Raw genomic sequence first — 50,187 nt, 5'->3', positions numbered from 1 at the left:
CTGCTGCGCGTCGGCGATACGGCGTTGAAAACGGCTTCGAAATGCTCATGTACCACGTGTACATTCCGCTTTCTCAGTGGTTTTCGCCTTGTCTCGCTCTAGCTCGCTAGACTTTGAACAGGCTCTTAGCATTTGAGCAAAGTCTGCTGCGCGTCGGCGATACGGCGTTGAAAACGGCTTCGAAATGCTCATGTACCACGTGTACATTCCGCTTTCTCAGCCGTTTTCGCCTTGTCTCGCGCTAGCTCGCGAGACTTTGAATAAGTTCTTATACTTATGTCCGCAGCCCCGGCGTCGTCGGGGCTGCGTCGCATTCGATGGAGTTCTCATGTTCGACAAATTAGTGATGGCCAGCAACAACGCCGGCAAGTTGAAGGAATTCGCCGCGCTGATGGCGCCGCTGGGCATACAAGTGATTCCGCAGGTGGAACTGCAAGTGCCGGAATGCCCGGAACCGCACCACACCTTCCTGGAAAACGCGCTGGAAAAAGCGCGTCACGCCAGCCGCGTGAGCGGCTTGCCGGCGCTGGCCGACGACTCCGGCATCTGCGTCGAGGCGCTGTCCGGCGCGCCGGGCGTGTACTCGGCTCGCTACGCCGGCGAACCCAAGTCCGACGCCGCCAACAACGCCAAGCTGGTGGCGGCGCTGCAGGGCGAGGCCAATCGCCGCGCCTGGTATTACTGCGTGCTGGTCTTGGTGCGCCACGCCGACGATCCGCAGCCGCTGGTGGCGGACGGCATGTGGTTCGGCGAAGTGCGCGACGAGGCGGCCGGCGCCGGCGGCTTCGGCTACGACCCGCATTTCTGGCTGCCGCAGCACGGCTGTAGCGTGGCGGAGATGGACGCGGCGGAGAAAAACCGCGTCAGCCACCGCGGCCAGGCGCTGCAAGCGCTGCTGGCCAAGCTGCGCGCGCTGGCATGAAGCGGGTCCCTTCGTTCAGCGCCCGGCCGGCGCGGCTGGAGCCGCAAGGAGCCGCGACGTGCAGGTGAGCAAGATTTCGCTGTCCGCGCTTGGGCTGGGCGGTCAAGTCGGCTTGAAAGAGCTGCCGCCGCTGTCGCTCTACATCCACTTCCCGTGGTGCGTGCGCAAATGCCCGTATTGCGATTTCAACTCGCACGAGCCCAAGAGCGGCTTCGACGAGATGGCCTATGTCGACGCCTTGCTGCGCGATCTGGAATTCAGCCTGCCCGAGGTCTGGGGCCGTCCGCTGAGCAGCATCTTCATGGGCGGCGGTACCCCCAGCCTGTTCTCGCCTCAGGCGATGGACGCGCTGCTGGCCGGCGTGCGCGCGCGCATGCGGCTGCAGCCGGACGCGGAAATCACCATGGAGGCCAATCCCGGCACCTTCGAGGCCGAGCGTTTCCGCGGCTACCGCGAGGCCGGCATCAACCGGCTGTCCATCGGCATCCAGAGTTTCAAGCCGGCGCATTTGCAGGCGCTGGGCCGCATTCACGACGGCGAGGAAGCGCGTCGCGCTATCGACATCGCGCTGAGCCACTTCGACAACGTCAATCTGGACCTGATGTACGCGCTGCCGGGGCAGACCCTGGACGAAGCGCTGGCCGATCTGGACACCGCGCTGTCCTACGGCATCACCCATCTGTCCGCCTACCATCTGACGATAGAACCCAACACCCTGTTCGCCGTGGAGACGCCGCGCAATCTGCCGGACGACGAAGTCTCCGCCGACATGCAGGAGGCGATAGAAGCCCGGCTCGCCGCCGCCGGCTTCGAACATTACGAGACCTCGGCCTTCGCGCGGCCGGGCCGCCGCGCGCGCCACAATCTCAACTACTGGCAGTTCGGCGACTATATCGGCATCGGCGCCGGCGCCCACGGCAAGATCAGCAGCCATGCCGGCATCGTGCGCCAGATGCGCTACAAGCAGCCGGCCGCCTACCTTCAGGCGGTGGCCGAGGGCAAGCCCCTGCAAAACAGCCGCAAGGTGGGGCGGAGCGAACTGCCCTTCGAATTCATGATGAATCTGCTGCGGCTGACCGAAGGCTTCGAATTGCGCCTGTTCCAGGAGCGCACCGGCCTGCCGCTGTCCGTCATACAATCCGCCTTGACGCAAGCCGAGGCGCAAGGCCTGATCGCGCGCGACGCCGTGATGTTGCGGCCCACGCTCAAGGGCCAGCGTTTCCTCAATGATTTATTAACCCTGTTCCTGAAAGAAGGAGATGAATAATGGCTAAGGAAATCATCCACACCGACAAGGCTCCGGCCGCCATCGGCGCTTACTCGCAAGCCGTGAAAGCCGGCAACACCGTTTACCTGTCCGGCCAGATCCCGCTGGACCCGGCCACCATGAACGTGGTGGAAGGCGGTTTCGCCGCTGAAACCCATCAAGTGTTCAAGAACATGAAGGCCGTGTGCGAAGCCGCCGGCGGCAGCCTGGACCAGATCGTCAAGCTCAACGCCTATCTGACCGACCTGTCCAATTTCGCCACCTTCAACGAAATCATGGGCCAGTACTTCAGCCAGCCCTTCCCGGCGCGCGCCGCCGTCGGCGTGGCCAGCCTGCCCAAGGGCGTGTTGGTGGAAGCGGAAGCGGTTCTGGTGCTCTAAACCTGCTTACGATCTGCTGCGCTTCGTGAGACGTGGCACGGTGAGTACGTCTTCAAAATGCTCATGTACCGTGTGTACATTCCGCTTTTTCAGCCGTTTTCGCCTTGTCTCGCCTTGGCTCGCGAGATCGTAAACAGGTTCTGAGCGGCCCAACTGCTCCAAATGTCAGACCACAAGGCGGCCCAGGCCGCCTTTTTTCATGTTAACTATCCGTGTCCCTCATCTTCGCCGCGGAGGTCGCATGAGAGTCCGGATCGCGCTATTGCTATTGCTGCCGGGCCTGGCCTGGGCCCAGGTTTACAAATGTCGGAGCGCGGACGGCCGGCTGGCCTACAGCGATCGGGCTTGCGCCGACGGCGGCGCGGCGGAAACCTTCCAGCCGCCGCCGCTGAATGTGGTGGAGCAAGACGAGCGCCAGCGCCGCGAGGCGGCCAAGTACCAGGACCAAGGCCGGCGCTGGGCCGCCGACGAGGCGCGCGAGGCCAGGCGGCGCCAGGCGCAGCAACGCCGCGACGAGCGCGCGCAGGCGCGGGAACTGGACAAAGCGCGCCGCCGCTGTCATGGTCTGGAGCTTCAGCAACGGCGCTTGCGGCAGTCCGCGGCGGCGGCGCCGGCCAGGAAATCCCTGGCCGAGCGCTTGGCCGGCGTGGAAGAGAAACTGGCCGCGGCGGCGTGTCATCGATTCCAGGAGGGGGCATGAGCGGGTATTCGTTCGAATTGGTCAATGTGTTCGCCGAGGAGCGCTTCGGCGGCAATCCGCTGGCGGTGTTCACCGACGCCAGCGGGCTGGACGAGCGCGAGATGCAGCTCCTGGCCAGACAGATGAATCTGTCGGAAACCGTATTCCTGTTTCCGGACGGCGAAGCGGTGGCGCGCTTGCGCATCTTCACGCCCAGCCAGGAGCTGCCCTTCGCCGGCCATCCCACCCTGGGCGCGGCGGCGGTGCTGCACTGGCGCGGCGAACTGGATTCCCGCTTTCAGTTGCGCACCAACGCCGGCCTGATCCCCATCCTCCACAGCGACGGCGTTTACACCTTGCGGGCGAATCCGCCAAGCGCGCGCGACGCCGGCCTCAGCCGCGGCCAGGCCGCGGCGATGCTGGGGCTGGACGAGGAGGACATCGCGCTGGAGCCGACATGGGTGGACACCGGCAGCGAACAATTGCTGATCCGCGCCGCCAGCGCCGGCGCGGTGCTGCGCGCCCGCCCGGTGCACGCCTTGCTGTTGCGCGACGCCACCTTGCGGCCGGGGCGCAGCGTCGCCTATCTGTGGCATGAGGACGGCGGCGTCGCCACCGTGCGGCTGTTTTTCGAACAGCAGGGCGCGGTGCTGGAAGATCCCGGCACCGGTTCGGCCTGCGCCAATCTGGGCGGCTGGTGCGCGCTCAACGGCCTGGGGCCCTTGCAGTGGCGGGTGGAGCAGGGCGCGGCGCTGGCGCGGCCCAATGTACTGCACCTGCAAGTGGACGCCGCGGGCGAGATTCTGGTGGGCGGGCGGGTGTTGCGGATAGGCCGCGGCGAGATCTCCCTGTGAGTTGCATCGTCCTTCGTTTCCATTCTTGACGTCGGCATTGGCTGTTGGCATCCTAGAGCCGCTGCTCCAAACCAACGTTTCTTTTCGGCGTGCCGGCGGTTCCGGGGCGGCGTTCAGATAATTAAAAGGCCGCTGCGGCCGCCCGTTCGCGGCGCGGCCTCGCGGTCCGATTCGCGAGGAAATCAAGATGAGCAAATTCGCCAAAGCCGCCTGCCTGGCGTCCGCGCTGGGCCTGTTCAGCCATATGGCGCTGGCCGACAGCGCCGCCGGCGTCTGGAAGACGATAGACGACGAAACCAAGCAGGCCAAGGCCCTGGTGCAGATCACCGAAAGCGCCGGCGGCGAGCTGAACGGCAAGATCATCAAGCTGTTCGCCAATCCGGAAGCGGTGTGCGACAAGTGCGAAGGGGACCGCAAAGGCAAGCCGGTCAACGGCATGCAAATCCTGTGGGGTCTGAAGAAGGACGGCGCCGAGTGGGGCAATGGCAAGATCCTGGACCCCAAGTCCGGCAAGATCTACACCTCCGGCGCCAAGCTGATCGAAGACGGCAAGAAGCTGCGCGTGCGCGGCTACATCGGCCCCTTCTTCCGTTCCCAGGTGTGGGAGCGCCAGTAAGCGCAAGGGCCGCGACGCGGCGCGCGTGAGCAAGGCGGAAGCGCGAACAGCTTCCGCCTTTTTCTTTATTGGGTACAATCGCTGCTGATGAGCTCCCTAATCGACCCCGCCAATCAGCCGCCGGCCGTGGCGCCGGCGCTGGCCAAGAAGCTGGAAAAGCTGGGCATACGCCGCCGTTTCGATCTGGTCCTGCATCTGCCGCTGCGCTATGAGGACGAGACCCATCTGTACGCCATCGCCGACGCGCCTTACGGCCAGGCGGTGCTGGTGGAGGGCGAGGTGATCGCCCATGAGATCCAGTTCCGACCGCGCCGCCAACTGGTGGCGCGCATCGAGGACGCCAGCGGCAGCCTGGTGCTGCGCTTCATTCATTTCTACCCCAACCAGGTCAAGCAATTCACCACCGGCAACCGGGTGCGCGCGCTGGGCGAGATCCGCCGCGGCTTCGCCGGCGACGAGATGGTGCATCCCAAGATCCGCGAAGTGGGCAACGGCGCGCCGCTGGCGGACAGCCTGACGCCCATCTATCCCACGGTCAACGGCCTGACCCAGCCGGCGCTGCGCAAGCTGATCCACGCCGAGCTGGACAGCCAGCCGCTGGGCGAGACGCTGCCGGAGGAGCTGGCCGCGCCGCTGCGGCTGACGCCGTTCGCCGAGGCGATCCGCCTGCTGCACCTGCCGACGCCGGACTACAGCGCCGGCCAGCTGGCCGATCCGGCCCTGCCGGCCTGGCAGCGGCTCAAGTTCGACGAATTGCTGGCGCAGCAGCTGTCGATGCGGCTAGCCTATCGCGCGCGCAGGCTGGGCCGCGCGCCGCCCTTGCGCGGCGACGGCAAGCTGAGCCGGGCCTTGGCCGAGCGCCTGCCGTTCACGCTGACCGGCGCGCAGCAACGCGCCTTGGCGGAAGTCCGCGCCGACCTGACCCAGCCGCACCCGATGCACCGGCTGCTGCAGGGCGATGTGGGCAGCGGCAAGACCATCGTCGCGGCCCTGGCGGCGCTGACCGCGATCGAATCCGGCTACCAGGTGGCCTTGATGGCGCCGACCGAAATCCTGGCCGAGCAGCATTTCCTCAAGCTGTCCGCCTGGCTGGAGCCGCTGGGCGTCCCGGTGCGCTGGCTGGCCGGCAGCCTGCGCAAGAAGCAGAAACAGGAGGCGATGGCGGCCATCGCCAGCGGCGAAACGCGGCTGGCGGTGGGCACTCACGCGCTGTTCCAGGACGAGGTGGCTTTTGAGCGCCTGGGCCTGGTCATTGTCGATGAACAGCATCGCTTCGGCGTGGGCCAGCGGCTGGCGCTGAAAGAGAAGGGCGGCGAGCCGCATCAGCTGATGATGTCGGCGACGCCGATTCCACGCACGCTGGCGATGAGTTTCTACGCCGACCTGGACGTGTCGGTGATAGACGAATTGCCGCCGGGGCGCACGCCCATCGTCACCAAGCTGATCAATAGCGCGCGCCGCGAGGAGATCGTCGCCCACGTGGCCAAAACCTGCGCCGACGGGCAGCAGGCCTATTGGGTGTGCCCGCTGATCGAAGAATCGGAAACCCTGCAATTGCAGACCGCGGTGGACACCCACCAGCAACTGACCGCCGATCTGCCGCATTTGGGCGTGGGCCTGGTGCACGGCCGGATGAAGGCGGACGAAAAGGCGGCGGTGATGGCGGCCTTCGCCCGCAACGAGCTGCAAGTGCTGGTGGCCACCACGGTGATCGAGGTGGGCGTGGACGTGCCCAACGCCAGCCTGATGGTGATCGAGCACGCCGAACGCATGGGCCTGGCCCAGTTGCATCAATTGCGCGGCCGGGTGGGGCGCGGCAGCGCGCGCAGCGTCTGCGTGCTGATGTTCGACAACCCCTTGTCGGACTTGGCCAAGGCGCGCTTGAAAGTGATTTACGAGAATGTTGACGGTTTCGAGATCGCGCGCCAGGATTTGCTGATCCGCGGCCCCGGCGAACTGCTGGGCGCGCGTCAGAGCGGCCTGCCCATGCTGCGTTTCGCCAACCTGGAAGAAGACCTGGAACTGCTGGAAGCGGCGCGCGAGCTGGCGCCCTTGCTGCTGGAGCGCCATCCGCAGGCGGTGGACGCTCATCTGGACCGTTGGCTGGCGGGGCGCGAGCAGTTTCTCAAGGCTTGAGTGTGCCATGAATCGGGCAAAAAAAAAGCGCCTCGGCTGGGGGGCTGAGGCGCAAAGGGATTGCTGCAAACAACAAAGGAGAAACCATGATGAAGCGAGCAAATATTAGCAATTTATAAAATATTGGCACAAGCAATCCGGGCTTAAAGCTTGACCCAGGTCAATCGAAAATTTTCCGGGCGGAAATGCCAAAAGAAAAAGCCACCGCGATGCGGTGGCTTTGTTTTTTTCCGGCAGCCTTAAACAGAGGCTGAAAGACCGTGACCGGACTTGATTACAGCCAGAGCGAGGCCACGTAGTACAGCCCGCCCGCCAGCAGCATGGACACCGGCAGGGTGAACAGCCAGGCCAGCGCGATGGAGCGGATGGTGGACATCTGCAGGCCGGCCTTGTCCGCCACCATGGTGCCGGCCACGGCGCTGGACAGCACCTGGGTGGTGGACACCGGGAAGCCGAACTGGCTGGCGAGGCCGATGGAGATGGCGGCGGTCATCTGCGCCGACACGCCCTGGGCGTAAGTCATGTCTTTCTTGCCTATGCCTTCGCCCACGGTCTTCACCACGCGGCGCCAGCCCACCATGGTGCCGATGCCCAGCGACAGAGCCACGGCGACGATCACCCAGGTGGGCGCATATTCGGTGGTGGTGGTCAGATCCTTGCGCAGGTTCTGCAGCATCTGCTTGTCGTCGGCGGACAGCTTGGGCAGCGCGGAAGCCTTCTTGGCGGCGTCGTCCAGGCACAGCAGCTCGGTGCGCACGTTCCAACGCTGTTCCGAGCTCAGCGCGTGGTAGTCGCCGCCGTCGCCCATGGTGCTCAGCAGGCGCTTGACGGTGTCGCCGGTTTCCAGCGGATGGCACTCGTACTGGCTGCTGCCCTTGGACGGCACGATGATCTTGCTCAGTTCGACCTGATGGCGCTCATAGAACTTCTGCAGGTGAATGGCGGCGTCGCGGGTGCGGTCCAGCTGGTAAGGCGTGCTGTCCAGATCCAGCACGAATTTGGCCGGCACGATGCCGATCAGCACCAGCATGATCAGGCCCACGCCTTTTTGGCCGTCGTTGGAGCCGTGGGCGAAGCTGACGCCCATGGATGACACGATCAGCATGAAGCGGGTCCAGAACGGCGGATGCTTGCGGCCTTCCACCTGCTGGCGTTGGTAGGGGGTTTTGTGCACATTGCTGTGCGGCCGGTAGCGCCGCAGCAGAATGACGATCAGCGCGGCGAGCAGGGCGCCCACCACGGGCGAGGCCAGCAGCGAGGCGCCGACGTCGATGGCCTTGCTCCAGTTGATGCCGTGGGACAGCGAGGTGCCGTGGATCAGGCTGTTGGCCACGCCCACGCCCAAAATGGCGCCGATCAGCGTGTGGCTGCTGGACGCGGGCAGACCGAAATACCAGGTACCCAGGTTCCAGGCGATGGCGGCGGTCAACAGCGCGAACACCATGGCCATGCCGCGGGTGGTGTTGATCGAGATCAGCAGGTCCACCGGCAGCAGGTGCACGATGGCGTAGGCGACGGCGAGGCCGCCGGTGATTACGCCGAGGAAGTTGAAAATGCCGGAATAGAACACCGCGAGACGCGGTTTCATCGATTGGGTATAGATAACGGTTGCCACCGCGTTGGCGGTGTCATGGAAGCCGTTGATGAACTCAAAGGCGAGCACGAAGCCCAGGGAAAGCACCAAGGTGATGGCGACGTGGGTCTCAAGCCCGGAAAACAGGTCCAACATGGTGAAATGTGCACGCAGTATCGTAAAGGCGGGATTGTTGTGTCCAAGGCCAATGCCGTCAAGTACTTATAAAAAAAAAATAAATGGTGTCGCATTTGCCGGAAAAGCATGCGGAATCGCCTTGACAGACCGGGCGGGGAGAACGGCGGATTTAGGCCGTTTTTTGCCGCCGTCATGCGCTTTTGCCCGCGTGGAAACGCCAACGGCCGTCATGCCGGAAACGGTCATGACGGCGGTCTGAGAGCCGGGGCGGAATCAGCCGAACTTGCCGGTGATGTAGTCCTCGGTGGCCTTCTTCTGCGGGGTGGTGAAGATGGAGTCGGTGTCGCCGAACTCGATCAATTCGCCCAGATACATATAGGCGGTGTAGTCCGACACCCGCGCCGCCTGCTGCATATTGTGGGTGACGATGGCGATGGTGTAGTCCTCTTTGAGCTCATGGATCAGCTCTTCGATGTGGGCGGTGGAAATCGGGTCCAGCGCCGAAGTGGGCTCGTCCAGCAGCAGCACTTCCGGCTTGGACGCCACCGCGCGCGCGATGCACAGCCGCTGCTGCTGGCCGCCGGACAGCGAGTTGCCGGACTGCTTGAGCTTGTCCTTGACCTCGTCCCACAGCGCGGCCTTGCGCAGCGCCCATTCCACCCGGTCCTCCATCTCGCCCTTGGACAGTTTTTCGTAGAGCTTCACGCCGAAGGTGATGTTGTCGTAGATGGACATCGGGAACGGGGTGGGCTTCTGGAACACCATGCCCACCTTGGCGCGCAGCAGGTTGACGTCCACGTCGCGGCCCAGGACGTTGTGGCCGTCCAGCAGGATGTCGCCCTCGGCGCGCAGGCCGGGGTAGAGCTCGTACATGCGGTTGAAGGTGCGCAGCAGCGTGGACTTGCCGCAGCCGGACGGGCCGATGAAGGCGGTGACCTTGCGCGAGGCGATTTCCAGCTGGATGTTCTTCAGCGCGTGGAAATTGCCGTAAAAGAAGTTCAGATTCTTGACCTGAAGCTTGGAGTGGATTTCAGCCATGGTCTGCAAGCCTTAATGCGATTGGTTTTTCTGGCTGCCCATCCAGCGGGCAACGATATTCAGCGTCAGCACGCTGAAGGTGATCAACAGGGAGCCGGCCCAGGCCAGCTTGTGCCAGTCCTCGTACGGGCTCATCGCGAACTGGAAGATCACGATGGGCAGGTTGGCCATCGGCTGGTTCATATTGCTGTTGAAGAACTGGTTGTTCAGCGCGGTGAACAACAGCGGCGCGGTTTCGCCGGAAATGCGCGCCACCGCCAGCAGGATGCCGGTCAGCACGCCGGCCTTGGCCGAGCGCAGGGTGACGTGCAAAGTGACCTTCCACTGCGGCGCGCCCAGCGCGGACGCGGCTTCGCGCAGGCTGCCCGGCACCAGGCGCAGCATGTTCTCGGTGGTGCGCACCACCACCGGAATCACCAGGATGGCCAGCGCGAAGGAGCCGGCCCAGCCTGAAAAGTGGCCGACCGACACCACGTAGACTTCGTAGATGAACAGGCCGATGACGATGGACGGCGCGGACAGCAGGATGTCGTTGATGAAGCGGGTGGCCGGCGCCAGCCAGCCGCGCTGGCCGAACTCGGCCAGATAGATGCCGGCCAGAATGCCGATCGGCGTGCCGAACAAGGTGCCGAAGCCGGTCATCATCAGGCTGCCGTAAATGGCGTTGGCCAGGCCGCCGGTGCTGCCCGGCGGCGGGGTGCTGGAGGTGAACACCTCCCAGTTCAGCCCGGACAGGCCGTGCTGCAACAGGGTGGTCAGAATCCAGAACAGCCAGAACAGCCCGAAGGCCATGGTGAACATCGAGGCGCCCATATTGACGCGGTTCACCAGCCGGCGGCGGCGATAGACGCTGCTGTCGGCTTTGGCGGCGATGGCGGACTGGGGCGGGCGCAGGGCGGAAGTCATAACGGTTTGGCTCATGCGGTTAGCGTCTCTCATGCTCAGGAAGGACGACCTTCCTGTTTCTTCAGGCGCAGCAACAGCAGTTTAGAACACGCCAGCACCACGAAGGTGATGAAGAACAGAATCAGGCCCAGTTGAATCAGGGAGGAGAGATACAGCTCGCCGTTGGCCTCGGCGAACTCATTGGCCAGCGAGGAGGCGATGGAATTGCCCGGCTCGAACAGGCCGGCGGCGAAACGGGTGGAGTTGCCGATGACGAAGGTCACCGCCATGGTCTCGCCCAGCGCGCGGCCCAGGCCCAGCATGATGCCGCCGACCACGCCGGTCTTGGTATAGGGCAGCACCACGTAGCGCACCACTTCCCAGGTGGTGGAGCCCAGGCCGTAGGCGGACTCCTTCAGCATCACCGGCACCACTTCGAACACGTCGCGCATCACCGAGGCGATGAAGGGAATGATCATGATGGCCAGGATCAGGCCGGCGGTGAAAATGCCTATGCCCATCGGCGCGCCCTGGAACAGCACGCCCAGCAGCGGCACCTCGCCCAGGGTGTCGATCAGCAGCGGCTGCACGTGGTCGGCGAAGATGGGCGCGAACACGAACAGGCCCCACATGCCGTAGATGATGGACGGGATGCCGGCCAGCAGTTCCACCGCGATGCCCAGCGGCCGCTTCAGCCAGGTGGGGCACAGCTCGGTCAGGAACAGGGCGATGCCGAAGCTGACCGGCACGCCGATCAGCAAGGCGATGAAAGAGGTGGCCAGGGTGCCGAAGATGGGCACCAGCGCGCCGAACCGCTCATTGACCGGGTCCCAGTCGCTGGTGACCAGAAACCTGAAGCCGAAGGCGTGGATGCTCGGCAGCGCGCCGATCAACAGCGAAATCAGGATGCCCACCAGCAAGGCCAGCACCAGGAAGGCGAAAAAACGGGTGACCCAGCGGAACAGATTGTCCAGCAATAACTGGGTTTTGATTTGCTGCGGATTGCTCAACTTTTGCATATGCATGCTCATTTATCAGACAAAAAGCCGGGGAGCGCGTCCCCGGCCGCTTGCGTGCATTGTATGCGGCTCAGTTCCACACCGGCTTGCCGCCGTTGTCGGCAATTTGCTTCCAGCTGGCGCGGATCACGCCCTTGATCGCGTCCGGCATCGGGATGTAGTCCAGATCCAGCGCGGTCTTGTCGCCGTTCTTGTAAGCCCAGTCGAAGAACTTCAGCACCTCGCCGCCTTGCGCCGGCTTGTCCTGTTTCTTGTGCATCAGGATGAAGGTGGCGCCGGCGATCGGCCAGCTGTCCTTGCCCGGCTGGTTGGTCAGCAGCAGGTAGAAGCCCGGCGCTTTTTTCCAGTCGGCGTTGGCGGCGGCGGCCTTGAAGCTGGACTCGTCCGGCTTGACGAAGCTGCCGGCCTGGTTCTGCATCAGGCCGAAGGCCAGCTTGTTCTGCTTGGCGTAGGCGTATTCCACGTAGCCGATCGCGCCTTTGATGCGGGTCACGTAGTTGGCCACGCCCTCATTGCCCTTGCCGCCCACCGGGTTGCCTTTCCAGCTGACCGCGGTGTTGGAGCCCACTTCCTTGGCCCAGTCCGGAGAGACCTTGGACAGGTAGTTGGTGAAGATGAAGGTGGTGCCGGAGCCGTCGGAGCGACGCACCACGGAGATGCGCAGGTCCGGCAGCTTGACGCCGGGGTTCAGCTTGGCGATGGCCGGGTCGTTCCACTTGGACACCTTGCCCAGGTAGATGTCGGCCAGCAGCGGGCCGGTGAACTTCACTTGTCCCGGGGTGATGCCGGGCACGTTCAGCACCGGCACCACGCCGCCGATCACGGTGGGGAATTGGGTCAGTCCGGATTTTTCCAGCTCTTCCGGCTTCAGCGGCATATCGGACGCGCCGAAATCCACGGTCTTGGACTGGATCTGCTTGATGCCGCCGCCGGAACCGATGGATTGATAGTTCAGATTATTATTGGTGCCGGCCTTGTAGGCGGCGGCCCATTTGGCGTACAGCGGGTACGGGAAGGTGGCGCCCGCGCCGGTGATGTCGGCGGCCACGGCCGCGCCGGACAGGCAGACGGAACCCAGTACAAACGATGCGGCCAGACGAACAGACTGTTTCATGCCTACTCCTGAGAATGGATGAGGTGCGTGGTGATGGGCGCATGCTAAGGCTGAAATTTTTCAGGAATATTACAAGTCGTCGAAACGGCTTCGTTTGCGGACAATCAACATCAGCCGGATGCCGGTTTGAGCCAAGATGGCGGCTGCGGATATAATCGGCGGATATTCAAGAATCGCGGGAGGCGGAGATGGCCGGCAAGCTGGTGATTGGCAACTGGAAGATGAATACCCGCGCCGACAGCGCGCAGACGCTGCTGCAGGCGCTGCTGGCGGACGAGACGAGCAACCGCGACTGGGTCGGCGTGGCCGCGCCGGCGGTCTACCTGGCCGGCCTGGGCGAGTGGCTGCGCGGTCAGGCCTTGCGCCTGTGCGCGCAGGACGTCAGCGCCTTCGATCAGGACGGCGCCTTCACCGGCGAGACCAGCGCCGCGATGCTGGCTGACATCGGCTGCGCTTACACCCTGGTGGGCCACTCGGAGCGCCGCCAGTACTTTGGCGAGAGCAACGCGGTTCTACTGAAGAAGATGCGCGCCGCCATCGCCGCCGGCCTGGTGCCGGTGTTGTGCGTCGGGGAAACGCTGGACGAGCGCGAGGCGGGCCGTCAGTTGGAGGTGATTAGAGATCAGCTTGCGCTTCTGTCCGAGATAGACCATGGTGAATACGTTGTGGCTTATGAACCGGTCTGGGCCATCGGCACCGGCAAGGTGGCGACGCTGGCGCAAATCGCCGAAATCCACGGCGCGATCAAAAATTGGTGCTTGCAAAACGTCAAGGCCTCCGATAATATTCGCGTCCTCTACGGCGGCAGTGTCAAGGCAGAGAATGCCGAAGCGATTCTGGCGACTGAAAATGTCGACGGAGCCCTTGTTGGAGGGGCATCTCTGGACGCCGGTTCATTCAGGGCAATTTGCCAAGCCGCAGGAAAATTGATATAGTATGGAACTTATTAAGACGCTTATCTGGATTGTAAATATCCTGTCTGCAGGGACTATTATCGTGCTGGTTTTGATGCAGCACGGCAAAGGCGCGGACATGGGGGCGGCTTTCGGTAGCGGCTCTTCCGGTAGCTTGTTCGGCGCGTCTGGTTCTGCGAATTTCTTGAGTAGGACAACCGCTGTCGCAGCGGCCGTGTTCTTCTCGACTTCCCTTGCTCTGGTTTTTCTGTCTGGGGGCGGAAAAAGCGATTTGGGCGTAATGGGGACCAAGGTTGAACAGGTTGCACCGCAAATCCCGGCCGGTGTGCCTAGCGATAAAGCTTCGGGTACGACATCGAAAATACCGGAGTAACAATTAAAGCTTGCTGTGCCGACATGGTGAAATTGGTAGACACGCTATCTTGAGGGGGTAGTGGCGAAAGCTGTGTGAGTTCGAGTCTCACTGTCGGCACCACCATTCAAAAACAGGCCACCGGGACTCCGGTGGCCTGTTTTATTTGGAGCCAAGGGGGGTAACCCCCTTTTTTGTGGGGGTGTACGGGAAATGCTGCAAAATTACTTTCCCATTCTGCTGTTTGTCATGGTCGGACTGTTGGTCGGCGTAGGCCCTATTTTATTGGGCAAACTGCTGGCTCCCAACCGTCCCGATCCTGAGAAACTGTCTCCGTATGAGTGCGGCTTCGAGGCTTTCGAAGATGCCCGCATGAAGTTTGACGTCCGCTATTATCTGATAGCCATCCTCTTCATCCTGTTCGACCTCGAGGTCGCCTTCCTGCTGCCGTGGGCGGTGGTGTTGAAGGAGCTGGGGACCTATGGTCTGGGCGTCATGGTGGAGTTCCTGGGCGTATTGACCCTGGGCTTCGTCTACATGTGGAAAAAAGGAGCTCTGGAATGGGAGTAGAAGGTATTCTGGAGAAGGGGTTTGTCACCACGACGGCTGACAAGCTCATCAATTACACCCGAACCGGTTCGCTGTGGCCGATGACCTTTGGTCTGGCCTGTTGCGCGGTCGAGATGATGCACGCCGGCGCGGCGCGCTACGACCTGGACCGTTTCGGCATCGTGTTCCGTCCCAGCCCGCGCCAGTCCGATCTGATGATCGTGGCCGGCACGCTGTGCAACAAGATGGCTCCGGCCCTGCGCAAGGTTTACGACCAGATGGCCGAGCCGCGCTGGGTGATCTCGATGGGGTCCTGTGCCAACGGCGGCGGCTATTATCATTATTCCTATTCAGTCGTGCGCGGCTGCGATCGCATCGTGCCGGTCGACGTCTACGTGCCCGGCTGTCCGCCAACTGCAGAGGCCTTGCTGTACGGCATCATTCAGCTGCAGAACAAGATCAAACGCACCAACACCATCGCCCGCTAAGGTAGAAACTTATGGCCTCCAAGAAAATGGAAGCGTTAGGGTCGGCTGTGCAGCAGGCGCTGGGCGACAAGCTCGTGCAAAGCACGCTGGCTCTGGAAGAGCTGACCATTGTATGCAAGGCGGCGGATCTGATCGCCGTGGCGACCACGCTGCGCGACCACGCCGACCTGTCTTTTGAGCAATGCATCGATTTGTGCGGCGTGGACTACAGCGCATACCGCGACGAGGTATGGGACGGTCCGCGCTTCGCCGTTGTCTACCACCTGTTGTCGGTCAAGCACAATCAGCGCATCCGCCTGCGCGTGTTCGCCGAAGACGACGCCTTCCCGGTGGTCGACTCGGTCGTCGGCGTCTGGAGCGGCGTCAACTGGTTCGAGCGCGAAGCGTTCGACCTGTTCGGCATCGTTTTCGACGGCCACCCCGACCTGCGCCGCATCCTGACCGACTACGGTTTCGTCGGCCATCCGTTCCGCAAGGACTTCCCGCTGTCCGGTCACGTGGAAATGCGTTACGACCCGACACAACAGCGCGTGATCTATCAGCCGGTGACCATCGAGCCGCGCGAAATCACGCCGCGCATCATTCGCGAGGAGAACTACGGTGGCTGAAATCCGTAACTACACCCTCAACTTCGGCCCGCAGCACCCGGCCGCGCACGGCGTGTTGCGCCTGGTGCTGGAACTGGACGGCGAAGTCGTCCAGCGCGCCGACCCGCACATCGGCCTGCTGCACCGCGGCACCGAAAAGCTGGCCGAGAGCAAGACCTTCATCCAGTCGCTGCCTTATATGGACCGTCTCGACTACGTGTCCATGATGTGCAACGAGCACGCTTACTGCCTGTCCATCGAGAAGCTGCTGGGCATCGAAGTGCCGGAACGCGCGCAATACATCCGCGTGATGTTCGCCGAGATCACCCGTCTGCTGAACCACTTGCTGTGGATTGGCGCGCACGGCCTCGACATCGGCGCGATGACCGTGTTCCTGTACGCCTTCCGCGAACGCGAAGACCTGATGGACTGCTATGAGGCGGTGTCCGGCGCGCGCCTGCACGCGGCTTACTTCCGTCCCGGCGGCGTGTATCGCGATCTGCCGGACAGCATGCCGCAGTACACCGTCTCCAAGATCAAGAACGCCCGCGAACTGGCCCGCCGCAACGAAGGCCGCCAGGGTTCGCTGCTGGACTTCATCGACGAGTTCACCCAGCGCTTCCCGGGCTATGTGGACGAGTACGAGACCCTGCTGACCGACAACCGCATCTGGAAACAGCGCACCGTCGGCATCGGCGTGGTGACGCCCGAGCGCGCGCTGAACCTGGGCCTGACCGGCCCGATGCTGCGCGGCTCCGGCATTGCCTGGGATTTGCGCAAGAAGCAGCCCTACGATGTGTATTCCAAGCTGGATTTCGACATCCCGGTGGGCGTCAACGGCGATTGCTACGACCGCTACCTGGTGCGCGTCGAGGAAATGCGTCAGTCCAACCGCATCATCCGCCAGTGCGTGGAATGGCTGCGCAAGAACCCGGGCCCGGTGATCACCGACAACCATAAAGTGGCGCCGCCTTCGCGCGAAGGCATGAAGGCCAATATGGAAGACCTGATCCACCACTTCAAACTGTTTACCGAAGGCATGCACGTGCCGGAGGGCGAGGCTTATGTGGGCACCGAACACCCGAAAGGCGAGTTCGGCGTCTACCTGGTGTCCGACGGCGCCAACAAGCCGTACCGCCTGAAGATCCGCGCGCCCGGCTACGCCCACCTGGCGGCGCTGGACGAGATGGCCAAGGGCCATATGATCGCCGACGTGGTGGCCATCATCGGTACGCAGGATATCGTGTTTGGGGAGATTGACCGCTGATGCTGTCCGCTGAATCGCTAGCCAAAATCGATCGCGAAGTCGCCAAATATCCCGCCGACCAGAAACGGTCCGCGGTGATGGGCGCCTTGCGCATCGCGCTGACTGAACGTCGCGAAGCGGGCTCCGCTCCGGAGGAGCGTTGCCTGAATACCGAGGTGATCGAGTTCGTCGCCAACTACCTGCAGATTCCGCCGGTAGCCGCGTACGAAGTCGCCACCTTTTACAATATGTACGACATGAAGCCGGTTGGGCAGTACAAGATCACTGTCTGCACCAACCTGCCCTGTGCCTTGTCCGGCGGCGTCAACGCGGCCGAGTACATCTCCAAGAAGCTGGGCGTCGCCATCGGCGAAACCAGCGCCGACGGCAAGTACACCTTGCTGGAAGGGGAGTGCATGGGCGCCTGTGGCGATGCGCCGGTCTTGCTGGTCAACAACCACAAGATGTGCAGCTTCATGACGCCCGAAGCAATCGATAAGAAACTGGCGGAGCTGAAATAATGGCAATCTTCGTCAATGGCGTGATTTTCGATGGCGTCGACACTTCCGATCCCCATTGCTGGCAACTGAGCGCCTACGAGGCGCGCGGCGGCTACCAGGCGCTGCGCCGCATCCTGGACAGCAAGATGGCCCAGGAAGACGTGATCGCCGAAGTGAAGAACTCCGGCCTGCGCGGCCGCGGCGGCGCGGGTTTCCCCACCGGCCTGAAGTGGAGCTTCATGCCGCGCTCCTTCCCGGGCGACAAATACGTGGTGTGCAACACCGACGAGGGCGAGCCGGGCACTTTCAAGGACCGCGACATCCTGCGCTTCAATCCGCATTCGCTGATCGAAGGCATGATCATCGCCGGTTACGCGATGGGCACCAAGGCCGGCTACAACTACATCCACGGTGAAATCTTCGCCGAGTACGAGCGTTTCGAAGAAGCGCTGGACGAAGCGCGCAAGGCGGGCCTCCTCGGCGAGAACATCCTGGGTTCCGGCTTCAACTTCGACCTGTTCGCCCATCACGGCTACGGCGCCTACATCTGCGGCGAGGAAACCGCGCTGCTGGAATCGCTGGAAGGCAAGAAGGGCCAACCGCGCTTCAAGCCGCCGTTCCCGGCCAGCTTCGGCCTGTACGGCAAGCCGACCACCATCAACAACACCGAATCGTTCGCCTCGGTGCCCTTCATCATCCGCGACGGCGCGCAGCCCTTCCTGGAAAAGGGCAAGCCGAACAACGGCGGCACCAAGCTGTTCTCGGTGTCCGGCCACGTGAACCGTCCGGGCAACTACGAAATCCCGCTGGGCACCCCGTTCTCCGAACTGCTGGAAATGGCCGGCGGCATGCGTGACGGCAAAAAGCTCAAGGCGGTGATCCCGGGCGGCTCGTCCGCGCCCATCCTGCCCGCCGACGTCATGATGCAGTGCACGATGGACTACGACAGCATCGCCAAAGCCGGCTCGATGCTGGGTTCCGGCGCCGTCATCGTGATGAACGAAGACGTGTGCATGATCAAGGCGCTGGAGCGTCTGGCCTACTTCTACCATGAAGAATCCTGCGGCCAGTGCACGCCGTGCCGCGAAGGCACCGGCTGGCTGTACCGCGTGATCCATCGCATCGCCAACGGCCAGGGCCGTCCGGGCGATCTGGAGCTTCTGGATTCCGTGGGCAACAATATGGCGGGCCGCACCATCTGTGCGCTGGCCGACGCCGCCGTGTTCCCGGTTCGCAGTTTCACCAAGCATTTCCGTCACGAGTTCGAGTACGCGATCGAACACGGAAAGACCTTGGTGGACCACAAATGGTGTTGAGCGATGCTTGAAATCGAAATCGACGGAAAAAAACTGACGGTCCCGCAAGGCAGCACCGTCATGGAAGCGGCCCACTCGGTGGGCACGTACATTCCGCACTTCTGCTACCACAAGAAGCTGTCCATCGCGGCCAACTGCCGCATGTGTCTGGTGGAAGTGGAAAAAGCGCCCAAGCCGCTGCCGGCTTGTGCCACCCCGGTGACCGACGGCATGAAGGTCCATACCCACTCCGACATGGCCAAGAAGGCCCAGGCCGGCGTGATGGAGTTCCTGCTGATCAACCATCCGCTGGATTGCCCGATCTGCGACCAGGGCGGCGAATGCCAGTTGCAGGATCTGGCCGTGGGCTACGGCAACTCCTCCTCGCGCTATCAGGAAGAAAAGCGCGTGGTGGTGGGCAAGGACATGGGCCCGCTGGTCTCGGCGGAAGAAATGTCGCGCTGCATTCACTGCACCCGTTGCGTGCGCTTTACCGAGGAAGTCGGCGGCTTCCAGGAAATCGGCATGGCTCATCGCGGCGAGTTCTCCGAGATTCTGCCCTTCCTCGGCAAGACCGTGGATTCGGAAATCTCCGGCAACGTCATCGATCTGTGTCCGGTGGGCGCGCTGACCTCCAAGCCGTTCCGCTACAGCACCCGCGCCTGGGAGCTGTCGCGCCGCAAATCGGTCAGCCCGCACGACGGCCTGGGCTCCAACCTGATCGTTCAGGTCAAGAGCAATGAAGTGATGCGCGTGCTGCCGCTGGAAAACGAGGCCATCAACGAGTGCTGGATCGCCGACCGCGACCGCTTCTCCTACGAGGGCTTGAACTCGGCCGAGCGTCTGAAGCAGCCGATGATCAAGTTCGACGGCCAGTGGCACGAAACCGACTGGGAAACCGCGTTGAACTACGTGGTGAAGGGCTTGAACGGCGTGTCCGCCGATCACGGCAAGGACGCCATCGGCTTCCTGACCAGCCCGCACTCCACCACCGAAGAACTGCATCTGGCGCAAAAGCTGGCGCGCGCCTTCGGCGTGGAAAGCATTGATTACCGTCTGCGCCGCAGCGACTTCGCCGCCGACGCGGCCAAGCAGGGCGCCGAGTGGCTGGGTTCCGGCATTTCCGATCTGGTCGCGGCCAAGTCGGTGCTGGTGGTCGGCTCCACGCTGCGCAAGGAACAGCCGCTGCTGACCTCGCGTCTGCGCACCGCGGCCAAGAAAGGCAGCGAGCTTAACATTATCCATGTCGCCGACGATGAGCTGCTGATCAAGATCAACGCCAAGCTGATCGTATCGCCGCTGGCGCTGGTCAACGGCTTCGCCCAGGTGCTGAAGGCCGTGGCCGAGATCAAGGGCGGCGAAACCGCCGTCGATCTGTCCGCGGTGCAAGTGTCCGCCGAGGCGCGCCGCATCGCCGAGAGCCTGAGCGGCGCGGAAACCGCCGCCGTGGTGCTGGGCAACGTGGCGCAACACCATCCGGCGTTCAGCCAACTGCTGGCCGTGGCGCAGGAGATCGCTCGCCTGAGCGGCGCCCGCTTCGGCGTGCTGTCCGAGGCCGCCAACAGCGTGGGCGCGGAACTGGCGGGCGCGCTGCCGCAAGGCGCGGGCGCCAACGCCGCCGCGATGATCGCCCAGCCGAAGAAGGCTTACGTGCTGCTGAACACCGAAGTCGAGTTCGACAGCTACAACCCGCAAGCCGCCGTCGCCGCGATGAAGCAGGCCGCCACCGTGATCGCGCTGACCGCGTTCAAGGGCCAGGGCCTGCTGGATTACGCCGACGTGCTGCTGCCGATCGCGCCGTTCTCCGAGACCGCCGGCTCCTTCGTCAATATGGAAGGCAAGCTGCAGAGCTTCAACGGCGTGGTGCGTCCGCTGGGCGAAGCCCGCCCGGCCTGGAAAGTGCTGCGCGTACTGGGCAATATGCTGAATCTGTCCGGCTTCGACTTCAACAGCGCCGAGGAAGTGCGCGCGGAGCTGCTGGCCAAGGGCGACATCGCCGCGCGCCTGAACAATGCGCTGAACCAGCTGAACGTCGCGGCCGCCGCGGCCGCCGGCGTGGCGCGCATCGGCGAAGTGCCGCTGTACCAGGCCGACGCCGTCTGCCGCCGCGCCGAGTCGCTGCAACAGACCCGCGACGCGGCCGAGCCGGTGGCTTCCGCCCACAGCGGCCTGCTGCAGAAGCTGGGCATCGCCGTCGACAGCACCGCATTGCTGAGCCAGGGTTCCGGCCAGGCTCGCGTGCGCATCGTCGCCGACGACAGCCTGCCGCAGGATACGGTCCGCATCGCCACCGCTCACGCGGCCACGCTGGCGCTGGGCGGCATGTTCGACGCTATCGAGATCACCCAGGGGTAAAGCATGGAGTTCTTGCAAGGTATTCTTGGCACTGACGCGGGGCTCGTGGTTTGGACCCTGTTGAAGATCATCGCCATCGTATTGCCGATGCTGCTGTGCGTCGCCTACCTGACCTATGCCGAGCGCAAGGTCATCGGCTTCATGCAGATCCGCATCGGCCCCAACCGGGTAGGCCCGCTGGGCCTGCTGCAGCCGATCGCCGACGCGGTCAAGCTGCTGATGAAGGAAATCATCCTGCCCACCAACTCCAGCAAGGGCCTGTTCCTGCTGGCCCCGGTGCTGTCCATCGCTCCGGCGCTGGCGGCCTGGGCGGTGATTCCCTTCACCGACAAGCTGGTGCTGGCCAACGTCAACGCCTCGCTGCTCTACATCCTGGCGCTGACCTCGATGGGCGTGTACGGCGTGATCATCGCCGGCTGGGCGGGCAACTCCAAGTACTCCTTCCTCGGCGCCATGCGTTCCGCCGCCCAGATCGTGTCCTACGAACTGGCGATGGGCTTTGCGCTGATCGGCGTGCTGATGGTGTCCAGCAGCCTGAACCTGGTGGAGATCGTCCAGCAGCAAGGGCAGGGCATGGCCGGCGGTTCCGTGTTGTCGTGGAACTGGCTGCCGCTGTTCCCGCTGTTCGTGGTCTACCTGATTTCCGGCGTGGCCGAAACCAACCGCGCGCCGTTTGACGTGGCCGAGGGCGAATCCGAGATCGTCGCCGGTTTCCACGTCGAGTACTCGGGCATGGCCTTCGCCATCTTCTTCCTGGCCGAATACGCCAACATGATCCTGGTCGCCGCGCTGACCGCGCTGCTGTTCCTCGGCGGCTGGCTGTCGCCGTTCCCGGCGTCCTGGGGCATTCTGGGCGCGGGCGGCTTCTTCTGGCTGGCGCTTAAAGTGGCCATGGTGCTGTTCTGCTTCCTGTGGTTCCGCGCCACCTTCCCGCGTTATCGCTACGACCAGATCATGCGTCTGGGCTGGAAGGTGTTCATCCCGGTGACCCTGGTGTGGATCCTGGTGGTGGGCGTCTGGATGATGACCCCGCTGTCCTTGTGGCACTGAGACGGGGATAGGTGAAAAGATGAATTCGATCCGAAACTTTTTCAAGACCTTCCTGCTGGTGGAGCTGGTCAAGGGCCTGATGGTCACTGGCCGCTACTTCTTCGCCCGCAAGATCACGGTCCAGTTCCCTGAAGAGAAGACGCCGATTTCGCCGCGCTTCCGCGGTCTGCACGCGCAGCGCCGCTACGCCAACGGCGAAGAGCGCTGCATCGCCTGCAAACTGTGCGAGGCGGTGTGCCCGGCGATGGCGATCAGCATCGAGTCCGAGCAGCGCGACGACGGTACCCGCCGCACCACGCGCTACGACATCGATCTGACCAAGTGCATCTTCTGCGGCTTCTGCGAGGAAGCCTGTCCGGTGGACGCCATCGTGGAAACCCACATCTTCGAATACCACGGCGAAAAACGTGGCGACTTGTACTACACCAAGCCGATGTTGCTGGCGATCGGCGACAAGTACGAGGCCGAGATCGCCGCCAACAAGGCGGCCGACGCCAAGTATCGCTAAGGGGGGGTCATGAACTTCACACTGTTTGTCTTCTATGTTCTGTCCGCCATCCTGGTGTTCGCGGGCATCCGCGTGGTGACGGCCAAGAACCCGATTCACGCGGCCTTGTTCCTGGTGCTGGCCTTCTTCAACAGCGCCGGCCTGTGGCTGCTGATGGAAGCCGAGTTCCTGGCCATCACCCTGGTGGTGGTGTATGTGGGCGCGGTGATGGTGCTGTTCCTGTTCGTGGTGATGATGCTGGACATCAACATCGAGAAACTGCGCGAGGGCTTCTGGAGGAATCTTCCGGTCGCCGCCGCCGTCGGCATCATCATGGTGTTTGAAATGGCGATGATTCTGGCCAGCCCCAGCGCGCGGCTGGACGCCTACCAGGCGGCCGCGCCGCTGGCGGCGGACTTCAGCAACGTCAAAGTGCTGGGTCGCCAGCTGTACACCACGTATCTGCTGCCCTTCGAAGTGGCGGCGGTGGTGCTGCTGCTGGCCATGGTGGCCGCCATCGGTCTGACCATGCGCAGCCGCAAGGACACCAAAGCTATCGATCCGGCGCTGCAGGTCAAGGTCAAGCGCAACGACCGCGTGCGTCTGGTGAAGATGCAGGCCGAACAGCCTGCTGAAGAATCCACGGTGGAGGAGGCCTCCGAGGCCGAATCCGGTAAGCAACAGGCCTGACGGCCAATCAACATAAGGGAGGAAATGTGCTGACACTGACTCACTTCCTGGTGCTGGCCGCAATCCTGTTTGCCATCGGCGTGCTGGGCGTTTTCCTGAACCGGAAAAATCTGATCGTACTGCTGATGGCCATCGAGCTGATGCTGCTCGCGGTGAACTTCAATTTCATCGCGTTCTCGCATTACCTGTCGGATACGGCGGGCCAGATCTTCGTATTCTTCATCCTGACGGTGGCCGCGGCCGAAGCCGCGATCGGTCTCGCCATCCTGGTGGTGCTGTTCCGCAATCTGCGCACCATCAACGTTGAAGACTTGGGCAGCCTCAAAGGCTAAGGCAAACCGGAACCTACACAAAGCACACAAGCATGGATATGAAGAGCTTATACCTGCTGATTGCACTCGCCCCGCTGGCGGGTTCCATCATTGCAGGCCTATTTGGATGGGCCATCGGCCGGCGCGCTTCGCACGTCGTGACGATAGCCGGCGTGGCGCTGTCCGCCGCGCTGTCGCTCAAGGTGCTTCACGCCTTCCTGACCGGACAGGCTGAAGTGTTCAACGGTCCGGTTTACACCTGGCTGACGGTGGGAGGCTACGAGTTCTCCGTAGGCTTCCTGGTGGATTCGCTGACCGCGATGATGCTGGTGGTGGTGACCAGCGTGTCGCTGATGGTGCACATTTATACCATCGGCTACATGCAGGAAGACCCGGGCTATCAGCGTTTCTTCAGCTATATCTCGCTGTTTACCTTCTCGATGCTGATGCTGGTGATGAGCAACAACTTCATCCAGCTGTTCTTCGGTTGGGAAGCGGTGGGCCTGGTGTCCTATCTGCTGATCGGCTTCTGGTTCAAGCGTCCGACCGCGATCTACGCCAACCTGAAGGCTTTCCTGGTCAACCGCGTCGGCGACTTCGGCTTTCTGCTGGGCATCGGCCTGGTGCTGGCCTACTTCGGCGGCTCGCTGAACTACAGCGATGTGTTCGCCGCCGCTCCGGCGCTGGCTAACAAGACCATCAGCCTGATTCCGGGCACCGAATGGTCGCTGCTGAGCGTGACCTGCATCCTGCTGTTCATCGGCGCGATGGGCAAATCGGCGCAGTTCCCGCTGCACGTGTGGCTGCCGGACTCGATGGAAGGCCCGACGCCGATCTCGGCGCTGATCCACGCGGCCACGATGGTGACCGCCGGCATCTTCATGGTGTCGCGTATGAGCCCGCTGTTCGAACTGTCCGACACCGCGCTGAACGTGATCATGGTCGCCGGTTCCATCACCGCGCTGTTCATGGGCTTCCTCGGCGTGGTCCAGAACGACATCAAGCGCGTGGTAGCTTACTCCACGCTGTCGCAGCTGGGCTATATGACCGTGGCGCTGGGCGCCTCGGCCTACTCGGTGGCGATGTTCCATGTGATGACCCACGCCTTCTTCAAGGCGCTGCTGTTCCTGGCGGCGGGCTCGGTGATCATTGGCATGCATCACGATCAGGACATGCGCAATATGGGCGGCCTGCGCAAGTACATGCCCATCACCTGGCTGACTTCGCTGCTGGGTTCGCTGGCCTTGATCGGCACGCCGTTCTTCTCCGGCTTCTACTCCAAGGACTCCATCATCGAGGCGGTGCACGCGTCCAATCTGTCCGCGGCCGGTTTCGCCTACTTCGCGGTGATCGCCGGCGTGTTCGTCACCGCCTTCTACTCCTTCCGCATGTACTTCCTGGTCTTCCACGGCAAGGAACGCTGGATGGAGAAGAAGGACGATCATCACGATCACGGCCATGACGATCACGACCATCACCATGGTCTGGGTCCGAACGACAAGCCGCACGAGTCCCCGTGGGTGGTGACCCTGCCGCTGGTGCTGCTGGCGATTCCGTCGGTGCTGGTCGGTTACTTCGCGATCGAGCCGCTGCTGTACGGCGACTTCTTCAAGGGCGTGATCGCCGTCAACCACGAACTGCATCCGGCGATGGAAGAGATCGCCCGCGAGTTCCACGGCGCCGCCGCCATGGGCGTGCATTCCTTGAGCACGCTGCCGCTGTGGCTGGCCTTGGCCGGCGTGGCCACCGCCTGGTTCTTCTACATGAAGGCGCCGCAGATTCCGGCCGCCATCAAGCAGAAGTTCAGCCTGGTGAACAAGATTCTGGAAAACAAGTACTACCTGGACGAGATCTATTTCGCCGTGTTCGCCAAGGGCTCGCGCGCTCTGGGCACCTTCTTCTGGAAGGTGGGCGACATGCTGCTGATCGACGGCCTGTTGGTGAACGGCACCGCCAAGCTGGTGGCGACTTTCTCCGGCTTCATCCGCCGCGCTCAGACCGGTTTCATCTACAGCTACGCCACCGCGATGATCATCGGGGTGCTGGCGCTGATGACGATGTGGTTCTGGCAACTGATCTGGCGTTGAGCCCGGGCTCCGGGATTGGAATAACAACTTGGGTTTGACTATGTTCACAAATCTATTGTCTCTGGTGATCTGGACCCCTATCGCGGCCGGGTTGCTGGTGCTGGCTACGGGGGGCGATCAGCGCGCGTCGCTGGCGCGCTGGCTGGCCGCGGCGGGAGCCCTGGCGGGCTTCCTGCTGTCGCTGCCGCTGTTCACCGAGTTCAACAACCTCAGCGGCGGCATGCAGTTCGTCGAGATGAAGCCGTGGATCGAATCCCTCGGCATCAACTATCACCTGGGCGTGGACGGCATCTCGATGCTGTTCGTAGTGCTCAACAGCTTCACCACCTTGCTGGTGGTGGTGGCCGGCTGGCAGGTGATCCAGAAGCGCGTGTCGCAGTACATGGCCGCCTTCCTGATCATGTCCGGCCTGATCAACGGCGCCTTCGCCGCGCTGGACGCCATCCTGTTCTATGTCTTCTTCGAAGGCATGCTGATTCCGATGTATCTGATCATCGGCGTCTGGGGCGGCCCGCGTCGCGTGTACGCGTCGATCAAGTTCTTCCTCTACACCTTGCTCGGCTCGCTGCTGATGCTGGTGGCCTTGATCTACCTGTACTTCCAGGCCGGCAAGTCCTTCGACATCCAGGCTTTCCACGACATCGCCAAGATCCCGCTGACGGTGCAGATTCTGCTGTTCGTCGCCTTCTTCCTGTCCTTCGCGGTGAAGGTGCCGATGTGGCCGGTGCACACCTGGCTGCCGGACGCCCACGTGGAAGCGCCGACCGGCGGCTCCATGGTGCTGGCCGCGATCACGCTGAAGATCGGCGCTTACGGCTTCCTGCGGTTCGTGCTGCCCATCCTGCCTGACGCCGCGCGCGAGCTGTCCGGCGTGATGGTGGCGCTGTCGCTGGTGGCAGTGGTCTACATCGGCCTGGTGGCGCTGGTGCAGTCCGACATGAAAAAGCTGGTGGCTTATTCCTCCATCTCGCACATGGGCTTCGTCACCCTGGGCCTGTTCCTGTTCACCGGTTCCGAACTGAACCAGTGGGCGGTTGAAGGCGCGTTGGTGCAGATGGTGTCCCACGGCTTCGTCTCCGCCGCGATGTTCTTCTGCATCGGCGTGATGTACGACCGCGTGCACAGCCGCAACATCGCCGACTACGGCGGCGTGGCCAACAAGATGCCCATCTTCGCCGCCTTCATGATGCTGTTCGCGATGGCCAACTCCGGCCTGCCGGCCACTTCCGGCTTCGTCGGCGAGTTCATGGTGATCATGGGCGCGGTGCAGGTGAACTTCTGGTACGCGGTATTGGCCGCCACCACGCTGATCTTCGGCGCCGCTTACACCTTGTGGATGTACAAGCGCGTGATCTTCGGCGAGGTGGGCAACAGCCATGTGGCCGAGCTGTCCGACGTCAACAAGCGCGAGTTCCTGGTGCTGGCCATCCTGGCCATCGCGGTGCTGGGCATGGGCCTGTATCCGCAAGCCTTCGTCGAGAAAATGCACCTGTCGGTCAATGACCTGATCCTGCATGTCTCGCAGAGCAAGCTGTAAGCGCGGAAGGAATGGAAACAATGAATTGGGCTGATCTCAACCTGATACCGGCAATTCCCGAGATGTTCCTCGCCGGCGCGATTCTGTTCGTGCTGATGGCGGACCTGTTCGTTTCGGACGAAAAGCGCGGCATCACCCTGGGCCTGACCCTGCTGAGCCTGTTGGGCGCGGCAGTGGCGCAGGTGATGACTTTCACCACGCAGCCGGTGGTCACTTTCTCCGGCATGTTCGTCGCCGATCCGATGGGCGGCGTGGTCAAGCTGGCCATGTACGCGGTCACCGCCATCGTGCTGATCTACAGCCGGCAGTACACCGCCGACCGTCAGCTGTTCAAGGGCGAGTACTTCTCGCTGGCCCTGTTCGCGCTCTTGGGCATGAACCTGATGGTGTCGGCCTCGCACTTCCTGACCTTGTACATGGGTCTGGAACTGCTGTCGCTGGCCTTGTACTCGCTGATCGCGCTGCAGCGCGATTCGGTGCAGGCCACCGAGGCGGCGATGAAGTACTTCGTGCTGGGCGCGTTGGCCTCCGGCCTGCTGCTCTACGGCATCTCCATGGTTTACGGCGCCACCGGCTCGCTGGAACTGGCGACGGTCGCCAAGTCCATCGCCGCGCACAAGGCCAACGACGTGTTGCTGGTCTTCGGCCTCGTCTTCATCGTGGCCGGCTTGTCCTTTAAGCTGGGCGCGGTGCCGTTCCATATGTGGGTGCCGGACGTTTACCACGGCGCGCCGACTTCGGTGACGCTGATGGTGGGCGCGGCGCCCAAGCTGGCGGCCTTCGTGTTCACGCTGCGCATCCTGGCCCAGGGCCTGGACGCGCTGGTGGCGGACTGGCAGCAGATGCTGGTGATCGTGGCCGCGCTGTCCATGGCCATCGGCAACATCACCGCCATCGTGCAGACCAATATCAAACGGATGCTGGCCTATTCGACGATCTCGCACATGGGCTTCCTGCTCCTGGGCGTGCTGGCCGGCACCAAGGTCGGCTACTCGGCGGCGCTGTTCTACGCGCTGAGCTATGTGCTGATGTCGCTGGTCAGCTTCGGCATGCTGCTGGCGCTGTCCCGCGCCGGTTTCGAATGCGAGAAGGTCGACGATCTGAAGGGCCTGAACAGCCGCAACAGCTGGTATGCGCTGCTGATGCTGCTGACCATGTTCTCCATGGCGGGCATCCCGCCGCTGGTGGGCTTCTACGCCAAGTTCGCGGTGATCAAGGCCATCGTCGACATCGGCATGATCAAGCTGGCCATCTTCGCGGTGCTGATGTCGGTGATCGGCGCGTTCTACTACCTGCGCGTGGTGAAGGCGATGTACTTCGACGACGCCGAAGACCGCAGCGACATCGTGGTGCGCGGCGACATGAAACTGGTGCTGTCGCTGAACGCGCTGGCCTTGCTTTTCATCGGCCTGCTGCCGGAACGCGCGATGGAGCTGTGCCTGCAAGTCGTGCGTCAATCGCTCACCGTGATTTAAGGCCTGTCCACCATGCAATCCAGCGTCATCGTTTTGCTGATCGTCGCCCTGGCGGCGGCGAACCTGCCGTTCCTGACCCAGAAAGTGGGCGGAGTGTGGAAAGTGGCCAACAAGCATTTTGGCTGGCGCTTTCTGGAATTGACGGCGCTGTATCTGCTGGTGGGCGGTTTCGCCTACCTGCTGGAAAGCCGGCTGATGCCGGTGCAGTCGCAGAACTGGCAGTTCTACGTGACCACCTTGTCCTTATTCCTGGTGTTCGCGTTTCCGGGCTACGTCTATCGCTATTTCTGGCGGCGACGGGCCTAGCCGGGCTGGGCGGACGCAATACGCGGCGCGGACGGGATTTCCCGTCCGCGCTGTTTTTTTTTGGGGAAGGGCGCGGCGGCGTAGCGAGGCCCGCGCGATGAGACGAAGGGAGAGGACGGGATGTTGAAAGTGATTGCTCAGGACTTCATTCAGCCGGACCGCGTGGCCGAGGTGATGCCGCTGTATCGCGAACTGGTGGAGAAGACGCGGCAAGAGCCGGATTGCATCGGCTATGAGCTGTTCATCGATCAGAAAGACCCCGGCCATTTCGTCTTCATCGAGACCTGGCCGGACAGGGAGGCCCTGGATCGGCATTGCCAAACCGAACATTTCCGGCGGCTGGTGCCGCAGATCGACAGCCGGCAGCGACAGGCGGGCACCTTTTTGCTGATGGACGCCTTCGCCGAGGCCGGCAGCTGATTGAAAAAGGCGCCGCATTGCGGCGCCTTGCTTAGAACGTGTTTACGATCTTGCGAGCAAGAGCGAGACAAGGCGAAAATCGTTGAGAAAGCGGAATGTACAAGCGGTACATGAGCATTTCGAAGCGGGCACTCATCGCACAATGTCTCTACCGACGCGCAGCAGATCGTAAACAGGTTCTTAGTAAAAGCGGGCCTCGCCCTGCGGCCGGCTCTTGAAGCGCTTGTGCAGCCAGAAGTACTGGTCCGGGATTTCAAGGACGCGCTGCTCCAGGAAGGCGTTCATGCGGCGGGTGTCGGCCTCCACGTCTTCGCTCGGGTAGTCGTCCCACGGCGGGTAGAACTCCAGCTCGAAGCGGTCGCCGACGCGGCGGGCGATGGCCGGCACCACCTTGGCGCGCGCCAGCTTGCTGATGCGGGACAGGCCGGTGATGGTGGCGGCCTTGACGCCGAAGAAGTCGACGAAGACCGAGTCGCGCACGCCGAAGTCCTGGTCCGGCAGATAGAGGAAGGGCGCGTGGTCCTTGCGCATCGCCTTGATGATGGGGCGCAGGCCTTCCTGGCGGGACACGATGTAGGCGTTGTCGTAACGCTGGCGGCCCTGATAGATCTGGCGGTCCAGCGCCTCGTTCTTCTGGTGGGAGTAGACGCTGACCAGCGGGATGTGCTGGTTCAGCGAATACACGCACATTTCAAAGCCGATGAAGTGAGGGTAGAACAGAATCACGTCTTCGCCGCGTTCGCGCAGTTCGGTGACGTAGTGCAGGTTCTTGATCTCGACCAGCTTGTCGATGCGCGCGGCCGAACTCCACCAGACCACGCCGTACTCCAGCACCATGCGTATCATGTGCTGGAAATTGCGGCGGATCAGCCGGCGGCGTTCCGTCACCGGCATCTCGGGAAAGCATAGGCGCAGATTGATCATGCCGACGCGGCGGCGGTCGCGCGCCAGACAGTAGGCGACATTGCCCAGGCCGCGGGCCAGCAGGCCGATCGCCCACATCGGCAGCAGGCGGATGAGCCAAAGCAGGGCAAAAGCGAATTTCATAGATTTCCTTGTTGGGATGCTCGACAAACCGACTGCGCGGCTCGATAGCTGCGTTGCTCCGTGCGCGCTCCCTCGCTGTACTGTTTGTACTATCTCGGTCGCTGTGCGCCAATGTCCAACGGGGGCGCCTTGCTCTCAAGCCGCTCGTGACGGTTTGTCTTGGATCCCTGTTATTGCGCGTCCGGCCGGCTGACGCCGGGCGGACATTTATAGCGGTTATAGCTCCACAGGTATTGGCTGGGGAAGCGGCGGATCAGCGCTTCCACCTGGGCGTTGAGCTGGGCGGCGTCCTGTTCCTTGTCGCCGCTGAAGGCTTGCGCCGGCGGTTCGATGTGGACGCGGAAGCCCTGGCCGCCCGGCAGGCGCTCGCCGACGAAGAACAAGGTCTCCACGCCACTGATCTGCGCCAGACGCGGCACCAGGGTCATGGTGTAGGCCGGGCGTTCGAAGAACGGCGCCCACACGCCCTCGCCGTTGCCGGGCACCTGGTCCGGCAGGATGATGGTGGCCTCGCCGGACTTCAGCGCCTTCATCAGCACGCGCACGCCGGCGCCGGTGGCCGGCGCGGTCTTGCCCTTGCCGCGGGCGCGGCCGGCCTGCATCACCGGTTCCAGCCAAGCCATCTTGGGAGGGCGGTACATCGCGGTCAGCGGAAACGGCAGCCGCGAGCTGATGTAGCGGCCGGCGATGTCGTAGCTGCCCAGATGCGGGGTGACGAAGACGATGCCGTGGCCCTTGGCCAGCGCCGCCTCGACGTGCTCCCAGCCGGAGCAGGATTGGACCATGGCGGCGATGTCGTCCGGCTCGCGGCACCAGGCGATGGCCAGTTCCAGCGCGCCCTTGCCGGTTTCCGCGGCGCTTTGTTTGACTAAACGCGGTAAAAGCTGATAATTTCCACAGATTTTACTAGAACTTAGGTTCTCCCGGAGCCGTGCTCTGTAGCGGGGGGACGCATGATAAGTCAGTCGTCCAAGAACGGCACCTAGGCCTTGTAGCCAGGATAAAGGCAGGTGCGCCAGGAAAGACAGCAATAAATGGACTAGCTTAGACATATGAAGCTCAGTCTTGGTCTTAAAGCGACCTATTTTATCATCACAAGGTTTTGCATTTTTCGGGAACGAATAATAAATGAGCGAATATCTGTTTACATCTGAGTCGGTGTCGGAAGGACACCCGGACAAAGTCGCCGATCAGATCTCCGACGCCATCCTCGACGCCATCTTGCGCGAGGACAAGCACGCGCGCGTCGCCGCCGAGACCCTAGTGAACACCGGCCTGGTGGTGTTGGCCGGCGAAATCACCACCAGTGCCAATATCGATTACATCAAGATCGCCCGCGAAACCATCAAGCGCATCGGTTACGACGATTCCGCGCTGGGCTTCGATTTCCGCGGTTGCGCGGTGATGGCTTGCTACGACAAGCAGTCGCAGGACATCGCCCAGGGCGTCAACGAAGGCGAAGGCCTGGATCTGAACCAGGGCGCCGGCGACCAGGGCCTGATGTTCGGCTACGCCTGCGACGAAACCCCGACGCTGATGCCGTTCCCGATCTACTACGCGCACCGTCTGGTGCAGCGTCAGGCCGAGTTGCGCAAGGACGGCCGCCTGCCGTGGCTGCGCCCGGACGCCAAGAGCCAGATCACTTGCGTCTATGACGGCGCCACCGGTCTGCCCAAGCGCATCGACACCGTGGTGCTGTCCACCCAGCATACCCCGGAGATCGATCACAAGACGCTGACCGAGGCGGTGATCGAGGACATCATCAAGCCGGTGCTGCCGCCGGATATGATCACGCCGGAAACCAAATTCCTGATCAACCCGACCGGCCGCTTCGTGATTGGCGGCCCGATGGGCGATTGCGGTCTGACCGGCCGCAAGATCATCGTCGACACCTACGGCGGCGCGGCGCCGCACGGCGGCGGCGCTTTCTCCGGCAAGGATCCGTCCAAAGTGGACCGTTCCGCCGCCTACGCCGGCCGCTACGTGGCGAAGAACATCGTCGCCGCCGGCCTGGCGCGCCAGTGCCAGATCCAGGTTTCCTACGCCATCGGCGTGGCCGAGCCGACCTCGATCGCGGTGGACACCTTCGGCACCAACTCGATTCCGAACGAGAAGATCGTCGAGCTGGTGAAAAAGCATTTCGATCTGCGCCCGAAAGGCATCATCCAGATGCTGGACCTGTTGCGCCCGATCTACAGCAAGACCGCCGCTTACGGCCACTTCGGCCGCGAAGAGCCGGAATTCAGCTGGGAGCGCACCGACAAGGTGGAGGCGCTGCGCGCCGACGCCGGTCTGTAAACCGCGCTCGGCTTCGCGCCAAGAAACGCCTGTCCACGGACAGGCGTTTTTTTGTGTCTTGTTAGAGGGCCGCGCTCAGGCGGCAGGCGTTCTTGCCGCCGGCCTTGACCGCGTACAAAGCCCGGTCCGCGGCCTGGTACAGGGCGGCCGGGCTGTCCGCGTGCACGGGGAAGGCGGCCAGACCGCAGGAGAAGGTGGCGCAGAAACTGTCGTCGCCGGCGCCGTGGGGCTGACGGGCGAAGGCTTGCCGCCAGCGCTCGGCGCGTTCCCAGGCCTGGGACGGCGAGCAGCCGGGCATCAGCACCAGAAACTCCTCCCCGCCCAGGCGGCAGAGGATGTCGCCGCCGCGGCCGTCTTCGGCCAGCAGCGCGGACAGACGGCGCAAGACCTCGTCGCCGAAGTAATGACCGAAGCTGTCGTTGATGCGCTTGAAATCGTCCAGATCGATCAGCGCGATGCTGAGCGGCGCGCCCTCGCTGCGCGCGCGGCTCAGTTCGCGGGCGAAGGTATCGTCCAGATAGCGACGGTTGTACAAACCGGTCAGCGGATCGCGCAAGGCCTGCTCGCGCAGCGCCGCCTGCAGCGCTTCGATTTCGGCGATGCGCAGGGCCAAGGTCTGATTGGCGCCGCGCAGCGCCTCCTCGGCCCGGCGCCGCTCGGTGATGTCGCGGGCCACCAGCATACGGCTGGAGTGAGGCTGAGGCTGCTGGGCGATCGGATACACGCGCAGGTCCAGGATGCGCGCGCCGTCTTGCAAGGACAGCTCCAGGGATTGCTCCCGGCCGCGCAGGATCTGCTCCCGCGGCCAGTCCGCCGGCAAGGGCTGGCCCAGCAATTGACGGCCGGGCCGGCCCAGCAGCCGCGCGGCGGCCGGATTGAGGTCCAGGATGCGCAGCTCGTCGTCCACCACCAGCACCCCGTCGCCCATGGCTTCGAAGGAGCGCGCGCGCGCCACCGGCACCAGATAGAGCAGGCGCAGGTAGAGCAGGTCCAGCGCGAACACCAGGCCGGTGACGGTGAAGGCGAGCGGCGTCGGATCCAGGCCCTGCAAGGGCATGGCGCCGCTCAGGTAAAGGATGTTGCCCAGCCAGGGCGCGCAGGCGCTGGCCATCAGCACGATGGATTGTCCGCGGAAGTGGGCCGGGTAGTAATGCAGCGCGCGGATCAGCATCAGCGAGCCGATCAGCATCATCAGGTAGGAATAGCCGGCGACGCCGATCCAGAACGCCGGGCCGTGCCCGTAGATCAGCAGATTGTAGCCGGAAGGGCTGGGCCGGTAGCCGGTCCACACCAATTGGTGGCTTTCGTTGCTGAACGCCAGCAGCAGGCAGAGCAAGGGCAGGGCGAACAGCGCCGCCAGCCAGCGCCGGCTCAGCTGGATGCGGTTATAGTCCAGCGCCAGCAGCAGGAAGAGCACCGGGGTGCTCAGCGTGCCCAGGTATTCCAGCTTGGACCAGGCGATCTTGGCGGACAGGCTGGCGGCGGACAGCTCGCACATCGCGCCGGCGGCCCAGAACGCCACCGAACTCATCAGCAGCGCCAGCCAGCGCACCCCGGGAAACTGGCGGCGATACCAGGCGATGGCGGCGATGGCGGTGGAAATCAGCGCGGCGATCCCGGACAGGGCGGCCAGCGGGGTGAAGTCGAAAGTCATGGGGCGAGGATGAATCGGCAAGCGGCTAGTGTATCTTCTTGGCATGCAGACTCCTACCTTTTCCGAGCGGCATAGGTATAATCGAAACGTCGCCGTCCGCGTGTCCACGCCGCCGGCGGCCGGTCGGCCCGAGGGGCGCTGCGAGGATGATCCATCCCCAGGCTCGGGCCGCTCCCGTTTCAACGGCGCTCACCTGATCAAAACCGTGCCGGGCACGGGAGCGGGTGAGCCGCATCCTGGCCGGCTGCGTGAACTAAGGAATGCTCGCGATGGCTGATTTCACCGATTTTCATGTTGCCGATATCAATCTGTCCGCCTGGGGCCGCAAGGAACTGGCGATTGCCGAAACTGAAATGCCGGGCCTGATGGCCTTGCGCGATGAGCACCGGCACAGCCAGCCGCTGCGCGGCGCGCGCATCGCCGGCAGTCTGCACATGACGATCCAGACCGGGGTCTTGATCGAGACTCTGGTGGCGCTGGGCGCGGAAGTGCGCTGGGCCTCTTGCAACATCTTCTCCACCCAGGACCACGCCGCCGCCGCCATCGCCGCGGCCGGCATCCCGGTATTCGCCTTCAAGGGCGAGAGCCTGGACGAGTACTGGGAGTTCAGTCACAAAATCTTCGAATGGCCGGAGCAGGAGCCCGCCAATATGATTCTGGACGACGGCGGCGACGCCACCTTGCTGCTGATGCTGGGCAGCAAGGCGGAAAGCGATCGCGGCGCGATCAGCCACCCGTCCAACGAGGAAGAGACCGCGCTGTTCGCCGCCATCGCCCGTTATCTGGAAAAAGACCCGCAGTGGTATTCCAAGCGGCTCAAGCACATCAAGGGCGTGACCGAGGAAACCACCACCGGCGTGCACCGGCTCTATCAGCTGGAGAAGGAGGGGCGTTTGCCGTTCCCGGCCTTCAACGTCAACGACTCGGTGACCAAGTCCAAGTTCGACAACCTCTACGGCTGCCGCGAATCGCTGGTGGACGGCATCAAGCGCGCCACCGACGTGATGGTGGCCGGCAAGGTGGCGGTGGTGCTGGGCTACGGCGACGTGGGCAAGGGCTGCGTGCAGAGCTTGCGCGGCCTGGGCGCCACGGTGTGGGTGACCGAAGTGGACCCGATCTGCGCGTTGCAGGCGGCGATGGAAGGCTATCGCGTGGTGCGCATGGACGAAGTGGCCGACCAGGCCGACATCTTCGTCACCGCCACCGGCAATGTCGGCGTGATCACCCACGAACATATGAAGAAGATGCGCAACAACGCCATCGTCTGCAATATCGGCCATTTCGATAGCGAGATCGAAGTCGCCAGTCTGCGCCAGTACCAGTGGGACAATATCAAGCCGCAGGTGGACCACATCATTTTCCCTGACGGCAAGCGAGTGATCCTGTTGGCCGAGGGCCGGCTGGTCAACCTGGGTTGCGCCACCGGCCACCCCAGCTTCGTGATGTCCAACTCCTTCACCAACCAGGTGCTGGCTCAGGTGGAAATCTTCGCCAACGGCCTGCAATACGGCAAACAGGTGTATGTCTTGCCCAAGCATCTGGACGAGAAGGTGGCGCGCCTGCACCTGGGCCGCATCGGCGCCAGACTGACCGAGCTGTCCGATGAACAGGCCGCCTACATCAGCGTGCCCAAGCAAGGTCCATATAAGCCGGATCACTATCGTTATTGATTTTTATAACGATAGAAAAACGGACAGGGCTATTAGAATGGTGCTGTCCGTTTTTTCTTGTCCGCTGTTGCGGATCGCGGCCAACCTATAAAAACAAAGGAGTCTCCCGCAGGGAGATGCAGAGAGATCATGACAGCACAGAGCCGAACCTTCAGTTTCGAATTCTTTCCGCCCAAGACGCCGGAAGGCATCGCCAAGCTGCGCACCACGCGCCAGCAGCTGGCCCAGTTCAAGCCGCAGTTCTTTTCCGTCACCTTCGGCGCCGGCGGCACCACCCGCGACGGCACGCTGGCGACGGTGCTGGAAATCCGCAGCGAAGGCCACGCCGCCGCGCCGCACCTGTCCTGCATCGGCTCCACTCGCGAGAATATCGGCGCCATCCTCAAGGAATACCGCAACAACGGCATCCGCCACATCGTCGCGCTGCGCGGCGACATCCCGTCCGGCATGGTGGCGGCCGGCGAATTCCGCTACGCCAACGAGTTGGTCGAATTCATTCGCGCCGAGCACGGCGACCATTTCCACATCGAGGTGGCCGCCTATCCGGAGTTTCATCCGCAGGCGCGCTCGGCTGAGGACGACATCGGCAACTTTGTGCGCAAGGTCCACGCCGGAGCCAATTCGGCGATGACCCAGTACTTTTTCAACGCCGACGCCTATTTCCGCTTCGTCGACGAGGTTCAGGGCCGGGGAGTGAATATTCCCATCGTGCCGGGCATCATGCCGATCTCCAATTTCGGGCAACTGTGTCGTTTTTCCGACATGTGCGGCGCGGAAGTGCCGCGTTGGCTGCGCCAGCGCATGCAGGCCTATTACGACGACAGCGCGTCCATCCGCGCGCTGGGCCTGGACGTGGTGACCGAGTTGTGCGATCGCTTATTGCAGCACGGCGCGCCGGGTCTGCACTTCTACACGCTGAATCAGGCCGGTTTGGTGTCCACCATTTGGCAGCGGCTAGGTTTGTGAATCGGGACGCGTTCCCATGCAAAACGGCCCGGTATTCCGGGCCGTTCTTTTTCAAATCCGTATGCGGCTCGGGGCCGCGCCGCCTTAAAGACCACGCAGCTGGCCGAGCGGCAGCGAGGTGGTCCGCTTGATCTCCTTGAGCACGAAGCTGGACTTCACATCCGCGACACCGGGGTGTTGCAATAGCTCGTCCATCACGAAGCGCGAAAAGTGCTCCATGTCCTCGAAGTACACCTGCAGCAGATAATCCATCTCGCCGGTCATCGCAAAGCAATTGATGACCTCCTGCCAGCTTTGCACCGATTCGATGAAGCTTTGCAGATGCGCGTTGCCGCGTTTCTCCAGCGTGACTCTGACCCAGGCTTGCAGGCCCAGGCCGATGCGGGCCGGGTCCAGCAGCGCCACGTATTGGCGGATCACGCCGGATTCCTCCAGCTGCTTTAGGCGACGCAGGCAAGGGGATGGAGACAGGGCCACCCGTTCTGCTAATTCCACATTGGTTAAGCGGCCGTCGTGTTGCAGTTCGGCCAGAATACGCAAGTCTGTCTTATCTAATGTAAGACTTGGCATGTTTTCTCCTAAAAGAGGCAAAATATTAGTGTTTTATACTTAGTTATTACTGGTTTCTTGGTATTTAGCAAGAAAATTGCCCCGTAGTTTCCATAGAATAAAAAGCCTAAAAACGCATTCTACACACGGCGCTAAAAAAGCACCGGGGTTTGTCGAGTGAATAAGACGGCGGAGATAAGATTCACATTCTGAGGAGAAGCTTGTCGTTCGTCGCGGCAAGTCAAACCAGCGCGCGGCAAGCGCCTTTCTCCTCATTCAGTCTTTTCCCTTCCGACTTTTCCACGCGAAGCCAAATGCGTTGCACAGGGCTTTTTACAACATGTCATGACAAGACTATCACAAGACATGTCATCAAAAGCTACTGTTACTTGTTTATAAACAAGCTTGTTGCGCGGAATACCAGATCAAGTCGCCGGTTCAGAGCGGCGCCACGCTCCGCTCGCCGCCCAGCGGCCGCATACTCATCTACAACAGGAGAAACAGATGAAAATGGAAACCATACTGCAAAACCCCCTGGCCACCGACGGCTTTGAATTTGTCGAATACACCGCGCCCAGCGCCGAAGGCCTGGCCAAACTGAAGGCCTTGTTTCTGTCGCTGGGTTTCAGCGAAGTGGCGCGCCACCGCAGCAAGAACGTCAGCCTGTTCCGCCAGGGCGACATCAATTTCATCTTGAACGGCGAGTCGTCGCAGCCGGCCAACGATTTCGGCCACGAGCACGGCCCGTCGGCTTGTGCGATGGCGTGGCGCGTCAAGGACGCGGCCAAGGCCTATGAATACGCGCTGGCCCACGGCGCCAAGAAGTACGAGCGCCCGATCGGCTTCATGGAGCTGAATATTCCTGCGGTGGAGGGGATTGGCGGCTCGGCACTGTATTTCGTCGATCGCTACGGTCCGGAACACAGCATCTACGACGTGGACTTCCAGCCGTTGGACGGCGTAGACCAGCATCCGCAAGGCGTGGGCCTGTATGAGATCGATCACCTGACCCACAATGTGTTCCGCGGCAATATGGCCAAGTGGGCGGGTTTCTACACCGATATCGCCAACTTCCGCGAAATCCGTTACTTCGACATCGAGGGCAAGCTCACCGGCCTGGTGTCCCAGGCGATGACCAGCCCCTGCGGCAAAATCCGCATCCCGATCAACGAATCCTCCGACGACAAGAGCCAGATCGAGGAATTCCTGCGCGAATACCACGGCGAGGGCATCCAGCACATCGCGCTGACCACCCGCGACATCTACCGCACCGTGGAAACGCTGAAAGCCGCCGGCACCCGCTTCCTCGACACCCCGGACACCTATTATGAAAAAGTGGACGAGCGGGTGCCGGGCCATGGCGAAGACCTGGCGCGCCTGCACAAAAACCACATCCTGGTGGACGGCGCGCCGGTGGACGGCGCCGGCATCCTGCTGCAGATCTTCACCGAGACCGTGATCGGGCCGATCTTCTTCGAGATCATCCAGCGCAAGGGCAACGAGGGCTTTGGCGAGGGCAACTTCCGCGCCCTGTTCGAGTCGATCGAAGAGGACCAGATCCGCCGCGGCGTCATCTAAAGCCCGCAGTTCATCGATGCCATCCCGCCGCCCAGGCGGCGGGATTGAAGGACACACCATGCGTAAATGGATTCAGTACCCCCACCGCGAAGGCACCGTCTCGCGCCAGGCCCACGCCGATTTCCCGGACACGGCCATCTATGAGCGCGAAGTGGGCCGCAGCGGTTTTTTCGGTCCCGCCACTCATTTGCACCACAAGCATCCGCCCACCGGCTGGAGCGCCTGGGAAGGCCCGTTGCGCCCGCGCGCCTTTGATCTGAACGAACTGCCCAAGAGCGTCGCCGCGCCCTGGGCCGCGCCGCTGGTGCTGCACAACGCCCAATGCAAGCTGCGCATCTGGAGCGTGGATCAGGCGATGACCCAGCTGTTCCGCAACGGCGACGGCGACGACATGCTGTTCATCCACGCCGGCAGCGGCGAGCTGTTCTGCGATTACGGCCACCTGAGCTACCGCGACGGCGACTACATCCTGATGCCGCGCTCCACCAGCTGGCGCATCGAACCGGCCGCGCCCACCACCATGCTGTTGATCGAGGCCAGCAACGGCGCCTACCAATTGCCGGACAAGGGCCTGGTGGGACCGCACGCCATCTTCGACGAGGCGATGCTGGACGTGCCGTCCATCGACGACGCCTTCCGCGCGCAGCAGACCGAGGACGAGTGGCAAGTGGTGATCAAGCGCCGCGGCGCGCTGTCCACCGTGACTTACCCGTTCAATCCGCTGGACGCGATAGGCTGGCACGGCAACCACTCCGTCGCCCGCATCAACTGGCGCGACATCCGGCCGCTGATGAGCCATCGCTACCATCTGCCGCCGTCGGCGCACACTACCTTCGTCGCCGACGGCTTTGTGATCTGCACCTTCGTGCCGCGGCCGATCGAATCCGATCCCGGCGCTTTGAAGGTCCCGTTCTATCACAACAACGACGATTACGACGAAGTGATCTTCTATCACGCCGGCGACTTCTTCAGCCGCGACAACATCAAGCCGGGCATGCTGACCTTCCACCCGGCGGGCTTCACTCACGGGCCGCATCCCAAGGCCTTCGCCAAGGCGATGACGGAGCCCAAGACCTTCACCGACGAAGTGGCGGTGATGATAGACACGCGGGACGCCTTGGAGCAGGGGCCGCAGATGCCGGCGGTGGAGTGGACCCAGTATGTGGACAGCTGGAAACCCAAGCCCTGATTGTTTGAGTTCATTTCTACTGCGCAGGCTGATCTCGAAACTGTGATGCTCGCGGTACCATTTGTACCGCTGCGCTTCTCGTTTCGACCTCAGCCCGCTCGCGACGAAATGCTCCTCAAACGAAGCTTTCATGTCATACCCGTATCACTGGAATTTCAGCTGCCCAGCTGCAGAAAGAATAGAAGATGAAACTCGCCACATATCAGAATCAAACCCGCGACGGCCAGTTGTTGGTCGTCAGCCGCGACCTGTCCCGCGCGGTGGCGGTGCCGCAGATCGCCGCCAGTCTGCAACAGGCGCTGGACGGCTGGGACGCGCTGGCGCCGCGGCTGCAGGAAGTCTACTCCGCGCTGAACGCGGGCGAGGTGCCGGGCGCTTTCCCGTTCGAGCCGCAGCGCTGCCACAGCCCGCTGCCGCGCGCCTATCAATGGGCGGACGGCAGCGCCTATCTGAACCATGTCGAGCTGGTGCGCAAGGCGCGCGGCGCCGAGGTGCCGGCCAGCTTTTACCATGACCCGCTGATGTACCAGGGCGGCTCCGACGCCTTCCTGCCGCCGCTGGCGCCCATCCCGCTGCGCGACGAGGCCTGGGGCCTGGACTTCGAGGGCGAGGTGGCGGTGATCACCGGCGACGTGCCGCTGGGCGCGGACGCCGACGCCTGCGCGGGCCAGATCCGCCTGCTGATGCTGGTCAACGACGTCAGCCTGCGCAATCTGATCCCCAACGAGCTGGCCAAGGGCTTCGGCTTCTTCCAGAGCAAGCCGGCCACGGCTTTCTCGCCGGTGGCGGTGAGCCCGGACGAACTGGGCGCCGCCTGGCGCGACGGCAAGGCGCACCTGCCGCTGCTGGTGGAATACAACGGCGCGCCTTACGGCCGTCCCAACGCCGGCGTGGAAATGCAGTTCAGCTTCCCGCAACTGGTGGCGCACGTGGCCAAGACCCGCGAGCTGGCCGCCGGCTCCATCATCGGCTCCGGCACCGTGTCCAATCACGACCGCAGCGTCGGCTCCTGCTGCCTGGCGGAACAACGGATGATAGAAACCATCGAGAACGGCGCGCCGACGACTCCGTTCATGAAAGTGGGCGACCGCGTGCGTATCGAGATGAAGGACGCCGCCGGCGCCAGCGTCTTCGGCGCCATCGAGCAGACGGTGGTGAAACATGGTTGAGCGCGTGCTCTACGGTTATTTCCGTTCCAGCGCCGCTTACCGGGTGCGCATCGCGCTGAATCTCAAGGGGCTGGATTACCGCTATCAAGCGGTCAATCTGCTCAAGGGCGAGCAGCGCAGCCCCGAGTATCTGGCCATCAATCCGCAGGGGCTGGTGCCGCTGCTGGACGACGGCGGGGTCAAGATCGCGCAGTCCCTGGCGATCTGCGAATACCTGGACGAGGCCTATCCGGATACGCCGCGGCTGTTGCCGTCCGCTCCGGCGGCGCGGGCGCGGGTCCGCGCGCTGGCCCTGGCCATCGCCGCCGACATCCATCCCTTGCAGAACACTCGAGTCGGCAAGTATCTGCAGACCGAGTACGGCAAGGACGAAGAGGGCAAGGCGGCGTGGATACGGCACTGGATTCGCACCGGCTTCGACGCGCTGGAGCAAGCGCTGGCGGAATCGCCCAGCCGTTACGCGGCGGGCGAGCAGCCGACGCTGGCCGATGTCTGCCTGCTGCCGCAGGTGTTCAGCGCCCGGCGTTTCGGTCTGGACCTGAGCGCGTATCCGCACATCGTCCGCGTTGCAGACGCGCTGGAGCAACTGCCGGCTTTCGCCGACGCGCATCCATCCCGTCAACCGGACGCGATCTAAGTCTTTGATCCGGCGGGCCGGTCGTTTCAGACGGCCCGCCCGCCTGCTTTTCCCGCGCCGCCGCTATTCGTTTTTTTGCAATTATTCCTTGACTCTGAATTCGTCCTCTGATTAAATGCGTGGCTCTGACGGCGCGACAGCGCAGCAGTGATGGCCAGTTAGCTCAGTTGGTAGAGCAGCGGATTGAAAATCCGCGTGTCCGTGGTTCGATTCCGCGACTGGCCACCATCACCGCCTTAGCTTCAGCACCCGTCGGCCAGTTAGCTCAGTTGGTAGAGCAGCGGATTGAAAATCCGCGTGTCCGTGGTTCGATTCCGCGACTGGCCACCAGATACCTGAAAAGCCGAACTCGTTGAGTTCGGCTTTTTGCATTGCGGCGCCGGACGCCTGTCCTGTCGCCGGTTTTGGGGGGCGTGCCATAATGAGGCCATGAAACCGCTGCCGCCTCTTTATACCCTGATCGCTTTTGAAGCTGTGGCCCGGCTCTCCAGTTTTACCCAGGCCGCCGGTGAACTGAATCTGTCGCAAGGCGCGGTCAGCCGTCAGCTGCAGTTACTGGAAGACTATCTGGGGTGCAAGTTGCTGCAGCGGGGCACCCGCAAGGTGGAATTGACTCCGGCCGGCGAACAATATCTGAGCGAAGTCCGCTCCGCCCTGGAGCAATTGGCCGGCGCCACCGCCAGTCTGATGCATTGGCAGCAAGACAAGCAGGTGACGGTGGCCTGTTCCACCGCGCTCGCCTCCTTGTGGCTCATGCCCAATCTCTCCGCCTTCCGCCAAGCTCAGCCTGACCTCTCAATCCGCATTCTGGCCAACGATAATATTCAAGAGTTGCAGGCATTCGAATTCGACCTCGGCGTTTACTATTTCCGTCAGCCTCCCAAGGACGCCGATGCGGTGGCCTTGTTCGATGAGCACATGTACGCGGTTTGCAGCCCGGGCTATTTGCCGGCCGGTCCGGCCCAGCCAGCGGCCTTGTTGGACGAGACGCTGATCACCATGGATGGCGGTCAGCGCGACTGGTTCAACTGGCCGCAGTGGTTTGCCGCCCAAAGCATCGCCTGGAGGCCGGCCGCCAGACAATTGAGCGTGACCAACCACCATTTGGCAGTGCAGGCGGCGCTGGCCGGGCAGGGGGTGGCGCTGGCCTGGGGGCATCTGATCGACAGCTATCTGGCCAGCGGAGCGCTGGTGATGGCGTCGGACGCCAAGGTGACGATGAGCGGCGCTTTTTACTTGTTGCTGCCGGAACGGAGGCGGCCCAAGCCGGCCACCAGATTGTTCGCGGATTGGCTGGCCTCGCTGGCGGTGATGCGGCGGTGACATCGGATGATGGCCTCACGCCTGCAAGATGGCGATCACACGGCTTGATTGATGAGCTGAAAACATAAATCTATCTAAAACTATCGTTTGTCCCGGCTTGGGTTTATCGCCGACACTGGTTTGGCCTGGGTAATAGCTCAGGCTTGCCTGCAAGCCGCGCCGGCATCAGAACCGCCGCCCCAGGGGCGACAGCGGCGGCAGGCTCCATCAAGGAGACAAACCATGCGTAGCCATCATCGCATCCGGCCCCTGGTGTTCTGGCCCACCTTTTTGCTGCTGTTGGCGGCCTTGCTGCTCAGCTATCTTGACCTGTCGGTCTTTCTCCGTCTGGCCGGCGCAGCCAATAAATGGATACTGGGCCATTTTTCCTGGCTATTCAGCCTAGCCAGTTTCAGCCTGTTGTTGACCTGTGTCTGGGTCTATTGCTCGCCGATAGGCAAGCTGCGCATCGGCGGTGCGGACGCCTTGCCCTTGTTGGGCCGCAAGCGCTGGTTCGCCGTCACCTTGATGACCACGATGGCGGTTGGAGTGCTGTTCTGGACCTCGGCCGAGCCGATCTACCACCTGTACTACCCGCCGGCGGCGTATGGCCTGCGCGCCGGTAGCGCCGAGGCCGCCAGTTTTGCCATGTCGGCCATGTTTCTGCACTGGACATTCACCCCTTACGCCATTTACACCGTGCCGGCCCTGCTGTTCGGCTTGGTGTTTTACAACCTCAAGCTGCCGTTCTCGGTAGGCAGCATGTTGCGGCCCTTGCTGGGACGCTGGGTGGGCGGCCGCAGCGGGCAATTGATCGACGCCCTGGCTTTGTACTCTCTGGTCGCCGGCATGGCGTCCAGCCTGGGCACCGGCGCCTTGGCGCTGGTGGGCGGCATCAACCAGTATCTGCCCCTGCCTGCCAGCCCGTTCAGCATCGGCCTGGTGATTGCCTGCATTGTCGTGACCTTTGTCTGCTCGGCGCTCAGCGGCTTGCAACGCGGGCTGAGCTGGTTGTCCAGCGTCAATACCTGGGTTTTGCTGGGGCTGGCCGGGTTTTTGCTGATTTTTGGGCCGACTACTTTCATCCTGGCGTTTGGCCTGGAGTCGTTTGGCAACTATTTGAACCAGTTCTTTCGGTTAAGCCTGTCCACCGGCGCGGCCAGCCAGGATGGTTGGGCGGGCTCCTGGACCATCTTCTATTGGGCGGTATGGTTTGCCTGGGCGCCGATCAGCGCCATGTTTCTGGGCAAGATCTCCCGCGGTTACACCGTGCGGGAGGTGATCGTGATGAATTTGCTGCTGCCGGCCGGCTTCACCGCCTTGTGGATCATGATTTTCAGCGGAACGGCCCTATCCATTGATTTGGGCCAGGCCGGCCTGCTCAAAGGCGTGCTGGAGAGTCAGGGCGTGGAGAATGTGCTGTACACCATCATCCGCCAGATGCCCTTGAGCGAACTGATGGTGGCCATGGTGGTGTTCATCGCCTTCCTCAACTATGTCACTGCGGCGGACAGCAATACCGACGCTATCAGCAATCTGTGCACCGCCGGTTTTTCCTCAGACAGCGCCGAAAAAGCGGGCATGGGCATGAAAGTGGTGTGGGGCGGGGTGATCGGCGTGGTGTCTTGGGTGATGACCAGTTACGCCGGCGGCGTCGATGGCGTCAAAATGATGTCCAATCTCGGTGGTTTGCCAGCCTTGCTCATCATCATGGGCTGCATGCTGTCGCTTATCGCTTTGGTGCGTTCCGGCAAACTGACATGTCCGCCTTCCGACGCACCCGTAGTCGTCAAGGAGACGCGATCATGAAAACCGTCACTCAGCTGCCGCTGGCCATTCGCGAAGTGGAGCACTTCACCATCACGCTGGCTGACGGCTGCCAATTGGCCGCGCGGATGTGGCTGCCGATGGACGCCGAAGCCAGCCCGGTGCCGGCGATTCTGGAATACCTGCCTTACCGCAAGCGCGACGGCACGGCCGTGCGCGACCAACTGACTCACCCGTACTTCGCCGGCCACGGTTATGCATGCCTTAGGGTGGACATGAGGGGCTGCGGCGAATCCGATGGCGACTTCGTCGATGAATACCTGCAACAGGAACAGGACGATGCGCTGGAGGTGATTGCCTGGATCGCTGCGCAAGCATGGTGCAGCGGCAAGGTCGGCATGATGGGCATCTCCTGGGGCGGCTTCAATAGCCTGCAAGTGGCGGCCCGCCAACCGGAGGCCTTGAAGGCCATCATCACGCTATGCTCCACCGACCATCGCTACGCCGACGACATCCACTATAAGGGCGGTGCGCTATTGCTGGAAAACCTGGGCTGGGCCGGCACCATGTTCAGCTATTGCGCCGCCGCGCCCGATCCGCTGTTGGTGGGCGAGGCCTGGCGGGAGCGTTGGCTGCAACGCTTGGAGCGGATGCCCCTGCTGCTCAAAACCTGGCTGAGCCATCAGACCGATGACGACTATTGGCGGCATGGTTCCATCTGCGCCGATTACAGCAGCATCAAGGCCGCCGTTTACGCGGTGGGCGGTTGGGGTGACGCCTATCACAACGCCGTCGGTCGGATGATGCGGCATCTGAGCTGCCCGAAAAAAGCGCTGATCGGTCCGTGGGCCCATAAGTATCCGCACTTCGCGGTACCGGATCCGGCTATCGGTTTTTTGCAGGAAGCGCTGCGCTGGTGGGACTACTGGCTGAAGGATATCGACACCGGCATCATGGCGGAAGACCCGGTCACCCTGTATCTGCAAGACGCGGCGCCGCCGCGGGCCAGTTATGCCGCACGTCCGGGCGTCTGGCTGCGCGACCCGGCCTGGCCCAGCCCGCATGTTCAGCGAAGGGAGTGGGGGCTGAACGCCGCGGGCGAGCTGCGGCCGGACATGGCCGGCGAGGGGGAGGCCGCGATTCGTTCGCCGCTGACCACCGGCGCCGCCTGCGGCGAATACTGCGTGATCTGGCTGGGGCCGGAGTTCCCGCTGGATCAGCGTCGCGACGACGCCGGCTCGCTGGTGTTCGACAGCCCTGCGTTGGAGCGGGAGCTGCCGCTGTTGGGCGCGCCGACGCTGCGGCTGCGGCTGAAGTGCGACAGCCCCAGTGGTCAACTGGCGGTGCGGCTCAACGATGTGGCGCCGGATGGCGCGGTCACCCGCATCAGTTACGGGGTGCTGAACCTGGCGCTGCGCGACGGTTATCAACAGCGGCGGGCGGTCAGGCCGGACGAGTGGATGGATATCCGGCTGCAACTGGACGATTGCGGCTACCGTCTGCCGGCGGGCCATCGGCTGCGCTTGAGTGTCTCCAGCGCTTACTTCCCGCTGATCTGGCCGGCAGCGGATCATGCCCGGCTGACATTGGACCTGGCCGGCGCCACGCTCAGCCTGCCGGTGCATGATCTGAGCACCGTGGTGGCGCAGCCCTTTGCCGAGCCGGAAGGCGCGCCGCCGCTGGCGCTGAGTTATTTGCGCTCTCCCGCCAGCAGCCGCGAAATCATCGAGGACGCGATGAGCGGCGAGGTGCGCACCGAGATTCGCGACGACTTCGGCCACTATCGCTTTGACGACCATGGTTTGGAAGTGGCGCAAAGCTGCGAGGAAACTTACCGTATCCGGCCCGATCAGCCTTTATCGGCCAGCGGGGTGGTGAAGTGGAGCTATAGCGCCGGCCGCGGTGATTGGCGGGTCAGGGTGGAGAGCGAGTTGAGGCTGACGGCGGATGCCCATCATTTTCGCATTCAGGCGGAGCAAAGCGCTTGGGAGGGGGAGCAATTGCTGCAGCGGCGGGAATGGGACGAATGGGTGCCTCGTCAGGTCCAATAAGGCGGAACACCGCAAGGATGGTGAGCGATGATGTGGTATGACTGGATAGGGCTGATCGGGGTGTTTTTCTATCTCCTGGCCTACAGCCTGCTGCAATGGAGGCTGGTGGACTTGAGCGACTACAGCTATAGCGGCTTCAATCTGATTGGCGCGATGCTGCTGCTGATCTCGCTGTGTTATGCCTTCAACTTGGCTTCATTGCTGGCGCAAGTGTTGTGGATCGTCATCAGCTTGGTGGGCATGCGCAAAACCCGCAAGGAGCGTTTGCTGGCCTTGTCGGGCAGGGAGGGGATTTAGGCCGAGCGGGCGGCGAAGGCGTTTTACATGCCGTCCATGGCGACTGGCCACCAGATACCTGAAAAGCCGAACTCGATGAGTTCGGCTTTTTGCATTGCGGCTTGCTTTCCTCTTTCAATATATGATTAAATATAATGTATATTGTTATGTTAAGGAGACGAGCATGAGCCTTCATTACCCTGATTTGAGTGCGGAACTGGGCGCGGAGTTGAGCAAGCTGCGCAAGGAAATCCCGGAAACGATGAAAGGCTTCGGCCAGATGAGCCGGGCCGCTCACGCGGACGGCGCCTTGTCGAACCGGACCAAGGAACTGATCGCGCTGGCCATAGGCATCGCCAACCGCTGCCACGGTTGTCTGGCCTTTCATGCCAAGGCGCTGGTGGAGCTGGGCTGCAGCCGCGCCGAATTCATGGAGATGCTGCAAGTGGCCGTCTATATGGGCGGCGGTCCTTCCTTGATGACGGCGGCGGAGGCCTTGCAGGCCTATGAGCAGTTCGGCGGGGAGAGCGCACCCGGCTGATCCCGGTTCGGACCAGAAAGCGCTCGCTCGCATTGATGGGCAGCGCCGCCGGGCGGGCGTATACTGTGCGCTTCTGTTGTCGCGGGAGTTTGATGGTGTATCACTTCATCGCATCCGATCTGGATGGCACCTTGCTGGACCCCAATCACGCGGTGGACGATTTCACCGCCAGCACCTTGCAGGCCCTGCAGGCGCGCGGCGTGCGTTTCGCCATCGCCACCGGCCGTCATTATCTGGATGTGCAGGGCATACGCCAGGCGCTGGGCATCCGCGCTCACCTGATCACGTCCAACGGCGCGCGGGTGCATGATCCCGACGACAAGCTGGTGCATCGCCAGGATATCGATCCCGTTTTGGTGCGCCGGCTGGCGCAGCCGGAGTTCGCCGCCGGCACGGTGCTGAATTTCTATCTGGACGACGCCTGGCTGATCGACCAACCCTGCCAGTATCTACTCAATTTCCACGCCGATTCCGGCCTGCGCTATCAATTGGCCGATCTGGCCGGGCACGGCGGCGAGGGTGTCGGCAAGGTGCTCTACATCGGCGAGCACGCGTATTTGCTGGAGGTGGAGCGCAAGCTGCACCAGGCCTTCGGCGATGAGCTGTACATTACTTTCTCGGCCGACGATTGCCTGGAGGTGATGGCGCCCGGGGTGTCCAAGGGGCACGCGCTGGAGCTGGTGTTGTCGGATCTGGGCCTGGACAAGGCGCATTGCCTGGCCTTTGGCGACGGTCAGAACGATATCGAACTGCTGCGCACCGCCGGCCACCCGCGGATGATGGGCAACGCCCAGGCGCGGCTGGCCGAGCAACTGCCGGATGTGCCGCGCATCGGCAGCAACCGCGAAGCCGGCGTGGCGCGCCATCTGCGCGAGCTGTTTGCCTTATAGCCGAGACGGGCCCCGCCAATAAAAAACGCCAGCGCTTGCGCTGGCGTTTTTACGTGGTGCGGATCGTTTCGGTTCGCTCAGCCTTGAAGCGCTTGAGCCAGGCCGGCGGCTTGATCGCCGACGATCAAATGCCAGACGCCGGGCGCCACTTCCAGCATCGCCGCCACGCCGGCCGCTCGGGCCGCGTCCTGATTGAGCAGCGAACCCTGCTTCAGCTCCACGCGCAAGCGGGTATGGGCGATGGCTTCCACCTTGGCCAGATTGGCCGCGCCGCCCAGCGCCTGGCGCAGCGCCGCGGCCTGGCCTTGATCCGCTGCGGGCGTCGGCGTCGCCGCTTGCGCCGCCGGAGCCGGCGCGCTGGCCGGGGCGTCGATTTCGGCGTCCGCGCCCGCGCCGCGCAGATAGATTTCCATATCGGTTTTCAGGTTTTCCGACTGCGGGCCGAAGATGGCCTGGATGCCGTTGCCCACCACCACCACGCCTGACGCGCCCATGCTCTTGAGCTTGGCTTGGTTGACCTTGGCCGGCTCCCGCACCGCGATGCGCAGGCGGGTGATGCAGGCGTCCAGGCTGCTGATGTTGCTGCGGCCGCCAAAGGCCAGAACCAGTTCGCGCGCGCGCGCGTCTTCGCTGACCGCCGCGCCGGCGTCGGCGCTCTCGTCCTCGCGACCCGGGGTTTTCAGGTTGAACTTGGCGATGACGAAGCGGAACACCCCGTAGTAGATGGCCGCGTAGATCGGGCCGAGGATGAACACGTACCAGGCGTGCTTGGCCTTGTCGCCGATCAGGTTGAACATCAGGAAATCGATGCCGCCCTGGGAGAAGGTGAAGCCCATGTGCATGTCCAGGGTGTTGGCGATGAACTGCGCCGACGCCGCCAGGCAGGCGTGGAGGAGGTAGAGCACCGGCGCCACGAACAGGAAGGAGAATTCGATGGGCTCGGTGATGCCGGTCAAAAAGGAGGTCAGCGCGGCGGAAATCATGATGCCGCCCACCTTGACGCGGTTCTCCGGCTTGGCCGAATGCCAGATGGCGATGGCCGCGGCCGGCAGGCCGAACATTTTGAACAGGAAGGCGCCGGACAGGATGCCCGCGGTCGGATCGCCGGCGAAGAAGCGGTTGATGTCGCCGTGTATCATCTTGCCGCTGATCGCGTCCGGGAAGGCGCCGATTTCAAAGAAGAAGGGCACGTTCCAGATATGGTGCAGGCCGAAGGGCAGCAGCAGCCGTTCTACGAGGCCGTAGACGGTGGCGGCGGTGCGCGGATCGCTGACCGCGGCCCACTGCGAGAAGCTCTTGATGCCGTTGCCTATCGGCGGCCAGATGAAGGACA

The 50,187-nt window shown here is 62.9% G+C and carries 48 protein-coding genes, 3 tRNA genes and 1 riboswitch (1 of these 52 only partly in view); of the genes, 41 read left to right on the top strand and 10 right to left on the bottom strand.

Translation table 11 applies throughout. The features are described from left to right. The first annotated feature begins 328 nt into the window (after positions 1-328). From rdgB to recG, 7 genes are all read left to right on the top strand, one after another. Positions 329-922 carry an RdgB/HAM1 family non-canonical purine NTP pyrophosphatase gene (rdgB, locus tag NK214_RS11800; RefSeq protein WP_107800416.1) on the top strand — a complete coding sequence of 198 codons (594 nt, stop codon included), beginning with the start codon at positions 329-331 and terminating at the stop codon, positions 920-922. A gap of 79 nt (positions 923-1,001) precedes the next feature. Further along, the gene (hemW, locus tag NK214_RS11795; protein ID WP_256477427.1) at positions 1,002-2,189 is read left to right on the top strand and encodes a radical SAM family heme chaperone HemW; all 1,188 of its coding nucleotides are present in this window, start codon (positions 1,002-1,004) and stop codon (positions 2,187-2,189) included. After that, positions 2,189-2,569 (top strand): RidA family protein, encoded by a 381-nt coding sequence (locus NK214_RS11790; RefSeq protein WP_043642167.1) that lies wholly within the window; start codon positions 2,189-2,191, stop codon positions 2,567-2,569. The genes hemW and NK214_RS11790 overlap by 1 nt, the downstream gene beginning before the upstream one ends. Positions 2,570-2,810: 241 nt before the next feature. Continuing rightward, positions 2,811-3,269 carry a DUF4124 domain-containing protein gene (locus NK214_RS11785; RefSeq protein WP_227104763.1) on the top strand — a complete coding sequence of 153 codons (459 nt, stop codon included), beginning with the start codon at positions 2,811-2,813 and terminating at the stop codon, positions 3,267-3,269. Next, positions 3,266-4,102, top strand: a complete 837-nt coding sequence (locus NK214_RS11780; protein ID WP_253314550.1) for a PhzF family phenazine biosynthesis protein — start codon at positions 3,266-3,268, stop codon at positions 4,100-4,102. The genes NK214_RS11785 and NK214_RS11780 overlap by 4 nt, the downstream gene beginning before the upstream one ends. A gap of 187 nt (positions 4,103-4,289) precedes the next feature. Then, positions 4,290-4,718, top strand: coding sequence for a DUF2147 domain-containing protein (locus NK214_RS11775; protein ID WP_253314549.1), 429 nt, complete (start codon positions 4,290-4,292; stop codon positions 4,716-4,718). Positions 4,719-4,805: 87 nt separating this feature from the next. Next, complete coding sequence (recG, locus tag NK214_RS11770) at positions 4,806-6,854, top strand: ATP-dependent DNA helicase RecG (RefSeq protein ID WP_227104757.1); 2,049 nt, start codon at positions 4,806-4,808, stop codon at positions 6,852-6,854. A gap of 274 nt (positions 6,855-7,128) precedes the next feature. Here recG and NK214_RS11765 read toward each other — a convergent pair whose 3' ends face one another. The 5 genes from NK214_RS11765 to pstS all read right to left on the bottom strand — a co-directional run bounded on the left by NK214_RS11765 (position 7,129) and on the right by pstS (position 12,621). Further along, positions 7,129-8,583 (bottom strand): inorganic phosphate transporter, encoded by a 1,455-nt coding sequence (locus NK214_RS11765; RefSeq protein ID WP_107800410.1) that lies wholly within the window; start codon positions 8,581-8,583, stop codon positions 7,129-7,131. Positions 8,584-8,838: 255 nt separating this feature from the next. Beyond that, complete coding sequence (gene pstB / locus NK214_RS11760) at positions 8,839-9,603, bottom strand: phosphate ABC transporter ATP-binding protein PstB (RefSeq protein ID WP_043590752.1); 765 nt, start codon at positions 9,601-9,603, stop codon at positions 8,839-8,841. Between the two features lie 12 nt (positions 9,604-9,615). Further along, a complete protein-coding gene (gene pstA, locus NK214_RS11755; protein WP_227108605.1) occupies positions 9,616-10,509 on the bottom strand; it encodes a phosphate ABC transporter permease PstA in 894 nt (297 codons plus the stop codon). A gap of 35 nt (positions 10,510-10,544) precedes the next feature. Then, on the bottom strand, positions 10,545-11,507 hold the full coding sequence (pstC, locus tag NK214_RS11750; RefSeq protein WP_253314548.1) for a phosphate ABC transporter permease subunit PstC: 963 nt from the start codon (positions 11,505-11,507) through the stop codon (positions 10,545-10,547). A 70-nt stretch (positions 11,508-11,577) separates the two neighbouring features. After that, on the bottom strand, positions 11,578-12,621 hold the full coding sequence (gene pstS, locus NK214_RS11745) for a phosphate ABC transporter substrate-binding protein PstS (RefSeq protein WP_107800407.1): 1,044 nt from the start codon (positions 12,619-12,621) through the stop codon (positions 11,578-11,580). A gap of 188 nt (positions 12,622-12,809) precedes the next feature. On the opposite strand from pstS, the gene tpiA reads away from it, so the two are divergent. The 19 genes from tpiA to NK214_RS11650 all read left to right on the top strand — a co-directional run bounded on the left by tpiA (position 12,810) and on the right by NK214_RS11650 (position 29,270). Beyond that, the gene (gene tpiA, locus NK214_RS11740) at positions 12,810-13,556 is read left to right on the top strand and encodes a triose-phosphate isomerase (protein ID WP_253314547.1); all 747 of its coding nucleotides are present in this window, start codon (positions 12,810-12,812) and stop codon (positions 13,554-13,556) included. Between the two features lies 1 nt (position 13,557). Continuing rightward, entirely contained in the window at positions 13,558-13,908 is a 351-nt protein-coding gene (gene secG, locus NK214_RS11735; protein ID WP_227104753.1) for a preprotein translocase subunit SecG, read from the top strand. Between the two features lie 17 nt (positions 13,909-13,925). Further along, a tRNA-Leu gene (locus NK214_RS11730) sits at positions 13,926-14,010 on the top strand. 90 nt (positions 14,011-14,100) lie between these two features. Further along, positions 14,101-14,457: an NADH-quinone oxidoreductase subunit A gene (locus NK214_RS11725; RefSeq protein ID WP_019103472.1), complete on the top strand. Its 357-nt coding sequence runs from the start codon at positions 14,101-14,103 to the stop codon at positions 14,455-14,457. Beyond that, positions 14,448-14,924 (top strand): NADH-quinone oxidoreductase subunit B family protein, encoded by a 477-nt coding sequence (locus tag NK214_RS11720; protein ID WP_019103471.1) that lies wholly within the window; start codon positions 14,448-14,450, stop codon positions 14,922-14,924. The genes NK214_RS11725 and NK214_RS11720 overlap by 10 nt, the downstream gene beginning before the upstream one ends. 11 nt (positions 14,925-14,935) lie before the next feature. After that, positions 14,936-15,532 carry an NADH-quinone oxidoreductase subunit C gene (locus tag NK214_RS11715; protein ID WP_107800404.1) on the top strand — a complete coding sequence of 199 codons (597 nt, stop codon included), beginning with the start codon at positions 14,936-14,938 and terminating at the stop codon, positions 15,530-15,532. Continuing rightward, on the top strand, positions 15,525-16,778 hold the full coding sequence (locus NK214_RS11710) for an NADH-quinone oxidoreductase subunit D (RefSeq protein WP_107800403.1): 1,254 nt from the start codon (positions 15,525-15,527) through the stop codon (positions 16,776-16,778). Before NK214_RS11715 ends, NK214_RS11710 begins: the two co-directional genes overlap by 8 nt. Next, complete coding sequence (nuoE, locus tag NK214_RS11705; protein ID WP_107800402.1) at positions 16,778-17,278, top strand: NADH-quinone oxidoreductase subunit NuoE; 501 nt, start codon at positions 16,778-16,780, stop codon at positions 17,276-17,278. The genes NK214_RS11710 and nuoE overlap by 1 nt, the downstream gene beginning before the upstream one ends. Next, complete coding sequence (nuoF, locus tag NK214_RS11700) at positions 17,278-18,573, top strand: NADH-quinone oxidoreductase subunit NuoF (protein ID WP_107800401.1); 1,296 nt, start codon at positions 17,278-17,280, stop codon at positions 18,571-18,573. The genes nuoE and nuoF overlap by 1 nt, the downstream gene beginning before the upstream one ends. A gap of 3 nt (positions 18,574-18,576) precedes the next feature. After that, positions 18,577-20,907: an NADH-quinone oxidoreductase subunit NuoG gene (gene nuoG / locus NK214_RS11695; protein WP_253314546.1), complete on the top strand. Its 2,331-nt coding sequence runs from the start codon at positions 18,577-18,579 to the stop codon at positions 20,905-20,907. Positions 20,908-20,910: 3 nt separating this feature from the next. Continuing rightward, positions 20,911-21,957 (top strand): NADH-quinone oxidoreductase subunit NuoH, encoded by a 1,047-nt coding sequence (nuoH, locus tag NK214_RS11690; protein ID WP_048413406.1) that lies wholly within the window; start codon positions 20,911-20,913, stop codon positions 21,955-21,957. A 19-nt stretch (positions 21,958-21,976) separates the two neighbouring features. Further along, positions 21,977-22,465 carry an NADH-quinone oxidoreductase subunit NuoI gene (gene nuoI / locus NK214_RS11685; protein WP_019102197.1) on the top strand — a complete coding sequence of 163 codons (489 nt, stop codon included), beginning with the start codon at positions 21,977-21,979 and terminating at the stop codon, positions 22,463-22,465. 9 nt (positions 22,466-22,474) lie between these two features. Beyond that, a complete protein-coding gene (locus tag NK214_RS11680) occupies positions 22,475-23,134 on the top strand; it encodes an NADH-quinone oxidoreductase subunit J (protein ID WP_107800399.1) in 660 nt (219 codons plus the stop codon). A gap of 26 nt (positions 23,135-23,160) precedes the next feature. Further along, positions 23,161-23,466, top strand: coding sequence for an NADH-quinone oxidoreductase subunit NuoK (gene nuoK / locus NK214_RS11675; protein ID WP_019102195.1), 306 nt, complete (start codon positions 23,161-23,163; stop codon positions 23,464-23,466). A gap of 32 nt (positions 23,467-23,498) precedes the next feature. Further along, on the top strand, positions 23,499-25,532 hold the full coding sequence (gene nuoL, locus NK214_RS11670; RefSeq protein ID WP_107800398.1) for an NADH-quinone oxidoreductase subunit L: 2,034 nt from the start codon (positions 23,499-23,501) through the stop codon (positions 25,530-25,532). A gap of 40 nt (positions 25,533-25,572) precedes the next feature. Next, positions 25,573-27,069 carry an NADH-quinone oxidoreductase subunit M gene (locus tag NK214_RS11665; RefSeq protein WP_107800397.1) on the top strand — a complete coding sequence of 499 codons (1,497 nt, stop codon included), beginning with the start codon at positions 25,573-25,575 and terminating at the stop codon, positions 27,067-27,069. A gap of 20 nt (positions 27,070-27,089) precedes the next feature. Then, positions 27,090-28,544 carry an NADH-quinone oxidoreductase subunit NuoN gene (nuoN, locus tag NK214_RS11660; RefSeq protein WP_227104749.1) on the top strand — a complete coding sequence of 485 codons (1,455 nt, stop codon included), beginning with the start codon at positions 27,090-27,092 and terminating at the stop codon, positions 28,542-28,544. Positions 28,545-28,556: 12 nt separating this feature from the next. Beyond that, positions 28,557-28,850, top strand: coding sequence for a DUF2818 family protein (locus NK214_RS11655; RefSeq protein ID WP_107800396.1), 294 nt, complete (start codon positions 28,557-28,559; stop codon positions 28,848-28,850). Positions 28,851-28,970: 120 nt separating this feature from the next. Further along, positions 28,971-29,270 (top strand): putative quinol monooxygenase, encoded by a 300-nt coding sequence (locus NK214_RS11650; RefSeq protein ID WP_227104747.1) that lies wholly within the window; start codon positions 28,971-28,973, stop codon positions 29,268-29,270. Between the two features lie 180 nt (positions 29,271-29,450). On the opposite strand, the gene NK214_RS11645 is transcribed toward NK214_RS11650, so the two are convergent. Both NK214_RS11645 and NK214_RS11640 read right to left on the bottom strand, forming a co-directional pair. Further along, positions 29,451-30,317 carry a lipid A biosynthesis lauroyl acyltransferase gene (locus NK214_RS11645; RefSeq protein WP_253314545.1) on the bottom strand — a complete coding sequence of 289 codons (867 nt, stop codon included), beginning with the start codon at positions 30,315-30,317 and terminating at the stop codon, positions 29,451-29,453. Between the two features lie 170 nt (positions 30,318-30,487). Next, positions 30,488-31,369, bottom strand: a complete 882-nt coding sequence (locus tag NK214_RS11640) for a lysophospholipid acyltransferase family protein (protein ID WP_107800393.1) — start codon at positions 31,367-31,369, stop codon at positions 30,488-30,490. A gap of 76 nt (positions 31,370-31,445) precedes the next feature. On the opposite strand from NK214_RS11640, the gene metK reads away from it, so the two are divergent. Further along, a complete protein-coding gene (metK, locus tag NK214_RS11635) occupies positions 31,446-32,615 on the top strand; it encodes a methionine adenosyltransferase (protein WP_107800392.1) in 1,170 nt (389 codons plus the stop codon). A gap of 61 nt (positions 32,616-32,676) precedes the next feature. Here metK and NK214_RS11630 read toward each other — a convergent pair whose 3' ends face one another. Continuing rightward, the gene (locus NK214_RS11630; protein WP_253314544.1) at positions 32,677-34,314 is read right to left on the bottom strand and encodes a histidine kinase N-terminal 7TM domain-containing protein; all 1,638 of its coding nucleotides are present in this window, start codon (positions 34,312-34,314) and stop codon (positions 32,677-32,679) included. A 79-nt stretch (positions 34,315-34,393) separates the two neighbouring features. Beyond that, positions 34,394-34,467, top strand: a riboswitch (S-adenosyl-L-homocysteine riboswitch). A gap of 62 nt (positions 34,468-34,529) precedes the next feature. Between NK214_RS11630 and ahcY the strand changes: the two genes are divergently transcribed. Further along, a complete protein-coding gene (gene ahcY / locus NK214_RS11625; RefSeq protein ID WP_253314543.1) occupies positions 34,530-35,939 on the top strand; it encodes an adenosylhomocysteinase in 1,410 nt (469 codons plus the stop codon). A gap of 129 nt (positions 35,940-36,068) precedes the next feature. Beyond that, positions 36,069-36,905: a methylenetetrahydrofolate reductase [NAD(P)H] gene (gene metF / locus NK214_RS11620; RefSeq protein ID WP_107800389.1), complete on the top strand. Its 837-nt coding sequence runs from the start codon at positions 36,069-36,071 to the stop codon at positions 36,903-36,905. A gap of 84 nt (positions 36,906-36,989) precedes the next feature. Here metF and NK214_RS11615 read toward each other — a convergent pair whose 3' ends face one another. Beyond that, the gene (locus NK214_RS11615) at positions 36,990-37,475 is read right to left on the bottom strand and encodes an Lrp/AsnC family transcriptional regulator (RefSeq protein ID WP_107800388.1); all 486 of its coding nucleotides are present in this window, start codon (positions 37,473-37,475) and stop codon (positions 36,990-36,992) included. Positions 37,476-37,958: 483 nt separating this feature from the next. On the opposite strand from NK214_RS11615, the gene hppD reads away from it, so the two are divergent. From hppD to NK214_RS11555, 12 genes are all read left to right on the top strand, one after another. Beyond that, entirely contained in the window at positions 37,959-39,032 is a 1,074-nt protein-coding gene (gene hppD / locus NK214_RS11610) for a 4-hydroxyphenylpyruvate dioxygenase (RefSeq protein WP_107800387.1), read from the top strand. Positions 39,033-39,090: 58 nt separating this feature from the next. Continuing rightward, the gene (locus NK214_RS11605; RefSeq protein ID WP_253314542.1) at positions 39,091-40,221 is read left to right on the top strand and encodes a homogentisate 1,2-dioxygenase; all 1,131 of its coding nucleotides are present in this window, start codon (positions 39,091-39,093) and stop codon (positions 40,219-40,221) included. 185 nt (positions 40,222-40,406) lie between these two features. Continuing rightward, positions 40,407-41,390 carry a fumarylacetoacetate hydrolase family protein gene (locus NK214_RS11600; RefSeq protein ID WP_253314541.1) on the top strand — a complete coding sequence of 328 codons (984 nt, stop codon included), beginning with the start codon at positions 40,407-40,409 and terminating at the stop codon, positions 41,388-41,390. After that, the gene (gene maiA, locus NK214_RS11595; RefSeq protein WP_253314540.1) at positions 41,383-42,027 is read left to right on the top strand and encodes a maleylacetoacetate isomerase; all 645 of its coding nucleotides are present in this window, start codon (positions 41,383-41,385) and stop codon (positions 42,025-42,027) included. The genes NK214_RS11600 and maiA overlap by 8 nt, the downstream gene beginning before the upstream one ends. A 152-nt stretch (positions 42,028-42,179) precedes the next feature. Next, positions 42,180-42,255: transfer RNA gene (locus NK214_RS11590), tRNA-Phe, on the top strand. A 26-nt stretch (positions 42,256-42,281) separates the two neighbouring features. After that, positions 42,282-42,357, top strand: a tRNA-Phe gene (locus tag NK214_RS11585). Between the two features lie 99 nt (positions 42,358-42,456). Next, positions 42,457-43,350 (top strand): LysR substrate-binding domain-containing protein, encoded by an 894-nt coding sequence (locus NK214_RS11580; protein WP_253314539.1) that lies wholly within the window; start codon positions 42,457-42,459, stop codon positions 43,348-43,350. Positions 43,351-43,572: 222 nt separating this feature from the next. Next, positions 43,573-45,138, top strand: coding sequence for a BCCT family transporter (locus tag NK214_RS11575; RefSeq protein ID WP_107800382.1), 1,566 nt, complete (start codon positions 43,573-43,575; stop codon positions 45,136-45,138). Next, positions 45,135-47,147, top strand: a complete 2,013-nt coding sequence (locus NK214_RS11570) for a CocE/NonD family hydrolase (RefSeq protein ID WP_253314538.1) — start codon at positions 45,135-45,137, stop codon at positions 47,145-47,147. The genes NK214_RS11575 and NK214_RS11570 overlap by 4 nt, the downstream gene beginning before the upstream one ends. A gap of 27 nt (positions 47,148-47,174) precedes the next feature. Beyond that, positions 47,175-47,444 (top strand): cyclic nucleotide-binding protein, encoded by a 270-nt coding sequence (locus NK214_RS11565; RefSeq protein WP_107800380.1) that lies wholly within the window; start codon positions 47,175-47,177, stop codon positions 47,442-47,444. Between the two features lie 163 nt (positions 47,445-47,607). Continuing rightward, entirely contained in the window at positions 47,608-47,964 is a 357-nt protein-coding gene (locus tag NK214_RS11560) for a carboxymuconolactone decarboxylase family protein (protein ID WP_235087015.1), read from the top strand. A gap of 92 nt (positions 47,965-48,056) precedes the next feature. Continuing rightward, entirely contained in the window at positions 48,057-48,854 is a 798-nt protein-coding gene (locus NK214_RS11555; RefSeq protein WP_227104730.1) for a Cof-type HAD-IIB family hydrolase, read from the top strand. A gap of 77 nt (positions 48,855-48,931) precedes the next feature. On the opposite strand, the gene ptsG is transcribed toward NK214_RS11555, so the two are convergent. Next, on the bottom strand, positions 48,932-50,187 hold the 3' portion of the coding sequence (gene ptsG / locus NK214_RS11550) for a PTS glucose transporter subunit IIBC (protein WP_253314537.1). Its footprint extends 508 nt past the window's final position; the window shows 1,256 of its 1,764 coding nt (coding positions 509-1,764); its start codon lies off the right edge, out of view; it ends in the stop codon at positions 48,932-48,934.

The organism is Chromobacterium sp. S0633, from assembly GCF_024158805.1.
Lineage (GTDB): Bacteria > Pseudomonadota > Gammaproteobacteria > Burkholderiales > Chromobacteriaceae > Chromobacterium.
The sequence above is the reverse complement of the archived record's forward strand: the minus strand, read 5'-3'. Positions and strand labels throughout refer to the sequence as shown.

What these genes read in the sequence shown, in the direction of transcription:
- rdgB (WP_107800416.1), top strand. Translation starts at nt 329, where the DNA reads ATGTTCGACAAATTAGTGATGGCCAGCAACAACGCCGGCAAGTTGAAG.
- NK214_RS11790 (WP_043642167.1), top strand. Translation starts at nt 2,189, where the DNA reads ATGGCTAAGGAAATCATCCACACCGACAAGGCTCCGGCCGCCATCGGC.
- NK214_RS11785 (WP_227104763.1), top strand. Translation starts at nt 2,811, where the DNA reads ATGAGAGTCCGGATCGCGCTATTGCTATTGCTGCCGGGCCTGGCCTGG.
- NK214_RS11780 (WP_253314550.1), top strand. Translation starts at nt 3,266, where the DNA reads ATGAGCGGGTATTCGTTCGAATTGGTCAATGTGTTCGCCGAGGAGCGC.
- NK214_RS11775 (WP_253314549.1), top strand. Translation starts at nt 4,290, where the DNA reads ATGAGCAAATTCGCCAAAGCCGCCTGCCTGGCGTCCGCGCTGGGCCTG.
- recG (WP_227104757.1), top strand. Translation starts at nt 4,806, where the DNA reads ATGAGCTCCCTAATCGACCCCGCCAATCAGCCGCCGGCCGTGGCGCCG.
- NK214_RS11765 (WP_107800410.1), bottom strand. Translation starts at nt 8,583, where the DNA reads ATGTTGGACCTGTTTTCCGGGCTTGAGACCCACGTCGCCATCACCTTG.
- pstB (WP_043590752.1), bottom strand. Translation starts at nt 9,603, where the DNA reads ATGGCTGAAATCCACTCCAAGCTTCAGGTCAAGAATCTGAACTTCTTT.
- pstA (WP_227108605.1), bottom strand. Translation starts at nt 10,509, where the DNA reads ATGACTTCCGCCCTGCGCCCGCCCCAGTCCGCCATCGCCGCCAAAGCC.
- pstC (WP_253314548.1), bottom strand. Translation starts at nt 11,507, where the DNA reads ATGCAAAAGTTGAGCAATCCGCAGCAAATCAAAACCCAGTTATTGCTG.
- pstS (WP_107800407.1), bottom strand. Translation starts at nt 12,621, where the DNA reads ATGAAACAGTCTGTTCGTCTGGCCGCATCGTTTGTACTGGGTTCCGTC.
- tpiA (WP_253314547.1), top strand. Translation starts at nt 12,810, where the DNA reads ATGGCCGGCAAGCTGGTGATTGGCAACTGGAAGATGAATACCCGCGCC.
- secG (WP_227104753.1), top strand. Translation starts at nt 13,558, where the DNA reads ATGGAACTTATTAAGACGCTTATCTGGATTGTAAATATCCTGTCTGCA.
- NK214_RS11725 (WP_019103472.1), top strand. Translation starts at nt 14,101, where the DNA reads ATGCTGCAAAATTACTTTCCCATTCTGCTGTTTGTCATGGTCGGACTG.
- NK214_RS11720 (WP_019103471.1), top strand. Translation starts at nt 14,448, where the DNA reads ATGGGAGTAGAAGGTATTCTGGAGAAGGGGTTTGTCACCACGACGGCT.
- NK214_RS11715 (WP_107800404.1), top strand. Translation starts at nt 14,936, where the DNA reads ATGGCCTCCAAGAAAATGGAAGCGTTAGGGTCGGCTGTGCAGCAGGCG.
- nuoE (WP_107800402.1), top strand. Translation starts at nt 16,778, where the DNA reads ATGCTGTCCGCTGAATCGCTAGCCAAAATCGATCGCGAAGTCGCCAAA.
- nuoF (WP_107800401.1), top strand. Translation starts at nt 17,278, where the DNA reads ATGGCAATCTTCGTCAATGGCGTGATTTTCGATGGCGTCGACACTTCC.
- nuoG (WP_253314546.1), top strand. Translation starts at nt 18,577, where the DNA reads ATGCTTGAAATCGAAATCGACGGAAAAAAACTGACGGTCCCGCAAGGC.
- nuoH (WP_048413406.1), top strand. Translation starts at nt 20,911, where the DNA reads ATGGAGTTCTTGCAAGGTATTCTTGGCACTGACGCGGGGCTCGTGGTT.
- nuoI (WP_019102197.1), top strand. Translation starts at nt 21,977, where the DNA reads ATGAATTCGATCCGAAACTTTTTCAAGACCTTCCTGCTGGTGGAGCTG.
- NK214_RS11680 (WP_107800399.1), top strand. Translation starts at nt 22,475, where the DNA reads ATGAACTTCACACTGTTTGTCTTCTATGTTCTGTCCGCCATCCTGGTG.
- nuoL (WP_107800398.1), top strand. Translation starts at nt 23,499, where the DNA reads ATGGATATGAAGAGCTTATACCTGCTGATTGCACTCGCCCCGCTGGCG.
- NK214_RS11665 (WP_107800397.1), top strand. Translation starts at nt 25,573, where the DNA reads ATGTTCACAAATCTATTGTCTCTGGTGATCTGGACCCCTATCGCGGCC.
- nuoN (WP_227104749.1), top strand. Translation starts at nt 27,090, where the DNA reads ATGAATTGGGCTGATCTCAACCTGATACCGGCAATTCCCGAGATGTTC.
- NK214_RS11655 (WP_107800396.1), top strand. Translation starts at nt 28,557, where the DNA reads ATGCAATCCAGCGTCATCGTTTTGCTGATCGTCGCCCTGGCGGCGGCG.
- NK214_RS11650 (WP_227104747.1), top strand. Translation starts at nt 28,971, where the DNA reads ATGTTGAAAGTGATTGCTCAGGACTTCATTCAGCCGGACCGCGTGGCC.
- NK214_RS11645 (WP_253314545.1), bottom strand. Translation starts at nt 30,317, where the DNA reads ATGAAATTCGCTTTTGCCCTGCTTTGGCTCATCCGCCTGCTGCCGATG.
- NK214_RS11640 (WP_107800393.1), bottom strand. Translation starts at nt 31,369, where the DNA reads ATGTCTAAGCTAGTCCATTTATTGCTGTCTTTCCTGGCGCACCTGCCT.
- metK (WP_107800392.1), top strand. Translation starts at nt 31,446, where the DNA reads ATGAGCGAATATCTGTTTACATCTGAGTCGGTGTCGGAAGGACACCCG.
- NK214_RS11630 (WP_253314544.1), bottom strand. Translation starts at nt 34,314, where the DNA reads ATGCCAAGAAGATACACTAGCCGCTTGCCGATTCATCCTCGCCCCATG.
- ahcY (WP_253314543.1), top strand. Translation starts at nt 34,530, where the DNA reads ATGCTCGCGATGGCTGATTTCACCGATTTTCATGTTGCCGATATCAAT.
- metF (WP_107800389.1), top strand. Translation starts at nt 36,069, where the DNA reads ATGACAGCACAGAGCCGAACCTTCAGTTTCGAATTCTTTCCGCCCAAG.
- NK214_RS11615 (WP_107800388.1), bottom strand. Translation starts at nt 37,475, where the DNA reads ATGCCAAGTCTTACATTAGATAAGACAGACTTGCGTATTCTGGCCGAA.
- hppD (WP_107800387.1), top strand. Translation starts at nt 37,959, where the DNA reads ATGAAAATGGAAACCATACTGCAAAACCCCCTGGCCACCGACGGCTTT.
- NK214_RS11605 (WP_253314542.1), top strand. Translation starts at nt 39,091, where the DNA reads ATGCGTAAATGGATTCAGTACCCCCACCGCGAAGGCACCGTCTCGCGC.
- NK214_RS11600 (WP_253314541.1), top strand. Translation starts at nt 40,407, where the DNA reads ATGAAACTCGCCACATATCAGAATCAAACCCGCGACGGCCAGTTGTTG.
- maiA (WP_253314540.1), top strand. Translation starts at nt 41,383, where the DNA reads ATGGTTGAGCGCGTGCTCTACGGTTATTTCCGTTCCAGCGCCGCTTAC.
- NK214_RS11580 (WP_253314539.1), top strand. Translation starts at nt 42,457, where the DNA reads ATGAAACCGCTGCCGCCTCTTTATACCCTGATCGCTTTTGAAGCTGTG.
- NK214_RS11575 (WP_107800382.1), top strand. Translation starts at nt 43,573, where the DNA reads ATGCGTAGCCATCATCGCATCCGGCCCCTGGTGTTCTGGCCCACCTTT.
- NK214_RS11570 (WP_253314538.1), top strand. Translation starts at nt 45,135, where the DNA reads ATGAAAACCGTCACTCAGCTGCCGCTGGCCATTCGCGAAGTGGAGCAC.
- NK214_RS11565 (WP_107800380.1), top strand. Translation starts at nt 47,175, where the DNA reads ATGATGTGGTATGACTGGATAGGGCTGATCGGGGTGTTTTTCTATCTC.
- NK214_RS11560 (WP_235087015.1), top strand. Translation starts at nt 47,608, where the DNA reads ATGAGCCTTCATTACCCTGATTTGAGTGCGGAACTGGGCGCGGAGTTG.
- NK214_RS11555 (WP_227104730.1), top strand. Translation starts at nt 48,057, where the DNA reads ATGGTGTATCACTTCATCGCATCCGATCTGGATGGCACCTTGCTGGAC.